Raw genomic sequence first — 56,262 nt, forward strand, 5'->3', positions numbered from 1 at the left:
ACATGCTCGAGCGCGCCATGCTCATCGGCCTGCGCTACAACCTGCGCCGCGACGACGAGCTCGAAGTGGCGCTCGACACCGTCACCCATTCCGGCGCGCGCGGCTGCGGCTTCGCGGCCTACGGGCTCGACGTGGGCTGCCGCGCCGACCTCGTGCTGGTCGACGCGCAAACGCCCGCGCAGGCCGTGGTGGGCCGCCCCGTGCGCAAGCTCGTGGTGTCGGGCGGCCGCGTGGTCGCGCGCCACGGCACGCTCGTGCCCGGCGCCGTGCCCGCGTGAGCCGCGCCGCATCCTCCGCACCCGACAACCCGCGCACCGGCGCGGGCCCGGTCTTCTTCGCCTGCGTGGTCGTGCTGGTGGCGCTCAACCTGCGCGCCTTTCTCACGTCGAGCAGCCCCTTGCTCGAACCGATCCGCGCCGCAACCGGCATCGGCTTTCACGCCGTCGCGCTGCTCACCGTGTTGCCGATGTTCGCGATGGGCGCCGTGTCGCTGTCGGGCGCGGCCGTGGGCCAGCGGCTGGGCGCGCGCGGCGGCATCGCGCTCGGGCTCGGCGCCATCGCGTTGGCCTGCGCCGGCCGCTACGTGGCGGGCGGCGCCGCGGCGCTGCTGTGGAGCGCCGCGCTCGCGGGCGCGGGCGTGGGGCTGGTGCAGGCGCTCATGCCCGGCGTGGTCAAGCAGGCCTACCCCGCGCGGCTGGGCCTCATGACCGGGCTCTATTCGGCCGCCATCATGGGCGGCGGCGGGCTCGGCGCCATGGCCAGCCCGTGGCTCGCGCGCGCCGTGGGCGGCGATGCGCAACTCGACTGGCACGCCGGCCTCGCCATGTGGGCAGTGCTCGCGGTGGTGGCGCTGGTGGCGTGGCTGCGCGGTGCGCGGCAGCTGCCGTCTGCGTCGTCATCCGTGCGCGCCGCCGATCCGTCGCTCGACCGCGCCTGGCTGCGCTGCTTCGGCCATCGCCGCGCGTGGCTGCTGGCCCTGTGCTTCGGCCTCATCAACGGCGGCTACACCAGCCTCGTCGCGTGGCTGCCGCACTACTTCCACGCCGAGCGCGGCTGGACGGCGCAGCAGGGCGGCGCCGTGCTCGCGCTCATGACGCTGGCGCAAGTCGTCGGCGCGCTCACGCTGCCGGCGCTCGCGCGGCGCGGCGGCCAGCGCGACCTGCGGCGCTGGCTGGTCGGTGCGCTGCTGGCGCAGCTCGCGGGCTTTGCGGCGCTCGGGCTTGCGCTGCCCGTGCCGGCGGCCGTCATCGCCGTCGTGCTCGGCGCCGGGCTGGGCGGTGCGTTCTCGCTGTGCATGGTGCTCGCGCTCGACCACCGGTCCGACCCCGCGCAGGCCGGTGCACTTGCCGGCTTCATGCAGGGCGTGGGCTTCATGATCGCGGCGCTCGCGCCCTTCGTCACCGGCTGGGTGCGCGAGCAGACCGGTGGCTTCACCATGGCCTGGGCCTACCTGGCCGCCGTCACCGTGCTGCTGCTGCCCGCCGTGCTGCGCTTCGATCCGCGCCGCTACGCCAGTGCCACGGCCGGCCTGTTCGGCGCGCAGGCTGCGCCCGCGCCGTCCCCCATCGAGCAGGCCCGCAAGGCCTGAGACAAACGGAGATCCGACCCATGTACAACGAACACTTCATGCAGCGCGCCCTGGCCCTTTCGGCCCGCGCGCTCCAGGAGCCCGGCACCGAGCCCTTCGGCGCGGTCGTCGTCAAGAACGGCGAGGTGGTGGGCGAGGGCTTCAACCACTCCGTCGCGCACCACGACCCCACCTCGCACGGCGAGGTCGAGGCCATTCGCGATGCCTGCCGCCGGCTGGGCACCGTCGACCTGTCGGGCTGCGAGCTCTACACCTCGTGCGAACCCTGCGCCATGTGCGTGGCGGCCATGCACATCGCGGGCATCGGCCAGCTGTACTACGCGGCCACGCTCGCGCAGTCGGGTGACGCCTTCAAAGGCGTGACCGTGGCGGCGCGCCACCCCATCGACGTCGATGTGCTGCGCACCGAAGCCGGCGCACCGCTGGCCGCGCGTGCGCAGCCGGCCGAGCAGAAGATGGACGCCGAGGCCGTGCGCATCCTCTCGGCGTGGGCCGAGCCGCGACGCGGCGACTGAAGCAAACGCTACGCGGCAGCAGCAGCGTCGCCGCGCGTTGCGGCTTCGAACTCGGCGCGGTTGAGCAGGCCGAAGTACAGCACGTCGTACCACTGCAGCCCCAGCGGATATTCCGTGGCGCGGCTGCGCGTGCTGTCGCAGTCGTCGTCGAAGCGCAGCCCGAAGAACGCATCGAGCGGGGCCGCCTGCTTTTTCGCACCGGCTTCGCGCAGCAATTGCGCCGCCGCCGCGATGTCTTGCGGCAGCGCATCGAGCGCGGCGCCGGCCTGCTGGCAGCGCGCGAGTTCCTTCTCGACGCAGGCCCGCAGCGGGGCTTCTTCCGATTCGTACATCGTGTCGAGCTCGACCGTCTCCAGCAGCAGATGCTCGTTGCGGTGGGCTTCGAGAAACGCCAGGGTCTCGTCCAGCCAGCCCGGCAGCTGCGTTGAGCCCGTCGCGGGTGTGGCCGCCGCGGGCGCGGCAGCCGCAGGCGGTGCCTTCGGTGCGGCGGGCGGCGAGAACCAGCCCTTGAGCCGGTCGACGAACGATGTGGCCTTCGGCGCGGCCACGACGGGCGGGGCTGCGGGCGCGGGCGCAGGCACCGGCGCCTGCGCCGCCAGGTACCGCATGATGTCGATCAGCCGCTTCACCCGCGCAAAGCCCGGCTCGAAGCGGCCGCTGATCGCGTACAGCCTGACCTTCTCATCCCCCTCGTCGCTGTCGAGTCCGTCGGAGATCAGCGACGCGCACAGTTGCGGATCGCCCGACATCAGCAGCCGGTACATGAACGGAATGTCGTAGTTCCATTCGGACAGGCCCGAGATGGTTTCGGGCCGGTCCGTGTACGCCGTGGGCCGGTTGGTGAGGCTGTAGAGGTAAGAGCGATTGGCCATGGATTGATGAAGTGTGAACGGCGGCTGCACTCCGAGCGCGCCGCGGTGAACCAACAAAAAATGAAGAAGAGCCACCCCTCGCGAAGCGGCCTTCGGCCTGGTCGGCAGATTCTGCCTTCGCCAGATTTACACTCCGCCCCATGCAAGGAAAGCAAGGCAACGGCGACGTTCAGCGCGGTCTGCAGCCCGTGGTGGAGCTGCGGTCCGAAGGCGCGTCGTACCTGTATTCCGTGCGCGCGCCGCGCTCCAAGGGCGTGATCCCGCCCAGCTCGTACAGCCACACCGGCTTTGCCAGCGTCGCCGATTGCCTGCGCGACATTGCACGCGCGCTCGGGGGCAACTTCAGTCGCATCTACGTGCGCCTCGAAGGCCACTGCGTCGGCGAGCGCGACATTGCCGAGCTGCGCAAGGCGCCCGACATCGTCGCGGCCGAACTGCAGGCGCTGTGCCGCGCGGTGATCGCCGAGCAGCAGAAGCCGCCACAGCAGCAACAGGAACAGCCCAGCGAAATCACCGTCACGCCGCGCTGCTAGCCGCTCGAAGCGGGGTGCCGTTCGCTCACTGCGGCACGTTCACGATGGTCGCCTGCATCATCGCCACCACCTTGTAGTCCGTGTCGCCCGCCTTCGCGAAGGCACGCACTTCGCCCGTGCACACCGCGAGCAGCTTGCCCGAGCTTTGCACCCGGCCCACCGCCAGGAAGCGCTCGCCCAGCGCGGGCCGCATGAAGTTGATCTTGAACTCCGCCGTCACCACGTCGCAGCCCTGCGGCGCCTTCGTGAGCCCCGCGTAGCCGCAGGCGCTGTCGACGATGCTCGTCACCGCGCCCGCATGCACATAGCCGCGCTGCTGCGACAGCGCTTTTGAAAACGGCATCTCGATGTGCACCTCGCCGTCGCCCACATGCACCAGCCGCGCGCCGAGCGTGGCCATCAGGCCCTGTGCGTTGAAGCTGTCGGAGATGCGGGTGTGGAGGTCGGTCATGGCTGGCAAGCGAAAAGAAGCAGAAGAAAAAGGGCGCCCGTGGGGGCGCCCCGAGGGTCACTGCATTCTGCCGCGCGGCGCTACGCCCCGTGCCAGCGCTTCAGTCCCACGCCGGCGACAGCCCTTGCGGATCGGTCAGCCGCTCGCCGCGGTCGAGCGCGGCGATCTGCGCCATCTCGGCCTCGGTCAGCGTCAGTTGCTGCGCCTTCAGGTTGCTTTCGAGGTTCGCGCGTTTCGTCGACGACGGAATCACCGCGTAGCCCAGCTGCATCGCCCAGGCCAGCACCACCTGCGCGGGCGTGGCGCCGTGCGCCGTGGCAATCGCGCCGATCACCGGATCGTTCAGCACCTTGCCGTAGGCCAGCGTCATGTACGAGGTGATGCGAATGCCCTGGCTCTGCGCGAAGGCCGCCACCTTGCGGTTCTGCAGGTAGGGGTGCAGCTCGATCTGGTTCGTGGCGATGGCCAACGCGCCCACGGCGGCAATGGCTTCCTGCATCAGCGCGATGTTGAAGTTCGACACGCCGATCTGCTTCGTGAGCCCCAGCGCCTTGGCCTCGGCCAGCGCGCCCATGAACTCCGCCACCGGCACCGCGTTGGCGGGCGAGGGCCAGTGGATCAGCGTCAGGTCCACATGGTCGGTGCGCAGCCTGGCCAGGCTGTCTTTCAGGCTGGGCACCAGCTTGCTCTTCGCGTAGTGGTCGGTCCAGATCTTGGTGGTGATGAAGAGCTCGCTGCGGGCCACGCCGCTTTCGGCAATCGCCTGGCCCACTTCGGCTTCGTTGCCGTAGATCTGCGCCGTGTCGATCGTGCGGTAGCCCAGGTCGAGGCCGTTCTTCACCGAGTCGATCACCACCTGGCCCTGCAGGCGGAAGGTGCCGAGGCCGAAGGCGGGAATGGGGGTGTTGTTGTTCGTGGTCATGGCGTGTGTGTGCCTTGTGTTCAAAGAAAGAAAGAAAAAGAAGAGAAGAGGAAAGCTCAGTGCCCGACCGGCACCGGCCCCGAGGCGCGCACCGGAATGCCGGCACGGCGGTCGAGCGAGCCGCTCCACTGCGTGAGGGCCAGAGAGACCAGCACGACGAGTGCGCCGATCCAGGGCGTGTGCATCAGCCCGAGGTGCGTCACGATCAATCCGCCGGCCCAGGCCGCGCCCGCAATGCCCAGGTTGAAGGCCGCGATGTTCAGGCCCGAGGCCACGTCCACCGCCTGCGGCGTGAAGCGTTCGGCCTGCTTCACCACGTACACCTGCAGCCCCGGCACGTTGCCGAACGCCACCGCGCCCCACATCAGCACCGCCACCAGCGCCAGCCACTTGTGCGGCGCTGCGAAGTTGAAGACCAGCAGCACGACCGCCAGCAGCGCGAAGATGATCTTCAGCGCCGGAATCGGGCCCATGCGGTCGGCCAGCTTGCCGCCCCAGATGTTGCCCACCGCCACCGAGATGCCGTACACCAGCATCACCCAGCCCACCGCGCCGGCGCTGAAGCCCGATACGTCGGTGAGGATCGGCGCCAGGAACGTGAACGGAATGAACGAGCCGCCGTAGCCGATGGCCGTCTTGGCATACACCAGCAGCAGGCGCGGCTCGGCCAGCACCTTGGCCTGTTGCGCCAGCGAGGCCGGCGGCGTGTGGCGGATGTTGCCCGGCACGAAGATCCAGCTGCCGATGAAGGCGACCACGCCCAGCGCCGACACCGCCAGGAAAGTCTCGCGCCAGCCGAAGTGCTGCCCGATGAACGTGCCCAGCGGCACGCCCGTGACCAGCGCCACCGTGAGGCCCGTGAACATGATCGCGATGGCGCTCGCCGCCTTTTCCTTCGGCACCAGGCCGGTGGCAATCGTCGAGCCGATCGAAAAGAACACCCCGTGCGCCAGCCCCGTGAGCACGCGGGCGGCAATCAGCGATTCATAGCTGGGCGCCTGCCACGCCAGCAGGTTGCCGACCGTGAAGAGCGCCATCAGCCCGAGCAGCAGCGCCTTGCGCGGCAGCTTGCCCGTGAGGGCCGTGAGCACCGGCGCGCCAATGGCAACGCCCAGCGCATAGAGGCTGACCAGCAGGCCCGCCGAGGGAAGGCCGATGCCGAGGTCGGCAGCGACGGTGGGAATGAGGCCAACGATGACGAACTCGGTCGTTCCGATGGCGAAGGCGCTGAGGGTCAGCGCGAGCAAGGCGATTGGCATGAGAGCACTCCTTCTGGGATGAGGAGGAGTGTCTTGCGGTTACCTTTGCCGATAAATGGGGTTTGAGTTAGAAGATAGTTGCCTTCAAGTCAATAATAAGGAATTTATCGAGGAACAAAGGTGCCGTAGCGTAGAGAAAATTATCTCTAGCTCAGAATGAGAAGCACAATGCTGGCGTTAGCCTCGCGCGAGTAGTGGCGTCCCGATTTGTTGTGGCTCCGTATTGATTTGCTGAATCAATTCATGACTGCAGCCTGTTGAGTTTCAATTCCATTGAGAGTAAAGATTTTGCTGAAATTGAATAATCTGATTTTGGGTAGAGAGGCTTCAAATAGATTTATCCAAGTTCTAGCCTTTGTGGATTGGAACTCTCAAATTCATCTGAGCGGGTTGGATGCCAAGAAGGACCCACTAGGAACGGCACGAAGTGTCCTGGAAAGGACCACCAGGCGGGTCGCTCTAAGCCTCGCTAGCCTCAACCGGGAAGCAAAATTTTCAGTGGGCTTGAGGCTATATCATGGGTGGCATCGAGGGTTCGAGCCATCAGCGAACAAAAAAGCCGTAAAAACAGTCCTTGCTGCCGCTGATTTTTCCAGCTTGTCGTCAATTCCAAACGTTAGATTTCAGGAAAATGTTGGATATGGCGACTGTCTTCTCGGTGCGTTGCCTGGGCGAATGCATCCAAGTCTTGCAATTCATTTGCCAAATACTCTTAGAACGCAAAATCGCTTAGATGGTGAAAAAATGGTAGACACGGCACTGGCAACAGACGTTGTTTATACGGCTTTTCACGAACCAAGAGACTGGATAGTCGTTGTTGCTGAGGATGACGATCTTGTCCCGCCAATTTTTACTGCCGAAGCTCTTTTGCATCCTCATGGAGCACGAGCGTTGCTGATTCACTCTCGCCGAAGAAGCGGCACCTTTTTGAGACTCGAATTACTGACTGTGAGACAACAATGATTAGTCGCGATAGCCTTCTTGCAGACCTTTCCCCGTTTGCTGATATTGGTAGCAGTCAGCCTAAAGTTTCAGATAAATCCAAAGACCTCGCCGTTCAAATCACTCGGGATGGGCGAGTGATGAAAATTGTGATTGATTCGGTGACGGGGAAAGTTCAACTTTCCAAAGCAGGGTTTCCACCTCGAGGATTTGCTTCGTTTTCGGCTTTGTTGGCGTCAGAAGATTTTGCCAATTTGAGACGTTGGGCAGATATGCAGGCGGAGGTCTTGAAGCAGGGCACAGTGGATGCGAAAAAACTCTTGCCTATTAATGCTGGTACACACAAAGGCGATCGAATTGAGGGGTCGGAGCAAATAAATTCTCTGTTAGGGATGGAGCCTCGTGGCGATGATGCTGCCGAGGTACTTCTCATTGACGGACCAGCGGGTATTGGAAAAACAAACTTAGTTGAGCAACTCGCACTCGCTCGCGCTGCAAATTTTCGCACGGCTTTTAAGCCTCTAATTCTTCACGTTAAGAGTCGCGGGCGCATCTTGTCAAACTTACAAGATTTGATGGCGTTTAGCCTTCAAACGCTGCGGTCGACAGTCACCTACGATCAAGTTCCAATTCTTGCAAAACACGGATTGATAGTTGTCGCCATTGATGGATTTGATGAGCTTGGAGATCCGAATGGGTATGAACTTGCTTGGAGTCAGGTTAACGATCTCATTCATAGCATCCGCGGAAAAGGGATTGTGATTCTTTCGGGGCGTGACACATTTCTAGGACGAACGCGTCTTTTCAGAGATGTCCAGTCACTGCGTGCGGGAGTGGATGTTGTAACAGGGGTAACCCTTAATCCACCGACTGCGGAGCAAGCAAAAAACTGGTTGCGCACTAAGGGCTGGACAGATGTTCATTTTCAAGCCCCAGCGATCACAGCTCTTTTAGAAGATGGATCATTTGCGCTGCGCCCGGTTTTTTTGACACTGTTTGCCGAGCACATTAAGCCCAAAGAAATGCGCGCAGAGAGTGAGAATTATCTTACTCCTCTGCTTGTCAAACACATGATTCAACGTGAGGCTGCGCTTTTTGGAGATAATGTGGTCTCAGTTCTTTCGAAAGAAGGAATGGAAAATTTCTTGCTTCGTTTCTTGATCGAAACAGCGCGAGATATGGCAGACGGTCAGACCGAGGCGATTGATGATTCCGCTCTGGCATGGATTGTCGAAGTAACGTTGGATGGAGGTGTTGCTGATGATATTCTTCGATTGATAAAAAACCGAGCAGGAGTAGTTGGATTTTTGAAGCCCGATGAGCGATTGGGTTATAAAGGGTTCATGCATTCGCATTTGCAGAACTACTTTTTATCGTTGGCAGCTATTCAGGCCGTTGGGGGGGGCGAGTTACCAAAGTTCATACGAAGAAATCTTCTGGGGTCGGAGTTTCTTGCTGTTTTTGTTGAGGTTGCCGCGAAAGCGGCAGATGCACCTCAGTTGCAAAGCTTCTTGAATCGCGCAATTGGTTTATCTAATGTGCATGCGGCTTCGGATCGAGCTACGAGAAATGCAGGAGCACTCCTGTTGGCAACTCTTCCTGCGATGAAGGTCGGCGATCAAATTGTTGATTTTGAGGTGGATGAGGCCGTGATCCGTGGAACATCCGCTGGCGTGGTTTTGAAAAATGTCATAATCCACCAATTGGATTGTCGAAGTGCGGATTTGAGTCAAATTGAATTTGAGAAATGTAGTATCTCTAGTTTGATAGCAAACGACGCTTCGCGTTTCCCTTCCAATTTTCCAATTCCAAAGATTCTGTCAACAGAGAATGAGGCGGATTTTTCCTCGGGCAATGAAGTCACCCTTTGGCTCGAAAGAAGAGGCCGGAACGCGGAGTCAAGCGTTGCAACAGGGCTTGCTTCGCCAAAACTGAAGTCTCACTCAATTTATCGTCTTCTCGGCAGAGTTTGTCGAGTTAGAAGCTATTGGTTACGCGCCGGTGACGATATTCAGGCCGATAAAATTCTTCAAGATCCGTATTGGAATGCCCTTGCTTCCGCATTGCGAGAAACAGGATTTCTTCGGGAAGAGCAGCGACAAGCGTCTGGCAGGTCATCAACATTTACTCACGTTCGACAGCGTGAGAGAATTTTGATGGAGGATGTCAATGACGCGGAATTGGGTGCGTTATTTTCTCTTATGGAGAATGCCATTTGAGATTATTGCTAATCTTGAAAATCGACAGCACTGCTGGAGTGCTATCTATTGAAGCGCTGTCGGCTTATCTATAGATATACTGTTTCTCGTCGCGCTCGGTAGTGCGACCGGGTTTGGAAGCCTGATGAACCTCTGCGCAACTTGGAGTCCATCTCATGGCTGAATCCGCTCGCGCCTGCGCGCAATCTCGCATTCCCTCCGCTTCCCTCGACGACCTCGCCCTGCAAGCCTGCGACGACGCCGACAACCTCAACGCAGTAATGCGCGCCTACACCGCGCTAGAAAAGCTCGTAGACACCAGCGCCCTGAACGACAGCGAAGAGCTCGCCCCCACCCGCACCGAACTGAGCGCCTTGCTGCGCCTGCTCAACGAAGCGTTGATGGCGCGCATCGCCACCGTCAACGCAACAGCCGGCGCCGTACGCGATGCGCTGCAAGCGCAGCCCTCGCTCAAGCCGGCCTAGCCCCCGGCGGCCGGCGTGAAGCCTCTGCCTCACGACCAGCCCGCAATCCTCAAGCCGCCTTCGTCTCCGGCAACACCGCCGTCAACGCAAAGTCCACCAGCATCAGCCAGGTCTCTTCGAGCCCGGTGATGTTGTGGTGGTCCGAGTTCGACACGGTCTGCACGCTCACGGGCGTGGGCCAGGCGGCGATGAGTTTTTCGGAGCGTTCGTGCGGCACCACGTCGTCCTTCGCGGCGAGCAGCACCTGGGTCTTGGCGGCGACTTCCTTGCTGTGCTCGATGGAGTTGAAGCGGTGGCGCAGCAACAGCGACAGCGGCACGAGCGGAAAGCGCTTCTTGGCGACTTCGAGCAGCGAGTCGTAGGGGGTGATGAGCTGCAGGCTCGCAAACTCCTGCCGCGCCACGAGCTGGATGGCCACGCCGGTGCCCAGGCTGCGGCCCACCACGTGCAGCCGTGCCTGCGGAAAGGCGCGGCGCAGGTGGCTGGCGAACTGGGCGGCGTCGGCCACGGAGGCGATTTCAGAGGGCGCGCCCTGCGAGTCGGCCACGCCCCGGTAGTTGAGGGCCGCAAAGCCGAAGCCCTCGGGCAGCCAGTGCAGCATCTGCGCGGTGGCGCGCACGTCTTCGCCGCGGCCGGCGAAGTAGATGAACAGGTCCTGCAGCGCGTCTTCGCCCTGCGGGTGATACACGTAGCCGCGCACCATGCCGCCGGGCACGGGGTGCGAGTAGGTCGAGAAGTCTTCCGACAGATGCACCACGGGCAGCTTGCGGGCGTTGAAAAGAATGTGGCCCTGTCGCGTGGCGAGCAGGGTCCAGTAGGCGGCCAGGCTGCCAATGGCGGCGGCCGAGGCCGACAGGGCAATGCGGGCAATCTTGGCTTGGGTCTTCGGCTGCAAATCAGGGCTCCCGGAAAAGTGGCGGCGGTGCATCGCAAGGGCAGGGCCCGGCCGATGCGCAACCACGCAGCAACGCGCAAGGGGCGTAGTTTCACCGCGTTCGCGAGGCGGTGCGTTGCGAGGTGTATGGCCGGGGCGCACGGCGCGCCGGCCGGGGGCTGAAGATAATCCCCGCATGATCGCCCTCGACTGCTACTACAGCCTCTCCTCGCCCTGGGCCTACCTCGGCGGCCCGCAACTGCAAGACATCGTGCGCCGCCACCATGTGCAGCTCACGCTCAAGCCCTACGACTTCCAGGCGGTGGTGCCGCAGACCGGCGGCATTCCGCTGAAGACGCGCCCCGAGCCGCGCCGCACGTACCACGCGCTGGAGCTGTCGCGCTGGCGCGATCACCTCGGCATGCCGATGAACCTGGAGCCCGCGCACTACCCGAAGGGCGCGCCGACCGACCCCAACTGGAACAAGTACCCCGGCTGGATGGTGATCGCCGCCCAGCTGCAGGGCCTGGACGCGCAGCCGCTGTCGCACGCATTGCTCCGCGCGCTGTGGGCCGAGGAGCGCGACACGGCGCAGGCCGCGGTGCGCATCGCGATCGCCGACGAGAACGGCTACGACGGCGCGGCGCTGCAGGCGCTGGAGCAGTCGGCCGAGGTGCTGGCCGTGTACCGCGCCAACAGCGCCGACGCGGTGGAAGCCGGCGTGTTCGGCGCGCCCACGTTCATCCTGAACGGCGAGCGCTTCTGGGGACAAGACCGGCTGGCGTTTCTCGACCGGGCACTCGACAAGCTGCGCGCCGGCGGCTGAGCGACAAGCTCTCTTTTTCTTCAGAGGAACGAACGCGGCAGCAGCGCGGGCACGAGCGTGCGGTGCAGCCGCTCGCGCCACCAGCGCAGCGCCTGGCCCTGCGCGCCGGTCTTCCACGCGAGCCAGAAGGCTTCGGGTGCGCGCGGTTCCTCGGTCGGCAGCTCGACCAGCGTGCCGCGTGCCAGCTCGTCGGCGATGCAGGCGCGCGGCAGAAAGCCGTGGCCCAGCCCGGCGACCTGGCAGGCGACCTTGGCGGCCATCGACGGCACGGTGATGCGTGGCTGGCCGGCCATGAGGCCCACGGTGCGGTCCGACAGGGTGCGCGCGGTGTCGCCGACCACGATGGCGTTGCAGTCGATGAGGTCGCCGCGCTGCACGGGGCGCTTCAGCCGCGTGAGCGGGTGGGTGGGCGCGACGCAGAAGGCGAACTCGAGGCTGCCCACGGCCACGGCCTGGTGGCCGCCGCCGGCCGGGCCTTCGCCCGCGGCCACGACGATGTCGGCGCGGCCCTCGCGCAGCGCCTCCCAGCTGCCGGTGAGCGCCTCGCAGCCGATGCGCAGCCGCGTGCCGCAGCGCAGGTCTTCGAAGGCGCGGATGTCGTCCATGAAGGCCTGCGTGGGAATGAGCGAGTCGTGCACCAGCCGCAGCTCTGATTCATAGCCGGTGGCAATCTGCCGCATGCGCGATTCGAGGTCGCTCGCGGCGCCCAGCAGCCAGCGGCCTTCCTTGAGCATTTCTTCGCCGGCGGCGGTGAGGGTCACGCGCGGGCCGTTGCGCTCGAACAGCAGCATGCCCAGCTGCTCCTCGAGCTTGCCCACGGCGTAGGAGATGGTGGAGGGCACCTTGTTCAGCCGCGCGGCGGCGGCGGCAAAGGAGCCGTGGCGCGCGATGGCGTCGACGACCTCGATGGCTTCCAGGGTGAGCTTGAGCACGGGGCGTTCCTCGCAGCAAAAGGAATGATCGAAAACTTCGATCATTGATGGTGAAAAGTTTCGTCGATGGGGCCCTGCGTGCACCGGATGATTCAGCCCACGCCAAGGAGATTCCCTCCGAAAGCGATTGTGAACCGAATCGAATATCCACGCACCCAACTTTGCCGAAGGAGCCTTTCATGACCGTCCAAGCCACCCCCACCGCCGGCGCCAAGCTGCTCACCCCCACCGACCACACGCTGGTGATGATCGACTTCCAGTCGCAGATGGCCTTTGCCACGCACTCGATCGACGCCGTGAACCTGCGCAACAACGCCGCGCTGGTGGCGCAGGCGGCGGCCGGCTTCAAGGTGTCGACCATCCTCACGACCGTGGCCGAGAAGAGTTTTTCGGGCCCGATGTTCAGCGAGATCACCGACGCCTTCCCGGGCCAGAAGATGCTGGACCGCACCTCGATGAACACCTGGGAAGACGCCGCCGTGATCGAGCGCGTGAACGCCATCGGCAAGCCGCGCATCGTGCTGGCGGGCCTGTGGACCAGCGTGTGCATCGTGGGCCCGGCGCTGTCGGCGCTGGACCAGGGCTTCGAGGTGTACGTGATTGCCGACGCCTGCGGCGACGTGTCCACCGAGGCGCACAACCGCGCGATGGAGCGCATGGTGCAGGCCGGCGCGCAGCCGATGACCTCGCTGCAGTACCTGCTGGAGCTGCAGCGCGACTGGGCGCGTGGCGACACCTACGAGTTGACGACCGGTATTGCGAAGAAGGTGGGCGGCGCCTACGGTCTGGGCGTGACGTACGCCAAGACGATGTTCGGCGCCCACGAGGGTTGAGCGCAGAGCACCCGCAAGGCCGACCGACCATGAAGACCTATGTCGTTTCCCTCGCGCTCGGCCTGCTGGTCGGCGTGATCTACGCGCTCTTCCAGGTGCGCTCGCCGGCGCCGCCGGTGATCGCCCTGGTGGGCCTGCTGGGCATCCTGCTCGGCGAGCAGATCCCGCCGCTGGTGCGGCAGGTGTTCGACCGGCCGGCCGCCACCTCGTGGCTGCATGACCAGGTCAAGCCGCACGTGTTCGGCGCGCTGCCGACCTGCGCGCAGCCCGGGGCGGTGAAGTCCGCCGCCGCCGGCAGCCGCCCGTCCGAGCGGAGCGACGCATGAACGCCCCCGACCCGCAACGCCGCCACTTCCTGGGCGCCCTCGGCGCCTTTGCAGCCACCTCCCTCGCACCCGCATCCACCATGGCCACCACCCAGACCCCCGACCTCATCCTGCGCAACGGCCGCTTCACCACGCTGGACCGTGCCAACCCCACGGCCGACGCGGTGGCCATCAAGGACGGCCGCTTCACCCGCGTGGGCCGCGCCGAAGACGTGCTGCCGCTGGCCGGCAGCCAGACCCGCGTGATCGACCTGCAGGGCCAGCGCGTGCTGCCGGGCCTGATCGACAACCACCTGCACATCATTCGCGGCGGCCTGAACTACAACATGGAGCTGCGCTGGGACGGCGTGAAGAGCCTGGCCGACGCGATGGGCATGCTCAAGCGCCAGGTGGCGATCACGCCCGCGCCGCAGTGGGTGCGCGTGGTGGGCGGCTTCACCGAGCACCAGTTCGTCGAGAAGCGCCTGCCGACCCTGGCCGAGCTGAACGCGGTGGCGCCCGACACGCCGGTGTTCATCCTGCACCTGTACGACCGCGCGCTGCTCAACGGCGCCGCGCTGCGCGCCGTGGGCTACACCAAGGACACGCCCGCGCCGCCCGGCGGCGAGATCGTGCGCGACAGCGCCGGCAACCCCACGGGCCTGCTGCTGGCCAAGCCGAACGCGGCCATCCTGTACGCCACGCTGGCCAAGGGGCCGAAGCTGCCCTTCGACTACCAGCTCAATTCCACGCGCCACTTCATGCGCGAGCTCAACCGCCTGGGCGTGACCGGCGCCATCGACGCGGGCGGCGGCAACCAGAACTACCCCGACGACTACGAGGTGATCCAGAAGCTGCACGACGACGGGCAGCTCACGATCCGCCTGGCCTACAACCTCTTCACGCAGAAGCCCAAGGCCGAGAAGGACGACTTCCTGAACTGGACGGCCAACTCCAGGTACAAGCAGGGCGACGACTACTTCCGCCACAACGGCGCGGGCGAGATGCTGGTGTTCTCGGCGGCCGACTTCGAAGACTTCCGCCAGCCGCGCCCCGACATGGCGCCCGAGATGGAAGGCGACCTCGAAGGCGTGGTGCGCATCCTGGCGCAGAACCGCTGGCCCTGGCGCATGCACGCGACCTACGACGAAACCATCAGCCGCTCGCTCGACGTGTTCGAGAAGGTCAACAAGGACACGCCGCTGGCCGGCCTGAACTGGTTCTTCGACCATGCCGAGACGATTTCCGAGAAGTCGATGGACCGCATCGCCGCGCTCGGCGGCGGCGTGGCGGTGCAGCACCGCATGGCCTACCAGGGCGAGTACTTCGTCGAGCGCTACGGCCCCGGCGCGGCCGAGGCCACGCCGCCGGTCAAGAAGATGCTCGAGCGCGGCCTGAAGGTGTCGGCCGGCACCGACGCGACGCGCGTGGCCTCGTACAACCCGTGGGTGTCGCTGTCGTGGCTGGTCACGGGCAAGACGGTGGGCGGCATGCAGCTGTACCCGCAGCGCAACTGCCTGGACCGCGAGGCGGCGCTGCGCATGTGGACCGAGAACGTCACCTGGTTCTCGAACGAGGAGGGCAAGAAGGGCCGCATCCAGGAAGGCCAGCTGGCCGACCTGGTGGTGCCCGACCGCGACTTCTTCGCCTGCGCCGAATCGGAGATTGCCGACACCACGGCGCTGCTCACGATGGTGGGCGGCAAGGTCGTCTACGGCGCCGGCCCGTTCGCCGCGCACGACGAAGGCGGCCTGCCGCCCGCCATGCCCGACTGGTCGCCCGCGCGCACCTTCGGCGGCTATGCGGGCTGGGCCGACACGGCCGAGGGGGCACCGCTGCAGAAGGTGATGCGCAACGCCGCGATGTCGTGCGCCTGTGCCAACGATTGCAACGTGCACGGCCACAGCCACGCGACGGCCTGGAGCAGCAAGCTGCCCATCGCCGACCTGAAGAGCTTCTGGGGCGCGCTGGGTTGCGCCTGCTGGGCGGTGTGATGAAGGCCATGCACTGGACCCTTTCGCCCGCCGTGCGCTGGATCGCCTTGCTGCTGCTGTGCGCGGCCTACCTGCAAGGCGGCCTGAACAAGGCGCTGGATTTCAACGCCGCCATCGCCGAGATGAACCACTTCGGCCTGGCGCCGGCCGGCCCGCTGGCCGTGGCGGTGATCGTGCTGGAGCTGGGCGCCGCGGCGCTCATCCTCACCGGCTTCTGGCGCTGGCTCGGCGCGCTCGCGCTGGGCGGCTTCACGCTCATGGCGACCTTCGTCGCGCTGCGTTTCTGGGAGATGCCGCTGGGGCAGGAACGCTTCATGGCGGCCAACTCCTTCTTCGAACACCTGGGCCTGGTCGGCGGCTTCGTGCTCGTCGCCTGGCTCGACCTCCAGGAGCGCCACGATGACTGAGCCCCAAGCCAAAGCCGCCGGCGCCTTCGCGCCGCTGCGCCAGCCGGTCTTTGCCGTGCTGTGGGCCGCCACGGTGCTGGGCAACATCGGCAGCTTCATGCGCGACGTGGCCAGCTCGTGGCTGGTGACCGACCTGTCGGCCAGCCCGACGGCGGTGGCGCTGATCCAGACGGCGGCGACGCTGCCGATCTTCCTGCTGGCGATTCCGGCGGGCGTGCTGTCGGACATCCTCGACCGCCGGCGCTTCCTGATCTTCGTGCAGGTGCTGCTGGCCGCGGTGAGCGGCACGCTGCTGGTGCTGTCGCACACGGGCACGCTCACGGTCGAGTACCTGATTGCGCTGACCTTCGTGGGCGGCATCGGCGCGGCGCTCATGGGGCCGACCTGGCAATCGATCGTGCCGGAGCTGGTGCCGCGCAGCGAGCTCAAGGGCGCGGTGGCGCTGAACTCGCTGGGCATCAACATCGCGCGCTCCATCGGGCCGGCGGCGGGCGGGCTGATCCTCGCGAGCTTCGGCGCGGCCGCCACCTACGGGCTGGACGTGCTGAGCTACGTGTTCGTGATCGCGGCGCTGTTGTGGTGGAAGCGCCCGGCGGCGGTGGACAGCGGGCTGTCCGAGAACTTCTTCGGCGCCTTCCGCGCGGGCCTGCGCTACACGCGGGCCAGCAAGGAGCTGCACGTGGTGCTGCTGCGCGCGGCGGTGTTCTTTTTGTTCGCCAGCTCGGTGTGGGCGCTGCTGCCGCTGGTGGCGCGCCAGATGCTGGGCGGCACGGCGAGCTTCTACGGCATCCTGCTCGGCGCCGTGGGCGCGGGTGCTATCGGCGGCGCGCTGGTGATGCCGCGGCTGCGTGCGCGGCTCGATGCCGACGGCATGCTGCTGCTGGCCTCGCTGCTCACGGCCGCGGTGATGGGCGCGCTGGTGTTCGCACCGCCGCAATGGCTGGCGGTGCCGATGCTGGGCGTGCTCGGGCTGGGCTGGATCATTGCGCTGACCACGCTCAACGGGGTGGCGCAGTCGATCCTGCCGAACTGGGTGCGCGGGCGCGGGCTGGCCGTGTACCTCACGGTGTTCAACGGCGCCATGGCCGCTGGCAGCCTGGGCTGGGGCCTGGTCGCGCAGCAGATCGGCGTGCCGGCCACGCTGGTGGCGGGCGCCGCGGGGCTGGTGGTGATGGGGCTGGTGTTCCACCGCGTGCGGCTGCCCGCCGGCGAGGCCGACCTGCAGGCCTCGAACCACTGGCCCGAGCCGCTCCTGGCCGAGCCGGTGGCGCACGACCGCGGGCCCGTGATGATCCAGGTCGAGTACCGCATCCGCAAGGAAGACCGGCCGGCGTTCCTCGATGCGATGAAGCGCCTGTCGCTGGAGCGCCGCCGCGACGGCGCCTACGCCTGGGGCGTGCACGAGCACACGACCGACGCCGAGCGCGTGATGGAGTGGTTCCTCGTGGAGTCGTGGGCCGAGCACCTGCGCCAGCACCACCGCGTGTCGCACGCCGACGCCGACCTGCAGGCCGAGGCGCTGCGCTTTCACATCGGCCCGGGCAAGCCCGAGGTGCATCACTTTCTGGCGCTCTGAGCGGCGCGGACTCTTTCTCTTTCCCTTTCACCCTTTCGCCCATCTCAAGGAAAAACCATGACCACACTGACCCTTCGCGACGGCACCGAGCTCTATTTCAAGGACTGGGGCAGCGGCCAGCCCATCGTCTTCAGCCACGGCTGGCCGCTGAGCGCCGACATGTGGGACGCCCAGATGCTGTTCTTCGCCGAGCGCGGCTACCGTGTCATCGCGTTCGACCGCCGCGGTTTCGGCCGCTCCAGCCAGCCCTGGACCGGCTACGACTACGACACCTTCGCCGACGACATCGCCGAGCTGATCGAAAAGCTCGACCTGAAAAACGTGATCCTGGCGGGCTTCTCGATGGGCGGCGGCGACGTCACGCGCTACATCGCCCGCAAGGGCAGCGCGCGCGTGGCCAAGCTGGCGCTCATCAGCGCGGTGACGCCGCTGTTCATGAAGACCGCCGACCATCCCGTGGGCCCCGAGGCGTCGCTCTTCGCGGGCATCCGCGCCGGGCTGGCCGCCGACCGGGCGCAGTTCATCGACGACTTCAGCACGTTGTTCTACGGCACCAACCGCCCGGGCGCGAAGGTGTCGCAGGGCGTGTTCAAGCAGACGCTGCAGATCGCGCTGCAGGCCTCGATCAAGGCCACCATCGACTGCGTGACGGCGTTCTCCGAGACCGACTTTCGCCCCGACATGGCGAAGATCGACGTGCCCACGCTGGTGATCCACGGCGGCGACGACCAGGTCGTGCCCTTCGAGGCCACCGGCAAGCTGGCGGCCGAAATGATCCGGGGCAGCCAGCTCAAGCTGTACGCCGGCGCGCCGCACGCCACCTGCACCACGCACGCGGCGCAGGTCAACGCGGACCTGCTGGCGTTCATCCAGGGCTGAGGCCGGGTGTGTCGAAAGGGCTGCGCCCTGCGGCCCTTCCGGCGCGAAGGGCGGCGCCGGTGGCGATAATCCGGCGATGCGAATCCGCTTTACCAAGATGCAGGGAGCCGGCAACGATTTCGTCGTGCTGGACGAAACGCGCGGCACGCTGGGCCTCGCGGCCGCGCAGTACCGCTTCCTGGCCGACCGCCATTTCGGCGTCGGCGCCGACCAGATCCTCACGGTGCGCCCGTCGCCCGCTGCAGGCATCGACTTCCAGTACGTGATCCACAACGCCGACGGCGGCGAGGTGGAGCAGTGCGGCAACGGGGCGCGCTGCTTCATGCGCTTCGTGAACGAGCACGGCCTGACCGAGAAGAAAGACGTGCGCGTGCAGACGCTGGCCGGCGTGATCGAACCCCGCATGGGCGACGACGGCCGCGTGACGGTCGACATGGGCGCCCCGGTCTTCGAGCCGGTGCGCGTGCCCTTCGACACGGCCGGGCTCGACCCGCAGCACCGGGGCGACTGGCAGACCTGGCACCTCGCCCTGGGCACCCGGGCCGGCAGCGCTATCGTTTCGGTAGCGGTGCTGTCCATGGGCAACCCGCACGCGGTGCAGGTGGTCGACAACGTCGACACCGCGCCCGTGGCCGAGCAGGGCCCGCAGATCGAGCACCACCCGCGTTTTCCGCAGCGGGTGAACGCCGGCTTCATGCAGGTGGTCGACCGCACGAACATCAAGCTGCGCGTGTTCGAGCGCGGCGCCGGCGAAACGCTGGCCTGCGGCACGGGCGCCTGCGCGGCGGTGGTGGCGGGCATTCGCCTGGGGCTGCTGGATTCCCGTGTCGACGTGCAGACGCACGGCGGCATTCTCACGATCGAGTGGCAGGGCGACGGCCGGCCGGTGCTCATGACAGGACCGGCCACGACGGTGTTCGAGGGCGAGATCGACGTGCCCGACATTTCGGAACAGCCATGACCCCATTCACCCACGACAACAACGCCATGAACCCGATCACCGAAGACGACATCGCGAACTACCTGTCGAACACCCCCGACTTCTTCGAGCGCCACGCCCAGCTGCTGGCGCAGGTGCAGCTGACCAGCCCGCACGGCAACCGCGCCGTGAGCCTGCAGGAGCGCCAGGCCGAGATGCTGCGCGAGAAGATCAAAGCGCTGGAGCACCGCCTGATGGACATGGTGCGCCACGGCACCGAAAACGTCGTCATCGCCGACCGCCTGCAGCGCTGGACCAAGGGCCTGCTGACCACGCGCGACCCGCGCAGCCTGCCGTACCGCATCGCGGTCGACCTGCAGTCGCTGTTCCTGGTGCCGCAAACGGCCATCAAGGTGTGGGACTGCGGCACCGAGTACCTGAACGAAGCCTATGCCCAGTGGGTGAGCGACGACGTGAAGGCGCTGGCCACCTCGCTCACTTCGCCGTACTGCGGGCTCAACGCGGGCTTCGAGGCGGCCAACTGGCTGCCCGAGCCGCAGGGCGCCGCATCGATCGCGCTGATTCCGCTGCGCGCCGACGCCGAATCGCCGGCCTTCGGCCTGCTGGTGCTGGCCTCGCCGGACGCGCAGCGCTTCAACGCCGAAATGGGCACCGACTTTCTCGAGCGCATCGCCGAGCTGTCGTCGGGCGCGCTGTCGCGGCTGCGCCCTTGAGCCGTTCCGCGCGAAGCGGGTGGCGCCGCCGGCCTTGGCTGACCGGCCTGTGCGTGGTCTTGCTGGCCGGCGTGCTGACGTATGCCGCCATCGCGGGCGTGATCTGGCAGCGCGCCGAGGCCGCCCTGGCCGGCCCGATGCCGCGCGCGGCCGACGTGGCGCTGGTGCTGGGCAACCGCGCCTACCTCGACGGCAAGCCGAACCCCTGCCTCACGGGCCGGGTCGACCAGGGCATCGTGCTGGCGCGCGCCGGTCGCGCGCAGACGCTGGTGTTCTCGGGCGGCGTCGACGTGGAAGACGGCCGCATCGAGGCCGAGGTGATGCGCGACCACGCCACGGCCGAGGGCTACACGGGGCCGATGGTGCTGGAGTCGGTGTCGTCGTCCACGCGCGCCAACCTGTCGCTGTCGCGCACGCTGCTGGAGGCCAAGGGCGTGCGCAGCGTGATCATCGTGTCGGAGCCCTACCACCTGTGGCGCATCGAACGCCTGGTGCGTGCCAGCGGCTTCGACCAGGCCTTCGACGTGCAGTACGCCGCCGCGCCCACCTCGTGCTGGCGCCGCTGGGGCATGCTGTTCAAGGGCGCATTGCGCGAGCCGGCGGCGATCGTGAACAATGCATCGCTGGGCTATCTGTTCTAGTTCCAGCTAACGGGCCCGGGCGCCGCACGGAGCACGACGACACCATGGAATGGATCGACAAATATCTCGAACACGTGCGCGTGGAGCGTCGGCTCGCGCCGCGCACGGTCGAGCTGTATGCCTTCCACCTGCGCGCGCTGACCGACCATGCCGCGGAGGCCAACCTGCCGCTGGACCGCGTGCAGACCGCCCACATCCGCCGCTGGATGGCGCAGCTGCACAGCGCCGGGCGCGAGCCGCGCGGCATTGCGCTGGTGCTGTCGTGCTGGCGCAGCTTCTACCGCTGGCTCGGCCATGAAGGGCTGATCGGCTTCAACCCGGTGCAGGACGTGCACGCGCCCAAGGCGGGCCGGCCGCTGCCGAAGGCGCTGGGCGTGGACGACGCGGTGCGCCTGGCCGAGCTGTACGACCCCGAGGCCGACCCCTGGACCGAAGCGCGCGACGGCGCCATCGTCGAAATGCTCTACGGCTGCGGCCTGCGCGTGAGCGAGCTCACGGGGCTCGACGCCCAGGCCAGTGCCACGGCGCGCGGCTGGGTCGATCTCGACGCCATGGAAGCCCACGTGCTCGGCAAGGGCAGCAAGCGGCGCAGCGTGCCCGTGGGCAGCAAGGCGGCCGAGGCGCTGCGCGACTGGCTCGCGGTGCGCGGCGAGCGCCAGGAGCCGGCGCTGTTCGTCAGCGCGCGCGGTGCGCGCATGTCGTCGCAGGCCGTGTGGAAGCTGCTGCGCGAGCGCAGCCTGAAGGCCGGCCTGGCCGCGCCGGTGCATCCGCACATGCTGCGCCACTCGTTCGCGAGCCACGTGCTGCAGTCGAGCAGCGACCTGCGCGCGGTGCAGGAGCTGCTGGGCCATGCCAACATCGCGACCACGCAGGTCTACACGCGGCTGGACTTCCAGCACCTGGCCAAGGTCTACGACGCGGCGCATCCGCGCGCCAAGGCCCGGCCGGACAAGGACGGCAAGTAGCCGCCACCCGTCGCCTGCCTCGTTTTCTTTCGTCTTTCATTTCTTCTTTCATTCATCTCCCATGAAAACCCTCCGCCTCAAGCCGGGCAAGGAGCGCTCGCTCCAACGCCGCCATCCCTGGGTCTTCGAATCCGCCATCGCGCGCGGCGGCGCGGACTCGGGGGAAACGGTGCGCGTGGAGTCGCACGACGGCCACTTTCTCGCGTGGGCGGCCTTCGGCCCCACCTCCAAGATCCGGGCGCGGGCCTGGAGCTTTGACGAGAAGCAGCGCATCGACGCTGCTTTTTTTTCCACGGTCTGTGCGCGCGCGGTGCATGCGCGCGGCCTGTTCGACCTGCAGAGCGACGGCGTGCGGCTGGTGCACGGCGAGGCCGACGGCCTGCCGGGGCTGATCGTCGACCGCTATGGCGATACGTTGGTGGCGCAGTTTCTGTCGGCCGGCGTGGAGCGCTGGAAAGACGTGCTGGCCGATGCGCTGCTCAAGGCCACGGGGCTCACCAAACTGTATGAACGCTCCGACGCCAGCGGCCGCGAGCGCGAAGGCCTGAAGCCCGTCACGGGCTGGCTGCGCGGCGAGGGCCCGACCCAGATCACCATCCGCGAGCACGGCTGGCAGCTGTCGCTGGACATCGCCACCGGCCACAAGACCGGCTTCTACCTCGACCAGCGCGACAGCCGCCAGCGCTTTGCCGAGCTGGCGCAGCACCGGCGCTTCCGGCGCGTGCTCAACTGCTTCTGCTACACGGGCGGCTTCACCGTGGCGGCGCTCGCGGGCCTGAAGGCGGCCGGGGCGCTCGAGGGCGCCTCGCTGGTGTCGGTCGATTCGTCGCAACCCGCGCTCGAGCGGGCGCGCGCGCACCTGGCGCTCAACGGTTTCGAAGGGCAGGGCATTGCCACGGAGTTTCTCGACGCCAACGTGAACACGGTGCTGCGCGAGTTCATCGACCAGGGCCGCACCTTCGACGCCATCGTGCTCGACCCGCCGAAGTTCGCGCCCACGGTGGCGCACGCCGAGCGCGCGGCGCGCGCCTACAAGGACATCAACCGCCTGGCGCTCAAGCTGCTGGAGCCGGGCGGCGTGCTGCTCACGTTTTCCTGCTCGGGCGGCATCAGCGCCGACCTGTTCCACAAGATCGTGGCCTCGGCCGGGCTCGATGCCGGCGTGGACGGCTACATCGCCGAGCGCCTGGGCGCCTCGCCCGACCACCCGATGACCATCGAGTTCCCGGAAGGGGAGTACCTGAAGGGGCTGGTCGTGGTGAGAAAGCCCCTGTGAACGAGGGCTTGACCCCGTCGGCAACGCAACTCAGTGGCATTGGCTAAACTGCCCGCCAATCCCCCGCCTTTTTCTGTTTTCCGTTTCCGGAGCACTTTTCCATGGCCCTCATTCCCGCGACCATCCTGACCGGCTTTCTCGGCTCGGGCAAAACCACGCTGCTCAAGCGCATCCTGACCGAGGCCCATGGCCAGAAGATCGCGGTCATCGAGAACGAGTTCGGCGAAGAGAACATCGACAGCGACATCCTCGTGACCGAGTCGAAGGAGCAGATCGTGCAGATGAGCAACGGCTGCGTCTGCTGCACCATCCGCGAAGACCTGCGCGAGGCGCTGCAACTGCTGGCCGCCAAGAAGCGCCAGGGCCTGCTCGACTTCGACCGCGTGGTGATCGAGACCACCGGCCTGGCCGACCCCGGCCCGGTGGCCCAGACCTTCTTCATGGACGACGAGATCGCCGAGAGCTACCTGCTCGACTCGATCCTCACGCTGGTCGACGCCAAGCATGCGCCCCAGCAGCTCAACGACCGCCAGGAAGCGCGCCGCCAGGTGGGCTTTGCCGACCAGATCTTCATCAGCAAGAGCGAGCTGGTGTCGGCCGAAGAGACCGATGCGCTCATTCACCGCCTGAAGCACATGAACCCGCGCGCGCCGCAGCAGAAGGCGCACTTCGGCGACGTGCCGCTGAAGGACATCTTCGACCTGCGCGGCTTCAACCTGAACGCCAAGCTGGACATCGATCCCGACTTCCTGAAGGAAGACGACCACGACCATCACGACCATGACCACGCGCATGGCGAGGCGTGCGACCACCCCTCGCACAAGCACGAGGGCCACGGCCACCATCACCACACGGACGACGACGTGAAGAGCTTCGTCTACAAGGCCGACCGGCCTTTCGATCCGGCCAAGCTCGAAGACTTCCTGGGCGCCATCGTGAACATCTACGGCCCGCGCATGCTGCGCTACAAGGGCGTGCTGAACATGAAGGGCACCGAGCGCAAGGTGATCTTCCAGGGCGTGCACCAGCTCATGGGCAGCGACCTGGGCCCGGAGTGGGGCAAGGACGAGGCGCGCCAGAGCCGCATGGTGTTCATCGGCATCGAGCTGCCGCGCGAGATCCTGGAGCAGGGGCTGGAGCAGTGCCTGGTCTGAGTACGCCCGCTTGAAACGAAAAAACGGCGCTGACCGAGAGGTCAGCGCCGTTTTTCATGGGGCAGACAACGGCTACTTGCCGAAATTCCCCATCGGCTTGCCCAGGAGCTTGAGCTGGCCTTCGCTGAACTCGACCTGGCTGACCACGTCGTCGCCCGCGCGCTTCACGTAGCCGTTCTGCTCGGCCTGTTCGATCAGGCCCGCGACCATTTCAGGCGGCGGCATCTGGCTGCTCTCGGCGCCGGTTTCGGCCAGCTTCTCGATCCACTTCACGGGCACGCGCGCATTGGCCTTGAGCACGCCGCGCTGGAGCACCAGCGCGTTGCCGGGCAGCTTCAGGTCTTCGTCGGTCACGCCGGCGAGGGCCACGGAGTAGCTGAGCTCGGCGCTCTGGCCACCGATTTCGACCAGCATGCGGTCGAGGCCGGCTTCGGGGCTGTGCTTGGCCATGGCCTTGAGGTCGGGCGCGAGCTGCTTGATCAGCGCCTGCATCGCGTCCTTCTGGCCCTTGCTGCGCTGGCCGCAACCGGCACCGTCGGTCGATTGCAGCCAGGCGTCGGCCAGCTTCTTGTAGCCGGCCGCCTGGATGCGGCGTGCGCTGCTGGCGATCTCGAACTTGTCGATGGTGGTCTCGTTGACCTTGCCCTTGCCCTTGAAGGCGCCTTCGGAGGCGTACAGGCCGTCCTTGATGGTGGCTTCGCCGGTCAGGTCGATGCTCTGCAGCAGCACCTTGATCGCCTTGGCGGGGGCGGCGCCCTCGCCGCCGGGGACCAGGCCCTTGGGCGCGTTCAGCTCGAAGCTGTCGAGACGGCCTTCGGACTTGCCGGTGGCCAGGAGCCAGCCGGCGCTGCCGTCCATGTCGGCCTTGGCGGTGAACTTGCCCATCTTGACCTGCACGCCCTTGGAGGCGGTGTTGACGTCCAGGCCGGGCATCGTCATGTCGTAGCGCAGGTGGGTGCGAGCCGCGTTCATGTCCAGGCGGGCCTGTGCGCCTTGCCAGGCGAATTCGCCCTTGCCTTCTTCGGCCAGCTTCGCGGGCGCGACCGTGAGGTCGCTGGTGAAGCCGCCGCCGAAGCCGACCTTGGTGTGCGCGGTCAGCGGCTTGGCCTTGCCGAACAGCTTTTCGGCCTCGGCCTGTGCCTTGGCGTCGAGCACCAGCTCGCTGTCGATGACGGCCGCGGCCAGCGTGGCGCCGGCGATCGGGCCGTGGCGGATGGTGTCGCGGAAGGTGATGCGCACGGGCTTGGGCGGGGTGGCCACGGCGTCGCTGTCGTCTTCGCTCGGCTCTTCTTCCTCGCCTTCGGTCGTGGCCTGGGCGACGTCGGCCGTGGCTGCGGCCGGCGCGGCGGCGGGGGCCGATGCGGCAGGGGCGGTGGCGGCTTCGGCCGGGCAGCCCAGCTCGAGCGTCACCGTGCTCACGGCGCCGAAGAAGTTGCGCTCGTAGCTGCGCTCGATCACGCGCACCAGCGCGGTCTGCTTCGGCAGTTCGCCGAGCGCGACGTCATAGCTCGATTTGATCTGCGTGCCGGCCCACCAGGTGCTGCCGCCGTAGGCGACGGCGATGGCCGCGGCCAGGACTCCCAATACTGCTTTTTTGCTCAAGATTTCTTTCCGATCAGTTGTATTTGAATGGCGGGTGCGGCGCCTCCCGGAGGGCACACCGTGCCTGCGCCGCCTCCTCCGGTGGCGCCGCGCGATGCTACCGGAGCAGGGCAGTGCGGTACCCAATGGCGCTGCGTTTCGAGTTCTCTATACAATCGCGCGCCTGTTCCGGGAGCCATGCTTCGTCCACAGGGGCGAGATATGACTTACGGCACGGGGCGCCAAGGGTTTTTGGCGGGCTTTCGGGGGTATAACCCCGGGGTTCGCCCACCTGCGGACGCCCCCCGACACGTGGAGCCCGCGCGGCCTGACACCCGCAACGACTCCCTTGGGAGGAGACACCCAGTGAAAGCGCGTTCCAGTTCGTACAAGGAGCCAGTCACCGTGAAGAAACCCGCCGTCAAGGCCACGCCAGCCACCAAGCCCGCCGCAAAGAAGGCGCCGGCTGCGAAGGCTGTACCCGCGGCGAAGAAGGTTTCCGCCACCGCTGCTGCTGCACCTGCCGCGAAAGAGAAAAGCGCTGCCAAAAAGCCTGCGGCAACCCCGGCCAAGACCGGGACCGCGGCTGCCAAGAAGTCCGCCAAGCCCGCAACGAAATCCGCGGGCGCGGCGCCTACGTCATCCCAACCGGTCGGCCGTCCTGCGGCCACCCTTTCTGCTCCCCCGACCCCCATGAAAAAAACGGCTGCCGCCTCTTCTTCCGCCCCGGCGACACCCTCGATCCCCGCTACGCCCGCTCCCGCCGCGCGTGGTGGCCGCGTGTCCCGGCTGTCGCAACTCACCGTGCCCTCGATGCCGCAATCCGTGGCCTCGACCGCCGCCAAATCCAGCTTCTCGCAGGCACCTTCCACCGCGCTGGTGCCGCCGCCGCCCCTGGCCGTCAAGAAGGACCCGAAGCTGGCCAACAACTGGAAGACCAAGACGCCCGCCGAGATGAGCGACGCCGAGGTCATCGCGATGCCCGACGACGAGTACATGAACGACAAGCAGATGGCGTTCTTCCGTCTGAAGCTCGAAGAACTCAAGCGCGGCATCCTCGAGAACGCCGGTGAAACCACCGAGCACCTGCGCGAAGACACCGTGGTCGTGCCCGACCCGGCCGACCGCGCCACCATCGAGGAAGAGCACGCGCTCGAACTGCGCACGCGCGACCGCGAACGCAAGCTGCTCAAGAAGATCGAGCAGTCGATCCAGCGCATCGACGCCGGCGACTACGGCTACTGCGACGAGACCGGCGAGCCCATCGGCGTCGGCCGCCTGCTGGCCCGCCCGACCGCCACGCTCTCGCTCGAAGCGCAGCAGCGCCGCGAGCTGAAGCAGAAAATGTTCGGGGATTAACAGCAGCAAGGTAGAGCGAAATTCGCGCTTTCGATAACCTTCTCTGAATGCCAAAGGAAGAGTCAGGCCGCCTTTTTTCGAAGGTGGCCAAGTTCGTTCGAAATCCCCTGAAAGACTGGTCGGAGCTGGACACCCCGTCCTCCGACTCGTCGCTGCCCGAGCAGACCTACAGCCGCGAGATGCTGAAGGAAATGATCGAGCGGCGCCAGCGCAACGACTTCGTGCGCCGCCGCGAGTTCGACATGCTGCGCAAGCTGCGCCAACGCGAGGCGGCGGCCCATGCCTTCGAGGCCACGGTCACGCCGTCGTCGTTCAACCTCAACAGCACCTCCGAAAAGCCCGAGGGCCGCGCACTCACGCTCAAGAAGATCGACGAGATCGAAGAGCAGATGTCGCAGCAGTGGTGGAAGGGCCGCGGGCCGAACGGCGAGACGCTGGTCAATCCGCCGCCGGACGCGGGCGCTGAAACGCTGCCGCCGGTCGACAGTGGCGGCGACCAGCTGCCAGCCGAGCCGGCCGCTTCCGCACCCGTGGCCACAGCGCCGCCGATTGCTGCTGCAGCAGCTGCCCCCGCGCCGCAGCCGTCCCGGCTCGCGCACGATGGCGCGCTCGAAGAAGCAGTGATCCGCTTCGCGCACGGCGACGACACCGGCGCCGAAGCCATCCTGCTGCAGGCGCTCGCCGCCGAAGGCGCGCCCGCCACCGAAGACGGCGCCGCCGCCGCCACGCTGGAGCGCGACGACGCCCGTTGGCGCGCGCTGTTCGACCTGTACCGCGCCACCGGCGACGCCGCCAAGTTCGCGGCTGCCCGCATGCGCTATGCGCAGCGCATGAAGCGCATGGGCCCCGACTGGGTCTCGCTCGACGAGCTTGCCCGCAGCGTGAAGGCCGTCACCGCCAGCGAGGACGCCGAAGCGGCCTCCGACACGACCGGCGCCGCCGACTGGGCCAGCCCCGCACACCTGACGCGCGAAGGGCTCATGGCGCTCACGCGCGCGCTCTCGCAGGCCGGCATGGTCTGGACGCTCGACTGGCGCGCGCTCACCGAGATCGATCCGCCGGCCGCCGCGCCGCTGCGCATCCTGTTCGCGCACTGGTCCGATTCGCCGGTGCAGCTGCGCTTCTTCGGCGCTTCGCAGCTCATGACCGTGCTGGCCGCGGCCACGCCCAACAACGAGCGCCATCCCGACGACGCCTGGTGGCAGCTGCGCCTCGCGGCGCTGCGCATGATGCACCTGCCCGACGACTTCGAGCTGGTGGCGCTCAACTACTGCATCACCTACGAGGTGTCGCCGCCGTCCTGGCAGGACCCGAAGGGCGAGTGCACCTCGCTGGCCGCGCCGCCGGCGAGCCGGCCGAGTTCGGTGTGGTCGCTGCTGTCGGTCGGGGGCGATTCCGAGAGCTTCCCGTCCACCGACAGCGGCTTTGCCGCGCTGGCGGGCGACCTGCGCGGCGACTCGCTGTCGTGCTGGCAGCGCCTGGACCACGACCTGCGCCACACGACGGCGCCGGTCATCTCGTGCGCGGCCCTGCTGCGCATGGACCTGACGGCGGCCGGCACGCTGCTGAGCTGGGTCCGTGAGCGCGATGCGAATGGCGAACGGGTGCAGTTCGTCGACGCCCATCGGCTGATCGCTGCGCTGTTCGGGCTGATCGGCATCACGGACCACGCCACGGTCGCCGTCCGCAAGAACTGACCCGCCCAAAGGGGCGTCCGCGGCCCCTGCGCGGCCGTGTTTTCCGCCAGCAGCTTGTCCGACCACAGGGGTTGCATTGCCTTGGCCCACCCCCAGATGGCTGCGATGGAACAGTTTCACGGCACCACCATCGTGAGCGTGCGCCGCAAGACCCCCCAAGGCGATCAGGTCGCCATCGGCGGGGACGGGCAGGTCACTCTCGGCAACATCGTCATCAAGGGCACGGCGCGCAAGGTGCGCCGGCTCTATCACGGCAAGGTCCTGGCGGGGTTCGCCGGCGCCACGGCCGATGCCTTCACGCTCTTCGAGCGGTTCGAGGCCAAGCTCGAGAAGCACCAGGGTCACCTGACCCGCGCAGCGGTCGAGCTCACCAAGGACTGGCGCACCGACCGCGTGCTGCGCAAGCTCGAGGCCATGCTGGCCGTGGCCGACGCCACGACTTCGCTCATCATCACCGGCAATGGCGACGTGTTGGAGCCTGAAGACGGCGTGATCGCCATCGGTTCGGGCGGTGCCTACGCCCAGTCGGCGGCCAAGGCGCTGATCGACAACACCGACCTCTCGGCCGAGCAGATCGTGCGCAAATCGCTGGCGATCGCCGGAGAAATCTGCATTTACACGAACATGAACCACACGGTGGAAGCGCTCTGACCATGTCCATGACACCCCAGGAAATCGTCTCCGAGCTCGACAACCACATCGTCGGCCAGCCCGCCGCCAAGCGCGCCGTGGCCATTGCGCTGCGCAACCGCTGGCGCCGCCAGAAGGTCGACGACTCGCTGCGCCACGAGATCACGCCCAAGAACATCCTCATGATCGGCCCGACGGGCGTCGGCAAGACCGAAATCGCGCGCCGCCTGGCCCGCCTGGCCGACGCGCCGTTCATCAAGGTCGAGGCCACCAAGTTCACCGAGGTGGGCTACGTGGGCAAGGACGTCGACTCGATCATTCGCGACCTCGCCGAGATCGCCGTCAAGCAGACGCGCGAATCCGCAAGCGTGAAGGTGCGCGCCCGTGCCGAAGACGCGGCCGAGGAGCGCATCCTCGACGCGCTGCTGCCCCCGGCGCGCGGCGCCGACGGCGCCGCGCCCGCACTCGACAGCCCCAACCCGACGCGCCAGGCCTTCCGCAAGAAGCTGCGCGAGCACCAGCTCGACGACAAGGAGATCGAGCTCGACCTCGCCGAAACGCGTGCGCCGCTGGAGATCATGGGCCCGGCCGGCATGGAGGAAATGACCGAGCAACTGCGCGGCATGTTCGGCCAGCTCGGTGGCGGCAAGCGCAAGACGCGCAAGCTCAAGATCGCCGAGGCGATGCGCCTCTTGATCGACGAAGAGGCCGCCAAGCTGGTCAACGAGGACGAGATCCGCACGCAGGCCATTGCCAATGCCGAGCAGAACGGCATCGTGTTCATCGACGAGATCGACAAGGTCGCCACGCGCAGCGACGCGCAAGGCTCCGACGTCTCGCGCCAGGGCGTGCAGCGCGACCTGCTGCCGCTCGTGGAAGGCACGGCCGTGTCCACCAAGTACGGCGTAGTGCGCACCGACCACATGCTGTTCATCGCGAGCGGCGCCTTCCACCTGAGCAAGCCGAGCGACCTCATTCCCGAGCTGCAAGGGCGCTTTCCGATCCGCGTCGAGCTGCAGTCGCTCTCGGTGTCGGACTTCGAGAGCATCCTCACGCAGACCCGCGCGTCGCTCGTGAAGCAGTACCAGGCGCTGCTGGCCACCGAAGGCGTGACGCTCGACTTCGCGCCCGACGGCATCACGCGGCTGGCGGCCATCGCCTTCGAGGTGAACGAGCGCACCGAGAACATCGGCGCACGCCGCCTCTCGACCGTGATGGAGCGCCTGCTCGATGAGGTAAGCTTCGATGCCACCCGCATCGAGGGCCAGACGGTCCGCATCGATGCCGCTTATGTCGACGAGCGCCTCGCGGCACTAAGTCACGACGAAGACCTTTCGCGCTTCATCCTCTGAAGCCGCCTCCCTCGGCCCCTGTAACGGGGTCGTCCTTCACGCATCACTTTCACTGCGTGAGCTAAGTACTTCATTTTCAACACAATTCGCCGATTTCCAGCTTTGGAAATCGGCGCTAAGTCGTTGATTCCATTACAAAAAATACCCCCGAGCCCCAGTTGCGTCGCAAGTGTTTCCTGCTACAGTGGAAAAAAGTGCAGTTAAGTGGGAAAAAGTGCGGGCAGCGCCCCTTCCGGGTGTCTCGGCACCTCCCACCACAGGGGTTTCGTGGTCGTGTTTCAAGGCGCTTCATCGCTCAGTCTGGATGCCAAGGGGCGGCTCTCCGTGCCGACCCGGCATCGCGACGTCCTGAGCGCCACGGCAGGCGGCCAGCTCACGATCACCAAGCATCCGCACGGATGCCTGATGGTGTTCCCCCGTCCCGAATGGGAAAAATTCCGCGAACGCATTGCTGCGCTGCCGATGTCGGCGCAGTGGTGGAAGCGCGTCTTCCTCGGTAACGCGATGGACGTCGAGATGGACGGCACCGGCCGCGTGCTGGTGTCGCCCGAGCTGCGCGCCGCCACCGGCATCAACCGCGAGACGCTGCTGCTGGGGATGGGCAACCACTTCGAACTCTGGGACAAGGCCACCTACGAGGCCAAGGAGGCCGAGGCCACCCAGGGCGAGATGCCGGATGTGTTTCAGGACTTCGCGTTCTGAGGAGCCCCGTGAACACCCCCCTGACCCACACGACCGTCTTGTTGAACGAGGCGGTGGAAGCCCTTCTTTCCGGCAGCGCGGCAGCCACGGGCACGTACGTGGACGCCACCTTCGGCCGCGGAGGACATGCGCGCGCCATCCTCGCGCGGCTGGCGCCGGAAGGCAGGCTCATCGCATTCGACAAGGATGCAGAAGCGGTGGCCGAAGCAGCGCGCATCTCGGATGCGCGTTTTTCTATCCGCCACCAGGGATTCCGCTCGCTGGGCGAATTGCCCGACGCCAGCGTCAACGGCTTGCTGATGGACCTGGGCGTGAGTTCGCCGCAGATCGACAACCCGGTGCGCGGCTTCAGTTTCCGTTTCGACGGTCCGCTCGACATGCGCATGGACACCACGCGCGGCGAGAGCGTGGCCGAATGGCTGGCAACGGCCGAACTTCAACAAATTGCAGAGGTGATCCGTGACTATGGCGAAGAACGGTTTGCTGTTCAGATTGCAAAGGCGATTGTTGCTCGCAGACAAGAACGGGGCGCAATTTCAACCACCACCGAACTGGCCGAGCTCGTGGCTGGCACGGTCAAAACCCGCGAGCAGGGCCAGAACCCTGCAACGCGCACATTTCAGGCTTTTCGGATTTTCATCAACGCCGAGCTTGAGGAGCTGCAACAAGCGCTAGAAGCCAGCCTGTCGGTGCTCGCGCCCGGCGGCCGGCTCGCGGTGATCAGCTTCCATTCGCTCGAAGACCGCATCGTCAAGCAGTTCATCGCCAAGCACTCGAAGGAGGTCTACGACCGCCGCGCGCCCTTCGCCGCGCCCAAGGTGATGAAGCTGCACGCGCTCGAGCGCATCAAGCCGTCCGAAGAAGAAGTGCGCGGCAACCCGCGCTCGCGCAGCGCCATCCTTCGGGTGGCCGAACGCACGGAGGCCGGGTAGCCATGGCGCGGATCAACCTGCTCCTTCTGCTGGCCGTCATTGCGACGGCTTTGTACCTTGTGCACACCCAGTACCAGTCGCGCCAGCTCTACACGGAGTTCGACCGCGCCCAGCAGGAGACGCGCAAGCTCGAAACCGAGCATGACCGCCTGCAGGTGGAAAAGCGCGCGCAGGCCACGCCGCTGCGCGTGGAGAAGCTCGCCAAAGAGCAGCTGCAGATGCGCACGGCCTCGCCGGCCATCACGCAGTACGTGCGCCCCGACGGCTCGGTGATCCCGGCCATCGCACCGCTGCCGCCCACCACGCCGCCCAAGCCCGGCGCCGCCACCGCGAGGCCTGCCCGATGAGCCGCGGCAACCGCAGCGTGCGCTACACCACCAGCCCCTTGCTCGCGAGCAAGACGCCGGTGTGGCGCAGCAAGTTCATCGTCGCCGGCATCGCCTTCGGCTTCGTCATGCTGGCGGGGCGGGCCGCGTACGTGCAGGTCTTCAACAACAGCTTCTTCCAGCGCCAGGGCGAAGTGCGCTTTGCGCGCACGCTGGAGCTGCCGGCCAACCGCGGCCGCATCCTCGATCGCAACGGGCTCATCCTCGCCTCCAGCGTGGTGGCGCCCAGCATCTGGGCCATTCCCGAAGACGTGGAGCGCGACGACCCCGAGGTGCGCGCCAAGCTCAAGCAGGTGGCCAAGCTGCTCGGCATGCCGCAGAAGGACTTCGACAAGAAGCTCGAAGACGAAGACAAGACCTTCGTCTGGATCAAGCGCCAGGTCGACGAGCCCATCGCCAAGCAGATCGCCGCGCTCAACCTCAAGGGCATCTACCAGCGCAAGGAATACAAGCGCCAGTACCCCGAGGGCGAGGCCGCGGCGCACGTGGTGGGCTTCACCAACGTGGAAGACAACGGCCAGGAAGGCATCGAGCTGGGGTTCAACAAGGAGCTGGCCGGCAAGGCCGGCTCGCGCCGCGTCATCAAGGACCGGCTGGGCCGCGTGGTCGAGGGCGTGGGCGAGCAGGTGCCGCCGGTCGAAGGCCGCGACATCCAGCTCAGCATCGACAGCAAGGTGCAGTTCTTCGCCTACCAGAAGCTGCGCGACGCCGTGACGGCGCGCCGTGCCAAGGCCGGCAGCGTGGTGGTGCTCGACAGCACCACCGGCGAGGTGCTGGCGCTGGCCAACTACCCGAGCTACGTGCCCGACAAGCGCCAGAACCTCACGGGCGAGCAGCTGCGCAACCGCGCGCTCACCGACACCTTCGAGCCCGGCTCGACCATGAAGCCCATCACCGTGGCGATGGCGCTGGAGGCCGGCCGCGTGAAGCCCTCGACCATCATCGACACCGCGCCCGGGCGTTACCAGCTCGGCGGCTTCACCATCAGCGACACCCACAACTACGGCTCGCTGACGGTCGAGGGCGTGATCCAGAAGTCGAGCAACGTGGGCGCGCTCAAGATCGCCCAGAAGATGACGCCCCACGAGATGTGGGACACCTACACCGCGCTGGGCTACGGCCAGAAGCCGCAGATCCAGTTTCCCGGCGCCGTGACGGGCCGGCTGCGCCCGTGGAAGACCTGGAAGCCGGTCGAGCAGGCGACCATGGCCTACGGCTACGGCCTGTCGGCGTCGCTGTTCCAGATGGCGCATTCGTACACCTCGTTCGCGCACGACGGCTCGCTCATTCCGGTCACTATCCTGAAGAACGCCGAGCCGCCGGTCGGCGTGCGCGTGTTCTCGCCGTCCAACGCGCTCGCCGTGCGCAAGATGCTGCAGATGGCCGCCGGCCCGGGCGGCACCGGCACGCGCGCGCAAACCGTGGGCTACTCGGTCGGCGGCAAGTCGGGCACGGCCCACAAGCAGGTCGGCAAGGGTTACGCCAGCAACAAGTACCGCGCCTGGTTCACCGGCATGGCGCCCATCGAGAAGCCGCGCATCATCGTCGCGGTGATGATCGACGAGCCGACCGACGGCCAGTATTTCGGCGGCCTCGCCGCGGCGCCGGTGTTCAGCGAAGTCGTGCAGCAGACCCTGCGCATGATGAACGTCCCGCCCGATCTGGCGGTCAAACCCCTCGTGCAGACGCAAGACGTCCCCGAGAGCTTCTGACATGCTGACACTCACTTCCCCCACCACCGCCGCGTTCTGGCTCAAGGAGCGCGTGCAGGGCGCGCTGCTCGCCGACAGCCGTGCGGTCGGCCCGGGCGATGCCTTCATCGCCTGGCCCGGCGCCGCGACCGACGGCCGCCAGCACGTGGCGGCTGCACTGGCGCAGGGCGCCGTGGCCTGCCTGGTCGAGCACGAGGGCGTGGACGCCTTCGGTTTCGACGGCGACGAGCGCATCGTGAGCTACCCCGGCCTCAAGGCCGCCACCGGCCCGATCGCCGCCGCCTTCTACGACAACCCCTCGGCGCAGCTCGACCTGCTGGCCGTGACCGGCACCAACGGCAAGACCTCCACCGCGTGGTGGCTGGCCGAATCGCTGTCCACGCTGCGCGCGGCCGGCGGCGTGCGCGCCATGCGACCCGACGGCACCACCGAGCGCGGCGCCCCGTCGCCCTGCGCCGTGGTCGGCACCCTGGGCATCGGCGTGCCGCCCGCGCTCACCTACACCGGCCTGACCACGCCCGACCCCGTGATGCTGCAGCGCGCGCTGCGCGACTTCGTCACCGAGGGCTTCGGCGCCTGCGCGATCGAGGCCTCGTCGATCGGCATCGCCGAGCGCCGGCTCGACGGCTGCCGCATCGCGGTCGCCGTGTTCACCAATTTCACGCAGGACCACCTCGACTACCACGGCAGCATGGACGCCTACTGGCAGGCCAAGGCCGAGCTGTTCCGCTGGCCCGGCCTGCGCGCCGCGGTGATCAACATCGACGACATGCACGGCGCCAGCCTGTGCGCCAACCTGCTCGACGCCGGCATCGGCGCGCTCGACGTCTGGACCGTCTCGGCCGCCGGCAAGCCCGCGCGGCTGGTGGCACGTGACATCGGCTACGACGCGCAGGGCCTGCAGTTCACCGTGGCCGAGCACGGCAGCACGGCGCCGGCCGAGCGGCTCGCCACCGGGCTGATCGGCCAGTACAACGTCGCCAACCTGCTCGGCGTGCTCGGCACCCTGCGCGCGCTGGGCCTCACGCTCGCACAGGCCGTGGCCGCCTGCGCCCACCTCAGCAGCGTGCCGGGCCGCATGGACCGCGTGCAGCCGACCGACGGTGCACCGCTGGCCGTGGTCGACTACGCCCACACGCCCGACGCCCTCGACAAGGCCCTCGCCGGCCTGCGCCCGCTGGCCAAGCAACGCGGCGGTGCGCTCTGGTGCGTGTTCGGCTGCGGCGGCAACCGCGACCCGATCAAGCGCCCGCTTATGGCGGCCGTCGCCGAACGGCAGGCCGACCACGTCGTGCTCACCAGCGACAACCCGCGCAACGAGAACCCCGACGCCATCATCAGCCAGGCGCTGCGCGGCTTCACGCGCGTCGAGGCGGCGCGCGTGCAGGTCGACCGCGCGCGCGCCATCGCCGAAACCATCGCCCAGGCGGCACCCCAAGACGTGGTGCTGATCGCCGGCAAGGGCCACGAAGAGTGGCAGGAGATCGCCGGCCAGCGCCTGCCGTTCTCCGACAAGACCCACGCGCTCGACGCGCTCGCGAAGCGGGGTGCCGCATGACCGCCATGGCCACGCCCGTCTCGACACCGCTCAACCTCACGCTGGCACAGGCGCAGCAATGGGTGCCGGGGTCGCGCCTCGTGGGCGACCCGGCCACCATGATCGCGCGCGTCCACACCGACACCCGCACCCTGGCCGCCGGCGACCTGTTCGTCGCGCTCAAGGGCGAGCGCTTCGACGCCAACGACTTCCTGGCCGACGCGAAGAAGCAGGGCGCCGTGGCCGCCATTGCGCACGGCGGCCTCGAAGCCGCGGGCCTTGCCGGCCTCGAGGTGTCCGACTCGCTCATCGCGCTCGGTGCGCTGGGCGCCGGCTGGCGCGCGCAGTTCCAGCTGCCGCTGATCGCCGTCACCGGCAGCAACGGCAAGACCACGGTCACGCAGATGATCGCGGCCGTGCTCGCGGCTTTCCGCGCCGACCGCGCGCTGGCCACGGCCGGCAACTTCAACAACGAGATCGGCGTGCCGCTCACGCTGATGCGCCTGCGCGCGCAGCACCAGCTGGCGGTGCTCGAACTCGGCATGAACCACCCGGGCGAGATCGCGCGGCTGGCCGCCATGTCGCGCCCGACCATCGCGCTGGTCAACAACGCGCAGCGCGAGCACCAGGAGTTCATGGCCAGCGTCGAGGCGGTCGCCATCGAGAACGCCGCCGTGTTCGCCGAACTGCCCGACGACGGCACCGCCGTGTTCCCCTACGGCGACACCTTCACCTCGCTGTGGACCGACCTGGCACGCCAGAGCGGTTCGCGCCGCTGCCTGACCTTCGGCGAGCACGCCGACGCCGACATTTCGCTCGACAGCGCCGAATGGCAGCAGGGCGCCTGGCGCGTTCGTGTGCGCACGCCGCTGGGTGCCTTCGATGCGCGCCTGCACATCGCGGGCCGCCACAACGTGGGCAACGCGCTCGCCGCCACCGCCTGCGCGCTGGCCGCCGGCGTGTCGCTCGACACCATCGCCGCGGGCCTGTCGGCCTTCGAGCCGGTCAAGGGCCGTTCGCGCGCCAGCGAGATCGTGCTGCCCGGCGGGCACGCGCTCACGCTGGTCGACGACAGCTACAACGCCAACCCCGACTCGGTGATTGCCGCCATCGACGTGCTCACCGGCCTGCCCGCGCCACGCCTGCTGGTGCTCGGCGAGATGGGCGAGGTCGGCGACCGCTCGCCGGAGTTCCACGCCGAGGTCGGCGCCTGGGCGCGCCAGCGCGGCCTCGACGCCGTCTACACGCTGGGCGGCGAGACCGTGCACGCGGCGACGGCTTTCAACAACAACGATGGTGTCGATGGACGCCATTTCGACGATTTCGACACGCTCCGCGCGGCCGTGCTCGCCCGCCTGCCGCAGCTGGGCAGCGTGCTGGTCAAGGGGTCGCGCTTCATGAAGATGGAGCGCGTGGTGCAGGCGATCGAAGCACAACAACAAAAGGAGGCCGGCCATGACGCATGAGCCGCGCAACACACCATGCTGATGTCCCTGGCCCAATGGCTGCAGACGCTGTCGCCCGAGTTCGGGTTCTTGCGCGTTTTCAACTACCTCACGTTCCGCGCGCTGATGGCCGCGCTGACCGCGCTCGTGGTCGGCCTGGTGGCCGGCCCCTATGTGATTCGTCGCCTCGCCGCACTCAAGATCGGCCAGCCGATCCGCGGCTACGGCATGGAAACGCACCTGACCAAGAGCGGCACGCCCACCATGGGCGGCGTGCTGGTGCTGTTCGCCATCGCCTTCGCCACCTTGCTGTGGTTCGACATCTCGAACCGCTTCGTGTGGATCGTGCTGTGGGTGACGATGGGCTTCGGCGCCATCGGCTGGGTCGACGACTGGCGCAAGGTGGTGCGCAAGGACCCCGAAGGCATGCGCTCGCGCGAGAAGTATTTCTGGCAATCGCTGGTCGGCCTGCTCGCGGGCTTCTACCTGCTGTTCAGCATTTCCGAGAGCTCCAACTGGCGCGTGCTCGAGCTGTTCTACGCCTGGGTGCGCTCGGGCTTCGACCTCGACTTTCCGCCCAAGATCAACCTGCTGGTGCCCTTCTTCAAGGAAGTGAGCTACCCGCTGGGCGGCATCGGCTTCGTCATCCTCACGTACCTCGTGATCGTGGGCGCGAGCAACGCCGTGAACCTCACGGATGGCCTCGATGGCCTGGCGATCATGCCGGTGGTGATGGTGGGCTCGGCGCTGGGCGTGTTCGCCTACGTCACGGGCAGCGCGGTGTACTCCAAGTACCTGCTGTTCCCCAACATCCCGGGTTCGGGCGAGCTGCTGGTGTTCTGCTCGGCGATGGCCGGTGCGGGGCTGGCCTTTCTCTGGTTCAACACCCATCCGGCGCAGGTCTTCATGGGCGACGTGGGTGCGCTGGCGCTGGGCGGCGCGCTGGGCACCATCGCAGTCATCGTGCGCCAGGAGATCGTGTTCTTCATCATGGGCGGCATCTTCGTGGTCGAGGCGATCTCGGTGATGGCACAGGTCATGTACTTCAAGTACACGAAGAAGCGCTATGGCGAAGGCCGTCGCGTGCTCAAGATGGCGCCGCTGCACCACCACTTCGAGAAGAGCGGCTGGCGCGAGACGCAGGTCGTCGTGCGCTTCTGGATCATCACGATGCTGCTGTGCCTCATCGGCCTGTCGACGCTGAAGCTGCGGTAACCACACAACCATGCGGCACCTGAAAGACCTCCCCGTTCTCATCCTCGGCCTCGGCGCGTCCGGGCTGGCGATGGCGCGCTGGTGCGCGCGCCACGGCGCGGTCGTGACCGTGGCCGACACGCGCGAGGCGCCGGCTTCGCTGGCGACGCTGCAGGCCGAGCTGCCCGATGTCTCGTTCATCGGCGGGCCGTTCACGGCCGCGCTGGTCGAAGGCACGCCGATCCGCGCGGTGTACCGCTCGCCGGGCCTGTCGCCCGCGACGCAGGCGCCGGTCGTCGATGCCGCCAAGGCAGTGGGCCTCGTGGTCGGCGGTGAGCTGGACCTGTTCGCGCGTGCGCTGCTCGACCTGCGGACGGTCGAGGTGCCGGTGGTGGAGGCCGAAGCTGACGTGCCGGCTGAAACCGCCGCCGCCGAACCTGTCGTTGAAACGCCTGCTCAGGCCGAGCTGGCCTTGAGCGAAGAAGCGCCTGTGGCGGATGCTGTGGTGGTCGAGACGCCGGAAGTGCCTGCGCCGGAGGCTGCTGCGGTTGTCGAAGGCGAGCCCGAAGCGGCTGCGCCCGTCGACGCTGTTGAGGCGACCGAGGCCGCTGCACCCACGGAGGCCGTGGTCGCCGAGCCGACCGAAGCCGCACTGCCAATCGATGCGACTGCCGCAGAAGCCGAACCCGTCGAACCGACCGAAGCCGCCGAACCCACGCCGCCCGCCATGGCCGAAGCCATGCCGCGCGATGCATCGCTGAGCGTCCCGGTGACGCCGCCGACCGAAGACGTCGTCGCCGAAGACGCCGCCACGGAAGACGGCGCAGCACCGGCCGCCACCGGCGACGCACCCGATGCGCCGCCCGCACCCGCGTCCGCCGCCAGCCTCTCCCGGCTCCCGCCCCCCGGCAAGCCCTACGTGCCCACCGCGGCGCGCGAAGCCGCCGCGTTCGTCGCCACGATCGCCGAGCTGTCTGCCACCAACCCGGCGTCGGCCGCGGTCGAGGAAGACACGCCCCAGATGGTGCTCGTGCCCGAGCCCGAACCCGAAGCGCCCAAGGGTTACACACCGGCCGTGCTCGCGGTCACCGGCACCAACGGCAAGACCACCGTCACCTCGCTCACCGGCCAGCTGGTCGAGCGCGCGGGCAAGACCGTGGCCGTGGCCGGCAACATCGGCCCCACGCTGCTCGACACGCTGGCCGCGCACATCGACGCCGACACGCTGCCCGAGGTGTGGGTGCTCGAACTCTCGAGCTTCCAACTCGACGGCGTGCAGGGCTTCGAGCCCACGGCCGCGACCGTGCTCAACCTCACGCAGGACCACCTCGACTGGCATGGCGACATGCCGGCGTATGCCGCTGCCAAGGCGCGCATCTTTGGCGCCAAGGGTCTGTTGATCCTGAACCGCGACGACGCGGGCGTGATGGCCATGCTGCCGCCGCCCGTCCGCGTGAAGCTGCAGCGTCCGCAGATCCGCGCCCACGTCACCTTCGGCGGTGCGATGCCGCTGCGTCCCGGCGACTACGGCATCGAGCGCATCAACGGCGTGGCCTGGCTGGTGCGCGCGCTGGAAGCCGACGAAACGCAGAAGCGCAAGCGCGGCGCGGTGGTCGAAGAAGAAATCTTCTTCCAGCGCCTCATGCCCGCCGACGCACTGCGCATCCGCGGCCGACACAACGCCATGAACGCCCTGGCCGCGCTCGCGCTCGCCAGCGCCGCCGACTGCCCGCTGGGCCCGATGCTCTACGGCCTGCGCGAGTACCGCGGCGAGCCGCACCGCGTCGAGCCGATCGCCATCGTGGACGAGGTCGAGTTCTTCGACGACAGCAAGGGCACCAACGTCGGCGCCACCGTGGCTGCATTGAGCGGCCTCGGCGAGGAGCGCCGCGTGGTCGTGATCCTCGGCGGCGAAGGCAAGGGCCAGGACTTCGAGCCGCTGGCCGACCCCGTGCGCCAGTACGCGCGCGCCGTCGTGCTCATCGGCCGCGACGCCCCGCTGATCGAGGCTGCGCTGGCCTCCACCGGCGTGTCGCTGAAGCACGCGGGCTCGATGGAAGAAGCCGTGAAGCTCGCCGCCGCACGCGCCCACCCCGGCGATGCCGTGCTGCTGTCACCGGCCTGTGCGAGCTTCGACATGTTCAAGGACTACGCGCACCGCGCCGAGGTGTTCTGCGAGGCCGTCGAGGCCTACGCCGACAGCCCGCGCGAGGCCGTGGGTGGCGACGACGCGGTGGTGTCGTACGCCCCGCAAGCTTCGCTGTCCACCGCCGGATCGATGGAGGACCCGATTTGAACTCCGCAGCCCCGGGCGCCACACAGGAAACCCGCACCGGCAGCCGTTTCGGCGGCTGGTTCCGGCGCGCCCGCAGCGGCATGGATTCGCTGCCCGTGCACCTGCCCGTGCGGCTGGGCGGCGCCGGCATCGCGCAGACCAAGGCCACGCCGATGCGCGTGCTGGGTTTCGACCAGGCGCTGGTCTGGGTCACGGTCGCGCTGATGACCTGGGGCCTGATCATGGTGTATTCGGCCTCGATCGCGCTGCCCGACAACCCGCGCTTCGCACGCGCCGGCTACAGCGCCTCGTACTTCCTCACGCGGCACGCGGCTTCGCTGGTCATCGCCTTCATCGCCGCGTTGCTGACCTTCCAGGTCCCCATGAAGACCTGGGAGCGCGTCGCGCCCTGGCTCTTCGTGGCTTCGCTGCTGCTGCTGGTGGCGGTGCTCATTCCGCACATCGGCATCAACGTGAACGGCGCGCGCCGCTGGCTGCCGATGGGCTTCATGCGCTTCCAGCCGTCGGAGCTGGCCAAATTCGCGATGGTGCTCTATGCCGCCAGCTACATGGTGCGCAAGATGGAGATCAAGGAACGCTTCTTCCGCGCCGTGCTGCCGATGGGCATCGCGGTGGTGGTGGTCGGCATGCTGGTGATGGCCGAGCCCGACATGGGCGCCTTCATGGTGATCGCCGTGATCGCCATGGGCATCCTGTTCCTGGGCGGCGTGAACGCGCGCATGTTCTTCGTGATCGCGACGCTGGTGGTGGTGGCCTTCGGCTCCATCGTGGCGAGCAGCCCGTGGCGTCGCGAGCGCATCTTTGCGTACCTCGATCCGTGGAGCGAAGAGCACGCACTGGGCAAGGGCTACCAGCTGTCGCACTCGCTGATCGCCATCGGCCGCGGCGAGGTCTTCGGCGTGGGCCTGGGCGGCAGCGTCGAGAAGCTGCATTGGCTGCCCGAAGCGCACACCGACTTCTTGCTGGCCGTGATTGGCGAAGAGTTCGGCCTGGTCGGCGTGCTGCTGATCATCGGCATGTTCCTCTGGCTCACGCGCCGGATCATGCACATCGGCCGCCAGGCGATCGCGCTCGACCGCGTGTTCTCGGGCCTCGTGGCGCAGGGCGTGGGCGTGTGGATGGGCTTCCAGGCCTTCATCAACATGGGCGTGAACCTGGGCGCACTGCCGACCAAGGGCCTGACGTTGCCGCTGATGAGCTTCGGCGGCTCGGCGATTTTGATGAACCTCGTGGCGTTGGCGGTCGTGCTGCGCATCGACTATGAGAACCGTGTGCTGATGCGGGGAGGTCGCGTATGACCGGCCGTACGGCACTCGTCATGGCCGGCGGCACAGGCGGCCACATCTTCCCGGGTCTCGCGGTGGCCGAGGCCCTGCGCGAGCGCGGCTGGCGCGTGCACTGGCTGGGCGCGCCCGGCAGCATGGAAGAAAAACTCGTGCCCCCGCGCGGCTTCGCCTTCGAGCCGGTGCAGTTCGGCGGCGTGCGTGGCAAGGGTCCGCTCACCTTGTTCCTGCTGCCGCTGAAGCTGCTGCGTGCCTTCTGGCAGAGCCTGGCCGTGGTGCGCCGCGTGAAGCCCGACGTGCTGGTGGGCCTGGGCGGCTACATCACCTTCCCGGGCGGGATGATGGGCGTGCTGATGGGCAAGCCGCTGGTGCTGCACGAGCAGAACTCGGTGGCCGGCCTCGCCAACAAGGTGCTGGCGGGCGTGGCCGACCGCGTGTTCACGGCCTTCCCGAACGTGCTGAAGAAGGCACAGTGGGTGGGCAATCCGCTGCGCGCGGCGTTCACGTCGCAGCCGGCACCGGCCGAGCGTTTCGCGGGCCGCACGGGACCGCTCAAATTGCTGGTGGTCGGCGGCAGCCTGGGCGCGCGTGCGCTCAACACCGTCGTGCCGCAGGCGCTGGCACGCATCGCGCCCGACGCGCGTCCGCAGGTGCTGCACCAGAGCGGCGCCAAGCAGATCGACGAGCTGCGCGCCAACTATGCGGCGGCCGGCGTCGAGGGCGAACTCACGCCTTTCATCGACGACACCGCGCAGGCGTACGCCGAGGCCGACCTCATCGTCGCGCGCGCGGGCGCCAGCACCGTCACCGAAATCGCGGCCGTCGGCGCAGCAGCGCTGTTCGTGCCTTTCCCCTCGGCGGTCGACGACCACCAGACCACCAACGCGCGCTTCCTCGTGGACGCGGGCGGCGGCTGGCTGGTGCAACAGACCGACCTCACCCCTGAATTGCTGGCTGATTTGCTACAGAAAACCGAACGCGCGACCTTGATCGACCGGGCCACCAAGGCCAAGACTCTGCAGAAGACCGAAGCAGTGGACGCGGTCGTCCGCGCCTGCGAGGAGCTTGCGAAATGAAGCACGCGATCCGTCACATCCACTTCGTCGGCGTCGGCGGCTCCGGCATGAGCGGCATCGCCGAGGTGCTGCTGAACCTGGGCTACAGGATCACCGGCTCCGACCTGTCCGACAGCGCCACGCTGCGCCGCCTCGCGGGCCTGGGCATCGGCACCTTCGTGGGCCATGCCGCCGCGCACATCGACGGCGCGGACGCGGTCGTCACCTCCACCGCCGTGCAGTCGGACAACCCCGAGGTGCTGGCCGCGCGTGAGAAGCGCATTCCGGTCGTGCCGCGCGCGCTGATGCTCGCGGAGTTGATGCGCCTGAAGCAGGGCATCGCCATTGCCGGCACGCACGGCAAGACCACCACCACCAGCCTGGCCGCGAGCGTGCTCGAGGCCGCCGGGCTCGACCCGACCTTCGTGATCGGCGGGCGCCTGAACAGCGCCGGCGCCAACGCGCAGCTGGGCAGCGGCGACTACATCGTGGTCGAGGCCGACGAGTCGGACGCCTCGTTCCTGAACCTGCTGCCCGTGATGGCGGTGGTCACGAACATCGACGCCGACCACATGGAGACCTACGGGCACGACTTCGCGAAGCTGAAGAAAGCCTTCGTCGATTTCCTGCACCGCATGCCGTTCTACGGCGTGGCCATTCTCTGCACCGACGATCCGGCGGTGCGCGAGATCGTGGCCGACGTGACCTGCCCGGTCACCAGCTACGGCTTCGGCGAGGACGCCCAGGTGCGCGCCATCGGCGTGCGCGCCGTCGGCGGCCAGATGCATTTCACCGCGCAGCGCCGCAACGGCGTGACGCTGCCCGACCTGCCCATCGTGCTGAACCTGCCGGGCGAGCACAACGTGCGCAACGCGCTGTCGGTGATCGCCATGGCGGTCGAGCTCGGCATTGCCGACGAAGCGGTGCAACGCGGCCTCGCCGGCTTCAAGGGCGTGGGCCGCCGCTTCCAGAGCTACGGCGACGTGGCCGTGCCGAACGACACGGTCGGCGGCACCTTCACCGTCATCGACGACTACGGGCATCACCCGGTCGAGATGGCGGCCACCATCGCGGCCGCGCGCGGCGCCTTCCCGGGCCGCCGGCTGGTGCTGGCCTTCCAGCCGCACCGCTACACCCGCACGCGCGACTGCTTCGAGGACTTCGTGAAGGTCATCGGCACGGCCGATTCGGTCTTGCTGGGCGAGGTCTATGCCGCGGGCGAAGCGCCCATCGTGGCCGCCGACGGCCGCACGCTGGCGCGCGCGCTGCGCGTGGCCGGCAAGGTCGAGCCGGTGTTCGTGGACGACATCGTCGCCATGCCGCAGGCCATCCTGGACAACGCCCGCGCGGACGACGTGGTGCTGTGCATGGGCGCGGGCTCCATCGGCGCGGTGCCGGGCAAGGTGGTCGAACTCGGCACGCCGCCCGCACCCTCATCAACAACTTCAGAGCGCACTGCGCGCAAGGGGAGGGCCGCGTGAGCCTTCAGGATCCACAACTTTTCGGCAAGGTGGCCGTGCTGTTCGGCGGCAGTTCCGCCGAACGCGAGGTGTCGCTGATGTCCGGCGCCGGCGTGCTGCAGGCCCTGCGTTCGCGCGGCGTCGACGCGCATGCCTTCGACCCGTCGGAGCGCGAACTCACCGACCTGAAGCGCGAAGGCTTCGCGCGCTGCTTCGTCGCGCTGCATGGTCGCCACGGCGAAGACGGCACCGTGCAGGGCGCGCTCGAGCTGCTCGGCATTCCCTACACCGGCTCGGGCGTGATGGCCTCGAGCGTGGCCATGGACAAGGTCATGACCAAGCGCATCTGGCAGGCCGACGGCCTGCCCACGCCCAAGTACGTGCGCCTGGCCTTCGACCAGCAAAGCCGCGAGCAGATCATGGTGGTGCCCGACGTGCTCGGCCTGCCGCTGATCGTGAAGCCGCCGCGCGAGGGCTCGTCCATCGGCGTGACCAAGGTCGAGGGCTATTCGCAGATGCAGGACGCCGTGGCGCTGTCGGCGAAGTTCGACGCCGACGTGCTGTGCGAGGAGTTCATCGACGGCGAGGAAGTCACCTGCGCCGTGCTCGGCCAGGGCCTGGACGCGCGCGCGCTGCCGGTGGTACGCATCGCCGCGCCCGAGGGCGCCTACGACTACCAGAACAAGTACTTCACCGACGACGTGAAATACCAGTGCCCGAGCGGCCTGCCCGAAGCCGAGGAACGCGAGATCCAGCGCATCACGCTGGCCGCATACCACACGCTCGGCTGCCGCGGCTGGGGCCGCGCCGACGTGATGATCCGCGCCAGCGACCGCAAGCCTTTCCTGCTCGAGATGAACACCTCGCCCGGCATGACCAGCCATTCGCTGGTGCCGATGTCGGCGCGCGCGGCGGGCATTCCCTACGAAGAGCTGTGCGTGCGCGTGCTGGCTTCGGCCGCACTCGATGCCAAGGGAGGCGCGAACTAAGCCATGGCCGACAGCATCCCCGCTCCCTTCGACGTCAAGCTGATGAACATCGTCGCGAACGTTGCGTTCGTGCTGGTGGCGCTCATGCTGCTGGCGGCGAGCGCGTGGTGGGTGCTGCGCCAGCCTTTCTTCCCGATCTCGGGCATCAAGGTGGACGGCGAGGTCACGCACAACAACGCGGTCACGCTGCGCGCCAACGTGGCGCCGCAGCTCAAGGGCAACTTCTTCACCATCGACCTGGCGCGTGCGCGCACCGCCTTCGAGACGGTGCCGTGGGTGCGCAGCGCGGTGGTGCGGCGCGAGTTCCCGAACAAGCTGCGCGTGACGCTCACCGAGCAGGTGCCGGTGGCGGTGTGGGGCGACGAGGCCGGCTCCAAGCTGATCAACGGTTTCGGCGACGTGTTCGAGGCCAACGTGGCCGAGGTCGATGCCGACCTGCCGCGTCTGGACGGCCCGATCGAGCAGGCCGGGCAGGTGCTGGGCATGTACCGCGTGCTCGCGCCGATGTTCGAGCCCTACGACTTCGACATCGCCGAGCTGCGGCTGTCCAGCCGCGGCAGCTGGAAGGTGCTGCTGGACAGCGGGGCCGAGATCGAGCTCGGCCGCGGCCAGAGCGACGAGGTGTCGGCGCGCCTGCAGCGGTTCCTGAAGACCGTGACGCAGGTCGCGGGCCAGTACCGCCGCACGGTGGCCGACGTCGAACGCGCCGATCTGCGCCACAACGACGCGTATGCCCTGCGGCTGCGCGGCGTCACCACGGTCTCGCCCGAGGCCCCAAGAAAAATCAAGTAGCGAATACCGAGGACATCTACATGCCCAAAGAATACAAAGACCTGGTCGTAGGCCTGGACATCGGAACCGCCAAGGTGATGGTGGTCGTGGCCGAGGTGCTGCAAGGCGGCGAGCTCAAGCTGGCCGGGCTGGGCATCGCGCCCAGCAACGGCCTCAAGCGCGGCGTCGTGGTGAACATCGACGCCACCGTGCAGAGCATCCAGCAGGCGCTGAAAGAAGCCGAGCTGATGGCCGACTGCAAGATCAGCCGCGTCTACACCGGTATCACCGGCAGCCACATCCGCGGCATCAATTCGAGCGGCATGGTGGCGGTGAAGGACAAGGAAGTCACGCCCGCCGACGTGGCCCGCGTGGTCGAGACGGCGCGCGCCATCAATATCTCGAGCGACCAGCGCCTGTTGCTGGTGGAGCCGCAGGAGTTCGTGATCGACGGCCAGGACGTGAAGGAGCCGATCGGCATGAGCGGCATGCGCCTGGAGGCCAAGGTGCACATCGTGACCGGCGCGCAGAGCGCGGCCGAGAACATCATCAAGTGCGTGCGCCGCTGCGGCCTGGAGGTCGACCAGCTGATGCTGAACCCGCTGGCCTCGAGCCAGGCGGTGCTCACCGAAGACGAGCGCGAACTGGGCGTGGTGCTGGTCGACATCGGCGCGGGCACCACCGACGTGGCGATCTTCACCAACGGCGCGATCCGCCACACGGCCGTGATCCCGATCGCGGGCGACCTCATCACGAGCGACATCGCGATGGCCCTGCGCACGCCCACCAAGGACGCGGAGGACATCAAGGTCGAGCACGGCTACGCCAAGCAGCTGCTGGCCGACCCTGAATCGCAGGTCGAAGTCCCCGGCCTTGGCGATCGCGGCCCGCGCATGTTGAGCAAGCAGGCGCTTGCCGGCGTGATCGAGCCGCGCATCGAAGAAATCTTCTCGCTGGTGCAGCAGGTGGTGCGCGAGTCGGGCTACGAGGAAGTGCTGTCGTCGGGCGTGGTGCTCACGGGCGGCAGCGCCGTCATGCCCGGCATGGTCGAGCTCGGTGAAGACATCTTCCTCAAGCCCGTGCGCCGCGGCATTCCGAAGTACTCGAGCGCGCTCTCGGACATGGTGGCGCAGCCGCGCGCGGCCACCGTGATGGGCCTGCTCGAGGAGGCACGTTTTGCACGCATGCGTGGCTTCAAGGTCGCACAGAAGAACGGGTCCGTAAAGACTGCGTTCGGACGTTTCAAGGACTTCATCGTGGGGAACTTCTGACCATGAACCACTCCCCACTCTGGCTCGCACGCGCGGGCCCTCCGCTGCATTTCAACGAGCGATGGCGACGCACCGGTCCACCATCGCGACGGCGATCCCGTTGATCACGTCACGGCAGAAGAAATATTCATAGACACATAACGGCAACTGCAATATTCAAGGAGTTAGAAATGACCATCGAAATGATCGAAGTCGAAGAATTCAACCAGGGCACGCAGATCAAGGTGATCGGTGTCGGCGGCGGCGGTGGCAATGCGGTCGCCCACATGATGGAGCGTGGTGTGCAAGGCGTGCAGTTCGTTTGCGCCAACACCGACGCGCAAGCCCTGCAACGCAGCAACGCGCACAAGAACATCCAGCTGGGCATCAGCGGCCTGGGCGCCGGCAGCAAGCCCGAGAAGGGCCGTGACGCGGCCGAAGCCGCAGTGGACGACATCCGCGCCGCCATCGACGGCGCGCACATGCTGTTCATCACGGCCGGCATGGGCGGCGGCACCGGCACCGGCGCCGCACCCGTGATCGCGCGCGTGGCCAAGGAAATGGGCATCCTCACCGTGGGTGTGGTGACCAAGCCCTTCGACTGGGAAGGCGGCCGTCGCATGACCAACGCCGACGCCGGCCTGGCCGAACTCGAAGCCAACGTCGACTCGCTGATCGTCGTGCTCAACGAGAAGCTGCTGGACGTGCTCGGTGAAGACATCACGCAAGACGAAGCCTTCGCGCACGCCAACGACGTGCTGAAGAACGCCGTGGGCGGCATCTCGGAAATCATCAACGAGTACGGCGGCGTGAACGTCGACTTCGAAGACGTGCGCACCGTGATGGGCGAACCCGGCAAGGCCATGATGGGCACCGCTGCCGCAGCAGGCCCGGACCGCGCGCGCATCGCCGCCGAACAGGCCGTGGCCTGCCCGCTGCTCGAAGGCATCGACCTCTCGGGCGCCAAGGGCGTGCTCGTGTTGGTGACGGCGTCGAAGGGTTCGCTGAAGCTGAACGAGTCGAAGCTCGCGATGAACACCATCCGCGCCTACGCCTCGCCGGACGCGCACGTGATCTACGGCGCCGCCTACGACGAAAGCCTGGGCGACCAGATGCGTGTCACGGTGGTGGCCACGGGTCTGTCGCGTGCCGATGCACGCCGCCAGGCCCCGACGCTCGAAGTGATCCGCACCGGCACCGACAACATCCCGTTCACCGTGCCGACGCTCGGCGGTGTGGGCCACGCGGGTGGTGGTTCGGGCAGCCAGCCCAACTACGACGGCATGGCCGTGCCCAGCGTGTGGCGCACCAACCGCACGATGGCCGCCGCCAAGGTCGACGCGCTGTCGTCGGGTGGCATGGACGACTTCGAAATCCCGGCTTTCCTGCGCCGTCAGGCCGACTGACCGCAGGCCACTGAACGCAGAGGGCACGAGGGTTCGCAAGGGGACGGGGAAGACCTGAAAGGGACTGACCCCCGGCTCTAGGCGCTGCGTCCACCTCGTGCCCCTTGCGTCCATCGCCGGGGGCTCCCCGGCTTCTTTGCTCTTTCTTGTCTGACCGGTCCATGTCTATCGCGGCCATAGCGAAGGGAATAGGGCGTCACGGTCGCCGCCCGCCTAAAATCTCGGGCGTGCTGCAACAACGAACCCTCAAGTCGATCAGCCGCGCCGTGGGCGTGGGGCTTCACAGCGGCCAGCGCGTGGAGCTGACCCTGCGACCGGCCCCGGCCGACACGGGCATCGTGTTCCGCCGCGTCGACCTGCCCGAGCCGGTCGAGATCCGCATGACCGCCGAATCGGTCACCGACACGCGCCTGGCGTCCACCGTCTCCACGGGCGGCGCCAAGGTGCAGACCGTCGAACACATCATGTCCGCCTGCGCGGGTCTGGGCATCGACAACCTCTACATCGACATCACGGCCGACGAAGTGCCGATCCTCGACGGGTCGGCCTCGTCCTTCGTGTTCCTGCTGCAAAGCGCGGGCATCGAGCTGCAGAAGGCGCCGCGCCGCTTCATCCGCGTGCTGCGCAAGGTCGAGGTGCGCGAAGGCGAGGGCGCCAACGAGAAGTGGGCGAGCCTGGAGCCGTACCACGGCTTCAAGCTGAGCTTCGAGATCGACTTCGACCACCGCGTCGTCAACTCCACCGGCCAGCGCGTGGAGTTCGACCTGGGCACCGACTCGTACAGCCGCGACATCGCACGCGCACGCACCTTCGGCTTCACGAAGGACGTCGAATACATGCGCACCAGGGGCCTCGCGCTCGGCGGTGGCCTCGATAACGCCGTGGTCATGGACGACACCAAGGTGCTCAATGCCGGCGGCCTGCGCTACGACGACGAGTTCGTGAAGCACAAGATCCTCGACGCCATGGGCGACCTGTACATCATCGGCAAGCCGCTGCTGGCCGCGTACACCGCGTTCCGCTCGGGCCATGCGCTCAACAACAAGCTGCTGCGCGAGCTGCTGTCGCACAGCGATGCCTACGAGGTCGTGACCTTCGACGACGAGAAGCGCGCGCCGAGCGGCTTCAGCGAAGTGGCGCGGGCCTGGTAAGCCCGGCGCAGGCCTTTTCTTTCCGATGCTTCTCTTTCGCTGGGCCATCCTGCTGCTTCTGCTGGTGGCGGGCGTGTCCTTCGCGTTCTATGCGGGCACGGGGCAGGTCAAGTACCGCCGCTTCGGTTGGATCGTGTTCAAGTGGACGGTGCTGGCGGCATTCGGCTTCTTCGCCGTGCTGATTGCTGAACGGGTCGCATAGCGCGAGCCGTTCAATCGACCAGGGCCTGCAGCGCCTGAACCTGCTGCGTGAGCAGCGGCCCCTTGCGGTGCGCGGGCACCAGCAGCATCAACGTGTCCCCCAGCGCCTTCGGCCGCCCCCAGGGCGCGTGCAGCCGGCCTTTCTCGAGCAACGGCGCCACCAGCCGCTCGCGCCCCATCAGCACGCCTTCGCCATCGAGCGCGGCCTGCAGCGCGAGGCTGTAGAGCGAGAAATCCGGCCCGGCGGCCAGCGCATCGGCCTCGGCCGCCGTGGTGCCGGGGCGCACGGCATGCAGCCAGCGCGACCAGTCGTCGCGCCACACCGTGTCGTGCAGGCCGCCGCAGCGCGCGAGCACGTCGAGGAGGTCGTCGAGCGGGCGCGGGCGTGTGCTCTCCAGCGATGCGCGCACGCGCGGGCTGCACACGGGCACGAGGCGGTCGCGTGCGAGCGCGATGCCCGTAGCGCCGACGGCAGCTTCGGCACCGCGCGCATAGAACAGCCCGAGGTCGAAAGGCTCGCGCCGGAAGTTCGGCGGCTGCTCCAGCGCCGTCACCGACACCTGCACGCCGGGCAGCGCGGCCTTCAGCCGCGAGAGCCGCGGCGACAGCCACAGCTGTGCCATGGCCGGCAGGGCCGCCACCTGCAGCGTGCTGCGGCGCGCGGCGGTCTGCGTTTCCTGGCGCAGCGCCTGCACCGCGAGGCCGAGCTGGTCGACCGCCGCACTGAGCGCAGGCAGCGCGCGCCGGCCATGCGCACTGAGCCGGATGCCCTGGCTGTGCCGCTCGAACAGCGCACCACCGGCCCAGGTCTCAAGTGCCTTGATCTGCTGCGCGACGGCGGCGGGCGTCACGAACAGTTCCTCGGCCGCGCGCGCGAAGCTGCCGTGGCGCGCCGCGGCCTCGAAGGCGCGCACGGCCGTGTGCGGCGGCAGGCGAGGGCGGGGTGGGGCGAGGGACATGGTCGGAATGACGTGGAGGCCAAGTTTTTCTAGGGCTCGGGCCCAGTTTATCCGTGTTGCCGGCGCAGGCGCAGGGCGCGACCATGCGGTCATTCCCTTCCACCACTCCCAGCGAGACACCACATGCCCGCAGCCCTTCACCGCCGTTCCTGGGTTCCCGCCGCCAGCGAGGACCACGTGCTCGCCATTGCCGCCGACGCCGCCGCGCGCGACGCGGCGGGCGTGGCCGCCGAGATCGAACGCCTCGTGACCGACAGCCACCGCATCCACGACGTCGACGGGCTGAACCTCAACCCGGCCACCAACGTGATGAACCCCGCCGCCGAGGCGCTGCTGTCGCGCGGGCTGGGTTCGCGCCCGTCGCTGGGCTACCCGGGCGACAAGTACGAGATGGGGCTGGAAGGCATCGAGCGCATCGAGGTGGTCGCCGCCGAGCTGGCGGCCGAGGTGTTCGGCGCGCGCTTCGCCGAGGTGCGCGTGAGCTCGGGCGCGCTGTCGAACCTCTACGTGTTCATGGCGACCTGCCAGCCCGGCGACACGATCATCGCGCCGCCGCCCGCCATCGGCGGCCATGTGACGCACCACGCGGCGGGCGCGGCCGGGCTCTACGGCCTGAAGACCGTGCCGGCGCCGGTCGATGCCGACGGCTACTCGGTCGACGTGGTGGCGCTGGCCAAGCTGGCGCGCGAGGTGAAGCCCAAGCTCATCACCATCGGCGGCAGCCTGAACCTGTTCCCGCACCCGGTGCCCGCGATCCGCGAGGTGGCCGACAGGGTGGGCGCCAAGGTGCTGTTCGATGCCGCGCACCTGTCGGGCATGGTGGCCGGCAAGGCCTGGCCGCAGCCGCTCGAAGACGGCGCGCACGCGATCACGATGAGCACCTACAAGAGCCTCGGCGGCCCGGCCGGCGGGCTGATCGTGTCGAACGACGCGGCGCTGATGGCGCGCATCGACGCCATCGCCTACCCCGGCCTCACGGCCAACTCGGACGCGGGCCGCACCGCGGCGCTGGCGCGCGGTCTGCTCGACTGGAAGGTGCACGGCGTGGCTTATGCGGCGGCGATGCGCGACACCGCGCAGGCGCTGGCGCGTTCGCTCGATGCGCAAGGCCTGCCGGTGTTCGCCAAGGCGCGCGGCTTCACGCAGTCGCACCAGTTCGCGCTCGAGGCCGCGCGCTGGGGCGGCGGGCAACGCGCCGCGAAGCAGTTGGCCCAGGGCGGCCTGCTGGCCTGCGGCATCGGCCTGCCGATCGCGCCGGTCGACGGCGACATCAACGGCCTGCGCCTGGGCGTGCCCGAGATCGTGCGGCTGGGCTTCACGCCCGAGGACATGCCGCAGCTGGCCGGCTGGATCGCGCGGGCACTGGCTGGCGATGCGATGTCGGTGGCCGCCGAGGTGCGCGAACGTCGCCGGCGCCTGGGCGACCTGCGCTACATCGTGCGCTGAAGCGTCCTCAGCGCGAACGCCCTTGCCGGTAGGTGCCGGCGTGGGTCTTCGACAGCTCGGCCGCTTCCGCGAGCCGTGCCATCGATCGGCCGACCTGCGCGTGCGTGATGGCGATGCCCAGCGCGTCCGCCGCGTCGGCGCCCGGCAGGCCGGGCAGGTCGAGCAGGCGCTTCACCATCTCCTGCACCTGCGCCTTCGCGGCCTGGCCATGGCCGGCCACGGCCTTCTTCATCTGCAGCGCCGTGTACTCGGCCACCGAGAGGTTGTGGCTCACCAGCGCCGTCACGCAGGCGCCGCGCGCCTGGCCCAGCAGCAGCGTCGACTGCGGGTTGACGTTGACGAAGATGATTTCGACCGCCGACGCCTCGGGCTGGTAGCGCGCCGTGATCTCGCCGATGCCGTCGAACAGCACCTTCAGGCGCGCCGGCAGGTTGCCGCTGCCCAGGTGCCGGGTGCTGATGGTGCCGCTGGCCACGTAGCGCAGCGCATGGCCGTCCGCATCGACCACGCCGAAGCCGGTGGTCTGCAAACCGGGGTCGATGCCGAGGATCCGCATGAAAAGGAAGCGTAAAGGCCTAAGCCTGGGTGAGGAAGGTTGAAGAAGGTGCGAATTCGCGCGCGATGCGTGGGGGATCGCGGGCAGAATCCGCCGTTCTTGCATTCCGCCCCGCTCCGCGCGGGGCGCGCCACACAAGGAAGCGAAGGTGAATGTAGTCGAGTCCTCCGCGCAGCAGCAACCGAAGCCATCGAACGACGCCCCGGTCTTGCCCGCGCACCTGCAGCAATCTCCCGCCGAACGTGCCGCCGCGAGCTTTCGCCAGGCGGAGTTGTTGAGTGACCTCGGCCGCCGTCGCGAGGCGATCGCCGCCTGCAGCCGGCTGATCGCCGAGTTCGGCGCGCTGCCCGACGCCGCCGTGGTCGTGCCCTGCTGCCAGGCGCTGCGGCTGCTCGCGCATGTGCTGCGCCAGCTGCACCGCCCGGCCGACGCACTGGCCACGCTCGACCGCCTCGTCGCTGCGCACGGCCAGCGCAGCGAGCCCGAGATCCGCGCGCACATCGCCCACGCGCTCTACCAGCGCACCTGGCTCATCGACGATGCGGCGGCGCGCTGCGAGGCCTGCGACTTCATGAGCGAGCAGCTCGACGCGCAGGCCGACGCCGCGCTCGATGCATGGCGGCTCGACGCGCGCCTGCTCAAGGCCGAGATCGAACACCACCGCGGCCTGCCGCAGGACGCATTGGCCACGCTCGAAGCGGCCATCGAACGTTTCGAGGGCGGCGTTGATGCCAGCGTGGTCCTGCGCGTGGCGCGGGCCCGGCTGGCCGCGGTGCTCAACCTGCGCGAGCTGGCGCAGCACACGCAGGCGCAGGTGCTGTGCCTGCAGGTGGCCGACCCGATCGAAACCGGCCTGGCCGATGCCGCGCCCGAGCTGCGGCTGGAGGGCGTGCGCGCGCTGGCCTTGTTCTTCGACGGCCTCGGGCTCGACGAGGTCGCGCGCCGCGCCGAGCTGGTCGGCTGGCTGCTCGACCGCTACGGCCACGACGCCTCCGCGCAGGTGCGCCGCCTCGCGGCCGTGCGCGCCCACGAGTGGGCCGTGGGGCTGCGCGACCAGGGCGACGGCGAGGCCGCGCTGGCCGCCTGCGAGCGCCTGCTCGGTGCTTTCGCGCACGACGCCGACGCCGTGGTGCAGCGCACCGTGGCCACCACCTTGCTGCACAAGGGCTTTGTGCTGCTCGACCTGCTGGGCCGGCCCGAGGCGGCGCTTGCGGTGTACGAGCCGCTCGTGGCGGCCTCGCGCGACGCCGCCACGCCGGAACTGCGCGAGCTGCGCGTGAAGGCGACGGCCGGGCGCGAGGCCTGCCTGAAGCGGCTGCGCAAGACCGGCGGTCTCGAGGCTGGCGAGCTGCCGGCCGAGCTCTTCGATGCGGCATGCGACACCGTCCGCGAAGGCCGCAAGCTCGGTGACGCGGGCGCATCGCGCGAGGCCATCGCGCTGTTCGACGAGGTGCTCGCGGCGCACGCCGCCTCGCCGCACCCGCTGATGCGCCGCCAGTGCGCGCGCGCCTTGTCGCACAAGACCTTCTGCCTGCTGGCACTGGAGCACTTCACTGAGGTCGTCGAGGCCGCCGACGCGATGGACGCGCGCTACGGCGCCGACGCCTCCACCGAAATGCAGTCGCAGGTGGCGCTGTGCCTGCAATACAAGAGCACCGCGCTCGACCGCCTCGCGCGGCCCGCGGACGAGATGCGCGTGCACGACGAGATCGTTGCGCGCTGGGGCAATTCCGAGCTGCCCGATCTGCGTGCGCGCGTGGCCGGCGCGCTGTTCCGCAAGGGTGCCGTGCTGCGCCGCGCGGGCCGTTTCGCCGAGGCTGTGGCCAGTTACGACGAGGTGATCGCGCGCACGGCGATGGCGCGGGACAGCGCCCTGCAGCTGTGGGCCGCCAAGTCGCTGATCAACAAGGCCAAGGCCTTCGACAAGATGGACGACCTGCCGGGCCAGGCCAAGGCCTACCGCCTGCTCATCGCGCGCTTCGGCGAGTCGGGCGATGCGGCCTTGCGCGAGCGTGTGGCCAACGCCTGTGAATGGCTGGCCGAGGCCGAAGGGCGGCAGGGCCGGGTGGCGGCGCAGCGCGAGGCGCTGGAACTGGCACTCGGGCGTTTCGGCACCGCACTCTCGGCCGAGCAGCGCACGCGGCTCAAGCGCGAGCTTCAGGCGCTGAAGACGAAGGCCTTGGGGCGGCGCGCGAAGCAGGCCTTCGACCGGGTGGTGCGGCGCAAGGTCTGACCTTGCACCGCCGCGTGCTTCAGACGTTGAAGTACCAGCGGATCGAGTGGAAGAAGATCGGCGCCGCGAAGCACAGCGCATCGACGCGGTCGAGCAGGCCGTTGGCGCCCGTCACGCCCACGCCCTTCTGGCCCCAGTTCGGAATGCCGCGGTCGCGCTTGAGCGCCTTCATCACGAGGTGGCCCATCGAGCCCGCGACGCAGGCAATGATCGACACCGCGAGCGCCTGCCCGAACTTGAACGGCGTGATGAAGGAGAACAGCGCACCCACCAGGCTGGCCACCACGATGCCGATGCCCCAGCTGGTCCAGTTGAAGCTGCGGCTCACGTTCGGTGCGAACGGCGTGCGCTGCATGCGGCGCGAGATCAGGTGCTGCACCAGCACCGAGGTCTGCACCACGAACACCAGGAAGAACACGAGGAACGCGCTCTTGCCTTCGTAGCCCGGGAAGGTCAGCAGCAGCAGCGCGGGCACGTGGCTCATGCCGTAGACGCAGACCATGATGCCCCACTGCAGCTTGGCGTTGCGCTCGAGGAAATGGCTGGGGTCGTTGGCCAGCGCGCTCGCCACCGGAATGGCGAGGAACACGTAGACCGGG

General features: G+C 67.9%; 53 protein-coding genes (2 of these 53 only partly in view). 43 read left to right on the forward strand and 10 right to left on the reverse strand.

Annotated elements, in window-relative coordinates; translation table 11 throughout:
• The 3 genes in view from AC3WQM_RS12925 to AC3WQM_RS12935 are tightly spaced (at most 20 nt apart) and all read left to right on the forward strand, a layout consistent with a single transcriptional unit that may run on beyond the window.
• Positions 1-278, forward strand: the 3' end of a protein-coding gene (locus AC3WQM_RS12925) for an amidohydrolase family protein (protein WP_492679188.1). The gene continues 928 nt to the left of window position 1, outside the view; 278 of the gene's 1,206 nt are visible here — the last part of the coding sequence; the start codon falls outside the window, past its left edge; its stop codon occupies positions 276-278.
• Positions 275-1,588 (forward strand): cyanate transporter, encoded by a 1,314-nt coding sequence (locus AC3WQM_RS12930; protein WP_492679190.1) that lies wholly within the window; start codon positions 275-277, stop codon positions 1,586-1,588. The genes AC3WQM_RS12925 and AC3WQM_RS12930 overlap by 4 nt, the downstream gene beginning before the upstream one ends.
• A 20-nt stretch (positions 1,589-1,608) precedes the next feature.
• Entirely contained in the window at positions 1,609-2,103 is a 495-nt protein-coding gene (locus tag AC3WQM_RS12935; RefSeq protein WP_492679192.1) for a nucleoside deaminase, read from the forward strand.
• An 8-nt stretch (positions 2,104-2,111) separates the two neighbouring features.
• On the opposite strand, the gene AC3WQM_RS12940 is transcribed toward AC3WQM_RS12935, so the two are convergent.
• Entirely contained in the window at positions 2,112-2,975 is an 864-nt protein-coding gene (locus AC3WQM_RS12940) for a DUF7822 domain-containing protein (protein WP_492679194.1), read from the reverse strand.
• Positions 2,976-3,115: 140 nt separating this feature from the next.
• On the opposite strand from AC3WQM_RS12940, the gene AC3WQM_RS12945 reads away from it, so the two are divergent.
• Positions 3,116-3,508 (forward strand): hypothetical protein, encoded by a 393-nt coding sequence (locus tag AC3WQM_RS12945; RefSeq protein ID WP_492679196.1) that lies wholly within the window; start codon positions 3,116-3,118, stop codon positions 3,506-3,508.
• A 25-nt stretch (positions 3,509-3,533) separates the two neighbouring features.
• On the opposite strand, the gene AC3WQM_RS12950 is transcribed toward AC3WQM_RS12945, so the two are convergent.
• The 3 genes from AC3WQM_RS12950 to AC3WQM_RS12960 all read right to left on the reverse strand — a co-directional run bounded on the left by AC3WQM_RS12950 (position 3,534) and on the right by AC3WQM_RS12960 (position 6,140).
• Entirely contained in the window at positions 3,534-3,959 is a 426-nt protein-coding gene (locus tag AC3WQM_RS12950; protein WP_070060148.1) for a PaaI family thioesterase, read from the reverse strand.
• Positions 3,960-4,059: 100 nt separating this feature from the next.
• Positions 4,060-4,881, reverse strand: coding sequence for a 2,5-didehydrogluconate reductase DkgB (gene dkgB, locus AC3WQM_RS12955; protein ID WP_492679198.1), 822 nt, complete (start codon positions 4,879-4,881; stop codon positions 4,060-4,062).
• Between the two features lie 56 nt (positions 4,882-4,937).
• Positions 4,938-6,140, reverse strand: coding sequence for an MFS transporter (locus AC3WQM_RS12960; RefSeq protein WP_492679200.1), 1,203 nt, complete (start codon positions 6,138-6,140; stop codon positions 4,938-4,940).
• Between the two features lie 297 nt (positions 6,141-6,437).
• Between AC3WQM_RS12960 and AC3WQM_RS12965 the strand changes: the two genes are divergently transcribed.
• From AC3WQM_RS12965 to AC3WQM_RS12975, 3 genes are all read left to right on the forward strand, one after another.
• Complete coding sequence (locus AC3WQM_RS12965) at positions 6,438-7,103, forward strand: PIN domain-containing protein (protein WP_492679202.1); 666 nt, start codon at positions 6,438-6,440, stop codon at positions 7,101-7,103.
• The gene (locus AC3WQM_RS12970) at positions 7,100-9,301 is read left to right on the forward strand and encodes an NACHT domain-containing protein (protein ID WP_492679204.1); all 2,202 of its coding nucleotides are present in this window, start codon (positions 7,100-7,102) and stop codon (positions 9,299-9,301) included. Before AC3WQM_RS12965 ends, AC3WQM_RS12970 begins: the two co-directional genes overlap by 4 nt.
• Positions 9,302-9,456: 155 nt before the next feature.
• Positions 9,457-9,765: a hypothetical protein gene (locus tag AC3WQM_RS12975; RefSeq protein ID WP_492679206.1), complete on the forward strand. Its 309-nt coding sequence runs from the start codon at positions 9,457-9,459 to the stop codon at positions 9,763-9,765.
• Between the two features lie 49 nt (positions 9,766-9,814).
• Here AC3WQM_RS12975 and AC3WQM_RS12980 read toward each other — a convergent pair whose 3' ends face one another.
• Positions 9,815-10,660, reverse strand: a complete 846-nt coding sequence (locus tag AC3WQM_RS12980) for an alpha/beta hydrolase (RefSeq protein ID WP_489059366.1) — start codon at positions 10,658-10,660, stop codon at positions 9,815-9,817.
• A gap of 175 nt (positions 10,661-10,835) precedes the next feature.
• Here AC3WQM_RS12980 and AC3WQM_RS12985 point away from each other — a divergent pair, with 175 nt between their 5' ends.
• On the forward strand, positions 10,836-11,465 hold the full coding sequence (locus AC3WQM_RS12985; RefSeq protein ID WP_492679208.1) for a 2-hydroxychromene-2-carboxylate isomerase: 630 nt from the start codon (positions 10,836-10,838) through the stop codon (positions 11,463-11,465).
• 20 nt (positions 11,466-11,485) lie between these two features.
• Here the strand turns inward: AC3WQM_RS12985 and AC3WQM_RS12990 are convergent, their stop codons facing one another.
• On the reverse strand, positions 11,486-12,397 hold the full coding sequence (locus AC3WQM_RS12990) for a LysR family transcriptional regulator (protein ID WP_492679210.1): 912 nt from the start codon (positions 12,395-12,397) through the stop codon (positions 11,486-11,488).
• Positions 12,398-12,576: 179 nt separating this feature from the next.
• Here AC3WQM_RS12990 and AC3WQM_RS12995 point away from each other — a divergent pair, with 179 nt between their 5' ends.
• From AC3WQM_RS12995 to AC3WQM_RS13050, 12 genes are all read left to right on the forward strand, one after another.
• Positions 12,577-13,230: a hydrolase gene (locus AC3WQM_RS12995; protein ID WP_062474264.1), complete on the forward strand. Its 654-nt coding sequence runs from the start codon at positions 12,577-12,579 to the stop codon at positions 13,228-13,230.
• Positions 13,231-13,259: 29 nt separating this feature from the next.
• Positions 13,260-13,556: a DUF1427 family protein gene (locus AC3WQM_RS13000; RefSeq protein WP_492679211.1), complete on the forward strand. Its 297-nt coding sequence runs from the start codon at positions 13,260-13,262 to the stop codon at positions 13,554-13,556.
• 80 nt (positions 13,557-13,636) lie between these two features.
• Complete coding sequence (locus tag AC3WQM_RS13005; protein WP_062474293.1) at positions 13,637-15,529, forward strand: amidohydrolase; 1,893 nt, start codon at positions 13,637-13,639, stop codon at positions 15,527-15,529.
• Positions 15,530-15,537: 8 nt separating this feature from the next.
• On the forward strand, positions 15,538-15,936 hold the full coding sequence (locus AC3WQM_RS13010) for a DoxX family protein (protein ID WP_492679213.1): 399 nt from the start codon (positions 15,538-15,540) through the stop codon (positions 15,934-15,936).
• The gene (locus tag AC3WQM_RS13015; RefSeq protein ID WP_492679215.1) at positions 15,929-17,512 is read left to right on the forward strand and encodes an MFS transporter; all 1,584 of its coding nucleotides are present in this window, start codon (positions 15,929-15,931) and stop codon (positions 17,510-17,512) included. Before AC3WQM_RS13010 ends, AC3WQM_RS13015 begins: the two co-directional genes overlap by 8 nt.
• A 57-nt stretch (positions 17,513-17,569) precedes the next feature.
• A complete protein-coding gene (locus tag AC3WQM_RS13020; RefSeq protein ID WP_492679217.1) occupies positions 17,570-18,391 on the forward strand; it encodes an alpha/beta fold hydrolase in 822 nt (273 codons plus the stop codon).
• A gap of 76 nt (positions 18,392-18,467) precedes the next feature.
• On the forward strand, positions 18,468-19,352 hold the full coding sequence (gene dapF, locus AC3WQM_RS13025) for a diaminopimelate epimerase (protein ID WP_492679219.1): 885 nt from the start codon (positions 18,468-18,470) through the stop codon (positions 19,350-19,352).
• Positions 19,349-20,044, forward strand: coding sequence for a DUF484 family protein (locus AC3WQM_RS13030; RefSeq protein ID WP_489059355.1), 696 nt, complete (start codon positions 19,349-19,351; stop codon positions 20,042-20,044). Before dapF ends, AC3WQM_RS13030 begins: the two co-directional genes overlap by 4 nt.
• On the forward strand, positions 20,041-20,685 hold the full coding sequence (locus AC3WQM_RS13035; protein ID WP_235926882.1) for a YdcF family protein: 645 nt from the start codon (positions 20,041-20,043) through the stop codon (positions 20,683-20,685). Before AC3WQM_RS13030 ends, AC3WQM_RS13035 begins: the two co-directional genes overlap by 4 nt.
• Before the next feature lie 44 nt (positions 20,686-20,729).
• Positions 20,730-21,650, forward strand: a complete 921-nt coding sequence (locus AC3WQM_RS13040) for a tyrosine recombinase XerC (RefSeq protein ID WP_369644760.1) — start codon at positions 20,730-20,732, stop codon at positions 21,648-21,650.
• Positions 21,651-21,711: 61 nt separating this feature from the next.
• Positions 21,712-22,926 (forward strand): class I SAM-dependent rRNA methyltransferase, encoded by a 1,215-nt coding sequence (locus AC3WQM_RS13045; protein WP_070060137.1) that lies wholly within the window; start codon positions 21,712-21,714, stop codon positions 22,924-22,926.
• Positions 22,927-23,027: 101 nt separating this feature from the next.
• Positions 23,028-24,080 carry a CobW family GTP-binding protein gene (locus AC3WQM_RS13050; RefSeq protein ID WP_307695610.1) on the forward strand — a complete coding sequence of 351 codons (1,053 nt, stop codon included), beginning with the start codon at positions 23,028-23,030 and terminating at the stop codon, positions 24,078-24,080.
• Between the two features lie 72 nt (positions 24,081-24,152).
• Here the strand turns inward: AC3WQM_RS13050 and AC3WQM_RS13055 are convergent, their stop codons facing one another.
• Positions 24,153-25,682: a YdgA family protein gene (locus tag AC3WQM_RS13055; protein WP_492679221.1), complete on the reverse strand. Its 1,530-nt coding sequence runs from the start codon at positions 25,680-25,682 to the stop codon at positions 24,153-24,155.
• Positions 25,683-26,354: 672 nt separating this feature from the next.
• Between AC3WQM_RS13055 and dksA the strand changes: the two genes are divergently transcribed.
• From dksA to AC3WQM_RS13160, 21 genes are all read left to right on the forward strand, one after another.
• A complete protein-coding gene (dksA, locus tag AC3WQM_RS13060) occupies positions 26,355-27,020 on the forward strand; it encodes an RNA polymerase-binding protein DksA (protein ID WP_489059348.1) in 666 nt (221 codons plus the stop codon).
• 83 nt (positions 27,021-27,103) lie between these two features.
• Positions 27,104-28,717: an STAS domain-containing protein gene (locus tag AC3WQM_RS13065; protein WP_492679223.1), complete on the forward strand. Its 1,614-nt coding sequence runs from the start codon at positions 27,104-27,106 to the stop codon at positions 28,715-28,717.
• A 105-nt stretch (positions 28,718-28,822) separates the two neighbouring features.
• Positions 28,823-29,368: an ATP-dependent protease subunit HslV gene (gene hslV, locus AC3WQM_RS13070; RefSeq protein WP_042578379.1), complete on the forward strand. Its 546-nt coding sequence runs from the start codon at positions 28,823-28,825 to the stop codon at positions 29,366-29,368.
• A gap of 2 nt (positions 29,369-29,370) precedes the next feature.
• Positions 29,371-30,699, forward strand: a complete 1,329-nt coding sequence (hslU, locus tag AC3WQM_RS13075) for an ATP-dependent protease ATPase subunit HslU (protein WP_492679225.1) — start codon at positions 29,371-29,373, stop codon at positions 30,697-30,699.
• A gap of 273 nt (positions 30,700-30,972) precedes the next feature.
• On the forward strand, positions 30,973-31,401 hold the full coding sequence (gene mraZ / locus AC3WQM_RS13080; protein WP_056576192.1) for a division/cell wall cluster transcriptional repressor MraZ: 429 nt from the start codon (positions 30,973-30,975) through the stop codon (positions 31,399-31,401).
• Between the two features lie 8 nt (positions 31,402-31,409).
• Positions 31,410-32,333, forward strand: a complete 924-nt coding sequence (gene rsmH / locus AC3WQM_RS13085; RefSeq protein WP_062474238.1) for a 16S rRNA (cytosine(1402)-N(4))-methyltransferase RsmH — start codon at positions 31,410-31,412, stop codon at positions 32,331-32,333.
• 2 nt (positions 32,334-32,335) lie between these two features.
• Positions 32,336-32,680, forward strand: a complete 345-nt coding sequence (gene ftsL / locus AC3WQM_RS13090; RefSeq protein ID WP_489059342.1) for a cell division protein FtsL — start codon at positions 32,336-32,338, stop codon at positions 32,678-32,680.
• On the forward strand, positions 32,677-34,431 hold the full coding sequence (locus tag AC3WQM_RS13095) for a peptidoglycan D,D-transpeptidase FtsI family protein (protein WP_492679227.1): 1,755 nt from the start codon (positions 32,677-32,679) through the stop codon (positions 34,429-34,431). Before ftsL ends, AC3WQM_RS13095 begins: the two co-directional genes overlap by 4 nt.
• A gap of 1 nt (position 34,432) precedes the next feature.
• The gene (locus AC3WQM_RS13100) at positions 34,433-35,989 is read left to right on the forward strand and encodes a UDP-N-acetylmuramoyl-L-alanyl-D-glutamate--2,6-diaminopimelate ligase (RefSeq protein ID WP_492679229.1); all 1,557 of its coding nucleotides are present in this window, start codon (positions 34,433-34,435) and stop codon (positions 35,987-35,989) included.
• A gap of 5 nt (positions 35,990-35,994) precedes the next feature.
• Positions 35,995-37,434 carry a UDP-N-acetylmuramoyl-tripeptide--D-alanyl-D-alanine ligase gene (locus AC3WQM_RS13105; RefSeq protein WP_492679790.1) on the forward strand — a complete coding sequence of 480 codons (1,440 nt, stop codon included), beginning with the start codon at positions 35,995-35,997 and terminating at the stop codon, positions 37,432-37,434.
• Positions 37,435-37,449: 15 nt separating this feature from the next.
• Positions 37,450-38,628 (forward strand): phospho-N-acetylmuramoyl-pentapeptide-transferase, encoded by a 1,179-nt coding sequence (mraY, locus tag AC3WQM_RS13110; protein WP_099795073.1) that lies wholly within the window; start codon positions 37,450-37,452, stop codon positions 38,626-38,628.
• Positions 38,629-38,638: 10 nt separating this feature from the next.
• A complete protein-coding gene (murD, locus tag AC3WQM_RS13115; protein ID WP_492679231.1) occupies positions 38,639-40,903 on the forward strand; it encodes a UDP-N-acetylmuramoyl-L-alanine--D-glutamate ligase in 2,265 nt (754 codons plus the stop codon).
• On the forward strand, positions 40,900-42,201 hold the full coding sequence (ftsW, locus tag AC3WQM_RS13120) for a putative lipid II flippase FtsW (protein ID WP_492679233.1): 1,302 nt from the start codon (positions 40,900-40,902) through the stop codon (positions 42,199-42,201). The genes murD and ftsW overlap by 4 nt, the downstream gene beginning before the upstream one ends.
• Positions 42,198-43,262 (forward strand): undecaprenyldiphospho-muramoylpentapeptide beta-N-acetylglucosaminyltransferase, encoded by a 1,065-nt coding sequence (gene murG / locus AC3WQM_RS13125; RefSeq protein ID WP_492679235.1) that lies wholly within the window; start codon positions 42,198-42,200, stop codon positions 43,260-43,262. The genes ftsW and murG overlap by 4 nt, the downstream gene beginning before the upstream one ends.
• Positions 43,259-44,722: a UDP-N-acetylmuramate--L-alanine ligase gene (gene murC, locus AC3WQM_RS13130; protein ID WP_492679237.1), complete on the forward strand. Its 1,464-nt coding sequence runs from the start codon at positions 43,259-43,261 to the stop codon at positions 44,720-44,722. The genes murG and murC overlap by 4 nt, the downstream gene beginning before the upstream one ends.
• Complete coding sequence (locus AC3WQM_RS13135; protein ID WP_139703002.1) at positions 44,719-45,690, forward strand: D-alanine--D-alanine ligase; 972 nt, start codon at positions 44,719-44,721, stop codon at positions 45,688-45,690. The genes murC and AC3WQM_RS13135 overlap by 4 nt, the downstream gene beginning before the upstream one ends.
• A gap of 3 nt (positions 45,691-45,693) precedes the next feature.
• Complete coding sequence (locus AC3WQM_RS13140; RefSeq protein WP_062474220.1) at positions 45,694-46,482, forward strand: cell division protein FtsQ/DivIB; 789 nt, start codon at positions 45,694-45,696, stop codon at positions 46,480-46,482.
• Between the two features lie 20 nt (positions 46,483-46,502).
• Positions 46,503-47,732 (forward strand): cell division protein FtsA, encoded by a 1,230-nt coding sequence (ftsA, locus tag AC3WQM_RS13145; protein ID WP_056575685.1) that lies wholly within the window; start codon positions 46,503-46,505, stop codon positions 47,730-47,732.
• Between the two features lie 170 nt (positions 47,733-47,902).
• Positions 47,903-49,117 (forward strand): cell division protein FtsZ, encoded by a 1,215-nt coding sequence (gene ftsZ, locus AC3WQM_RS13150; protein ID WP_062474218.1) that lies wholly within the window; start codon positions 47,903-47,905, stop codon positions 49,115-49,117.
• 227 nt (positions 49,118-49,344) lie between these two features.
• A complete protein-coding gene (lpxC, locus tag AC3WQM_RS13155) occupies positions 49,345-50,268 on the forward strand; it encodes a UDP-3-O-acyl-N-acetylglucosamine deacetylase (protein WP_492679239.1) in 924 nt (307 codons plus the stop codon).
• Positions 50,269-50,293: 25 nt separating this feature from the next.
• Complete coding sequence (locus AC3WQM_RS13160; RefSeq protein ID WP_167481173.1) at positions 50,294-50,470, forward strand: hypothetical protein; 177 nt, start codon at positions 50,294-50,296, stop codon at positions 50,468-50,470.
• A gap of 10 nt (positions 50,471-50,480) precedes the next feature.
• Here the strand turns inward: AC3WQM_RS13160 and AC3WQM_RS13165 are convergent, their stop codons facing one another.
• A complete protein-coding gene (locus AC3WQM_RS13165; RefSeq protein WP_492679241.1) occupies positions 50,481-51,428 on the reverse strand; it encodes a LysR family transcriptional regulator in 948 nt (315 codons plus the stop codon).
• Positions 51,429-51,551: 123 nt separating this feature from the next.
• On the opposite strand from AC3WQM_RS13165, the gene AC3WQM_RS13170 reads away from it, so the two are divergent.
• Positions 51,552-52,874: an alpha-methylserine aldolase gene (locus AC3WQM_RS13170; RefSeq protein WP_492679243.1), complete on the forward strand. Its 1,323-nt coding sequence runs from the start codon at positions 51,552-51,554 to the stop codon at positions 52,872-52,874.
• Positions 52,875-52,881: 7 nt separating this feature from the next.
• On the opposite strand, the gene ruvC is transcribed toward AC3WQM_RS13170, so the two are convergent.
• Positions 52,882-53,430: a crossover junction endodeoxyribonuclease RuvC gene (gene ruvC, locus AC3WQM_RS13175; protein ID WP_062474210.1), complete on the reverse strand. Its 549-nt coding sequence runs from the start codon at positions 53,428-53,430 to the stop codon at positions 52,882-52,884.
• A gap of 148 nt (positions 53,431-53,578) precedes the next feature.
• On the opposite strand from ruvC, the gene AC3WQM_RS13180 reads away from it, so the two are divergent.
• The gene (locus AC3WQM_RS13180; RefSeq protein ID WP_492679245.1) at positions 53,579-55,663 is read left to right on the forward strand and encodes a tetratricopeptide repeat protein; all 2,085 of its coding nucleotides are present in this window, start codon (positions 53,579-53,581) and stop codon (positions 55,661-55,663) included.
• A gap of 19 nt (positions 55,664-55,682) precedes the next feature.
• Here the strand turns inward: AC3WQM_RS13180 and AC3WQM_RS13185 are convergent, their stop codons facing one another.
• On the reverse strand, positions 55,683-56,262 hold the 3' portion of the coding sequence (locus AC3WQM_RS13185) for a phosphatidate cytidylyltransferase (protein ID WP_492679247.1). The gene runs 410 nt beyond the window's last position; the window shows 580 of its 990 coding nt (coding positions 411-990); its start codon lies off the right edge, out of view; its stop codon occupies positions 55,683-55,685.

The organism is Variovorax sp. FW301-JW7 (assembly GCF_058788795.1).

Coding starts and splice junctions, on each gene's coding strand:
- AC3WQM_RS12935 (WP_492679192.1), top strand. CDS start 1,609: ATGTACAACGAACACTTCATGCAGCGCGCCCTGGCCCTTTCGGCCCGC.
- AC3WQM_RS12940 (WP_492679194.1), bottom strand. CDS start 2,975: ATGGCCAATCGCTCTTACCTCTACAGCCTCACCAACCGGCCCACGGCG.
- AC3WQM_RS12945 (WP_492679196.1), top strand. CDS start 3,116: ATGCAAGGAAAGCAAGGCAACGGCGACGTTCAGCGCGGTCTGCAGCCC.
- AC3WQM_RS12950 (WP_070060148.1), bottom strand. CDS start 3,959: ATGACCGACCTCCACACCCGCATCTCCGACAGCTTCAACGCACAGGGC.
- dkgB (WP_492679198.1), bottom strand. CDS start 4,881: ATGACCACGAACAACAACACCCCCATTCCCGCCTTCGGCCTCGGCACC.
- AC3WQM_RS12960 (WP_492679200.1), bottom strand. CDS start 6,140: ATGCCAATCGCCTTGCTCGCGCTGACCCTCAGCGCCTTCGCCATCGGA.
- AC3WQM_RS12970 (WP_492679204.1), top strand. CDS start 7,100: ATGATTAGTCGCGATAGCCTTCTTGCAGACCTTTCCCCGTTTGCTGAT.
- AC3WQM_RS12975 (WP_492679206.1), top strand. CDS start 9,457: ATGGCTGAATCCGCTCGCGCCTGCGCGCAATCTCGCATTCCCTCCGCT.
- AC3WQM_RS12985 (WP_492679208.1), top strand. CDS start 10,836: ATGATCGCCCTCGACTGCTACTACAGCCTCTCCTCGCCCTGGGCCTAC.
- AC3WQM_RS12995 (WP_062474264.1), top strand. CDS start 12,577: ATGACCGTCCAAGCCACCCCCACCGCCGGCGCCAAGCTGCTCACCCCC.
- AC3WQM_RS13000 (WP_492679211.1), top strand. CDS start 13,260: ATGAAGACCTATGTCGTTTCCCTCGCGCTCGGCCTGCTGGTCGGCGTG.
- AC3WQM_RS13005 (WP_062474293.1), top strand. CDS start 13,637: ATGGCCACCACCCAGACCCCCGACCTCATCCTGCGCAACGGCCGCTTC.
- AC3WQM_RS13010 (WP_492679213.1), top strand. CDS start 15,538: ATGCACTGGACCCTTTCGCCCGCCGTGCGCTGGATCGCCTTGCTGCTG.
- AC3WQM_RS13015 (WP_492679215.1), top strand. CDS start 15,929: ATGACTGAGCCCCAAGCCAAAGCCGCCGGCGCCTTCGCGCCGCTGCGC.
- AC3WQM_RS13020 (WP_492679217.1), top strand. CDS start 17,570: ATGACCACACTGACCCTTCGCGACGGCACCGAGCTCTATTTCAAGGAC.
- dapF (WP_492679219.1), top strand. CDS start 18,468: ATGCGAATCCGCTTTACCAAGATGCAGGGAGCCGGCAACGATTTCGTC.
- AC3WQM_RS13030 (WP_489059355.1), top strand. CDS start 19,349: ATGACCCCATTCACCCACGACAACAACGCCATGAACCCGATCACCGAA.
- AC3WQM_RS13040 (WP_369644760.1), top strand. CDS start 20,730: ATGGAATGGATCGACAAATATCTCGAACACGTGCGCGTGGAGCGTCGG.
- AC3WQM_RS13045 (WP_070060137.1), top strand. CDS start 21,712: ATGAAAACCCTCCGCCTCAAGCCGGGCAAGGAGCGCTCGCTCCAACGC.
- AC3WQM_RS13050 (WP_307695610.1), top strand. CDS start 23,028: ATGGCCCTCATTCCCGCGACCATCCTGACCGGCTTTCTCGGCTCGGGC.
- dksA (WP_489059348.1), top strand. CDS start 26,355: ATGAAAAAAACGGCTGCCGCCTCTTCTTCCGCCCCGGCGACACCCTCG.
- hslV (WP_042578379.1), top strand. CDS start 28,823: ATGGAACAGTTTCACGGCACCACCATCGTGAGCGTGCGCCGCAAGACC.
- hslU (WP_492679225.1), top strand. CDS start 29,371: ATGTCCATGACACCCCAGGAAATCGTCTCCGAGCTCGACAACCACATC.
- ftsL (WP_489059342.1), top strand. CDS start 32,336: ATGGCGCGGATCAACCTGCTCCTTCTGCTGGCCGTCATTGCGACGGCT.
- AC3WQM_RS13095 (WP_492679227.1), top strand. CDS start 32,677: ATGAGCCGCGGCAACCGCAGCGTGCGCTACACCACCAGCCCCTTGCTC.
- AC3WQM_RS13100 (WP_492679229.1), top strand. CDS start 34,433: ATGCTGACACTCACTTCCCCCACCACCGCCGCGTTCTGGCTCAAGGAG.
- AC3WQM_RS13105 (WP_492679790.1), top strand. CDS start 35,995: ATGGCCACGCCCGTCTCGACACCGCTCAACCTCACGCTGGCACAGGCG.
- mraY (WP_099795073.1), top strand. CDS start 37,450: ATGCTGATGTCCCTGGCCCAATGGCTGCAGACGCTGTCGCCCGAGTTC.
- murD (WP_492679231.1), top strand. CDS start 38,639: ATGCGGCACCTGAAAGACCTCCCCGTTCTCATCCTCGGCCTCGGCGCG.
- murG (WP_492679235.1), top strand. CDS start 42,198: ATGACCGGCCGTACGGCACTCGTCATGGCCGGCGGCACAGGCGGCCAC.
- murC (WP_492679237.1), top strand. CDS start 43,259: ATGAAGCACGCGATCCGTCACATCCACTTCGTCGGCGTCGGCGGCTCC.
- AC3WQM_RS13140 (WP_062474220.1), top strand. CDS start 45,694: ATGGCCGACAGCATCCCCGCTCCCTTCGACGTCAAGCTGATGAACATC.
- ftsA (WP_056575685.1), top strand. CDS start 46,503: ATGCCCAAAGAATACAAAGACCTGGTCGTAGGCCTGGACATCGGAACC.
- ftsZ (WP_062474218.1), top strand. CDS start 47,903: ATGACCATCGAAATGATCGAAGTCGAAGAATTCAACCAGGGCACGCAG.
- AC3WQM_RS13160 (WP_167481173.1), top strand. CDS start 50,294: ATGCTTCTCTTTCGCTGGGCCATCCTGCTGCTTCTGCTGGTGGCGGGC.
- AC3WQM_RS13165 (WP_492679241.1), bottom strand. CDS start 51,428: ATGTCCCTCGCCCCACCCCGCCCTCGCCTGCCGCCGCACACGGCCGTG.
- AC3WQM_RS13170 (WP_492679243.1), top strand. CDS start 51,552: ATGCCCGCAGCCCTTCACCGCCGTTCCTGGGTTCCCGCCGCCAGCGAG.
- ruvC (WP_062474210.1), bottom strand. CDS start 53,430: ATGCGGATCCTCGGCATCGACCCCGGTTTGCAGACCACCGGCTTCGGC.